This is a genomic window from Cobetia amphilecti, from assembly GCF_020217465.1.
Classification (GTDB): Bacteria; Pseudomonadota; Gammaproteobacteria; order Pseudomonadales; family Halomonadaceae; genus Cobetia; species Cobetia amphilecti.
The window spans coordinates 2,990,843-3,048,513 of record NZ_CP084115.1; the positions used below are offsets into that span (position 1 = coordinate 2,990,843).

Annotated in this window: 47 protein-coding genes and 5 tRNA genes (2 of these 52 running past the window's edge); 28 read left to right on the top strand and 24 right to left on the bottom strand. The window is 62.3% G+C overall.

All coding sequences use genetic code 11. The features are described 5' to 3' along the window. Positions 1-45: the 5' portion of an ATP-binding cassette domain-containing protein gene (locus LCW13_RS12565; RefSeq protein ID WP_131432512.1), read on the bottom strand. The gene continues 696 nt to the left of window position 1, outside the view; 45 of the gene's 741 nt are visible here — the first part of the coding sequence; its start codon is at positions 43-45; its stop codon lies off the left edge, out of view. 603 nt (positions 46-648) lie between these two features. Here LCW13_RS12565 and LCW13_RS12570 point away from each other — a divergent pair. From LCW13_RS12570 to LCW13_RS12595, 6 genes are all read left to right on the top strand, one after another. Continuing rightward, positions 649-1,818 carry an isovaleryl-CoA dehydrogenase gene (locus tag LCW13_RS12570; protein WP_225347060.1) on the top strand — a complete coding sequence of 390 codons (1,170 nt, stop codon included), beginning with the start codon at positions 649-651 and terminating at the stop codon, positions 1,816-1,818. A gap of 56 nt (positions 1,819-1,874) precedes the next feature. Further along, positions 1,875-3,482: a carboxyl transferase domain-containing protein gene (locus tag LCW13_RS12575; protein ID WP_225347061.1), complete on the top strand. Its 1,608-nt coding sequence runs from the start codon at positions 1,875-1,877 to the stop codon at positions 3,480-3,482. Positions 3,483-3,565: 83 nt separating this feature from the next. Beyond that, complete coding sequence (locus LCW13_RS12580; RefSeq protein ID WP_225347062.1) at positions 3,566-4,405, top strand: enoyl-CoA hydratase-related protein; 840 nt, start codon at positions 3,566-3,568, stop codon at positions 4,403-4,405. A 168-nt stretch (positions 4,406-4,573) separates the two neighbouring features. After that, complete coding sequence (locus LCW13_RS12585; protein ID WP_225347063.1) at positions 4,574-6,826, top strand: acetyl/propionyl/methylcrotonyl-CoA carboxylase subunit alpha; 2,253 nt, start codon at positions 4,574-4,576, stop codon at positions 6,824-6,826. Positions 6,827-6,831: 5 nt separating this feature from the next. Then, entirely contained in the window at positions 6,832-7,743 is a 912-nt protein-coding gene (locus LCW13_RS12590) for a hydroxymethylglutaryl-CoA lyase (RefSeq protein WP_225347064.1), read from the top strand. 234 nt (positions 7,744-7,977) lie between these two features. Continuing rightward, positions 7,978-8,313, top strand: a complete 336-nt coding sequence (locus LCW13_RS12595) for a zinc ribbon domain-containing protein YjdM (RefSeq protein WP_043331342.1) — start codon at positions 7,978-7,980, stop codon at positions 8,311-8,313. A gap of 193 nt (positions 8,314-8,506) precedes the next feature. Here LCW13_RS12595 and LCW13_RS12600 read toward each other — a convergent pair whose 3' ends face one another. Beyond that, a complete protein-coding gene (locus LCW13_RS12600) occupies positions 8,507-8,875 on the bottom strand; it encodes a hypothetical protein (protein WP_043331343.1) in 369 nt (122 codons plus the stop codon). A gap of 467 nt (positions 8,876-9,342) precedes the next feature. Here LCW13_RS12600 and LCW13_RS12605 point away from each other — a divergent pair, with 467 nt between their 5' ends. Further along, positions 9,343-10,197: an SDR family oxidoreductase gene (locus LCW13_RS12605; RefSeq protein ID WP_225347065.1), complete on the top strand. Its 855-nt coding sequence runs from the start codon at positions 9,343-9,345 to the stop codon at positions 10,195-10,197. Positions 10,198-10,320: 123 nt separating this feature from the next. Here the strand turns inward: LCW13_RS12605 and trxC are convergent, their stop codons facing one another. From trxC to LCW13_RS12620, 3 genes are all read right to left on the bottom strand, one after another. After that, positions 10,321-10,758: a thioredoxin TrxC gene (gene trxC, locus LCW13_RS12610; RefSeq protein WP_225347066.1), complete on the bottom strand. Its 438-nt coding sequence runs from the start codon at positions 10,756-10,758 to the stop codon at positions 10,321-10,323. Positions 10,759-11,010: 252 nt separating this feature from the next. After that, the gene (locus tag LCW13_RS12615) at positions 11,011-12,078 is read right to left on the bottom strand and encodes a YeiH family protein (protein ID WP_225347067.1); all 1,068 of its coding nucleotides are present in this window, start codon (positions 12,076-12,078) and stop codon (positions 11,011-11,013) included. 79 nt (positions 12,079-12,157) lie between these two features. Further along, positions 12,158-13,801 carry a GMC family oxidoreductase gene (locus LCW13_RS12620; protein ID WP_153636308.1) on the bottom strand — a complete coding sequence of 548 codons (1,644 nt, stop codon included), beginning with the start codon at positions 13,799-13,801 and terminating at the stop codon, positions 12,158-12,160. A gap of 635 nt (positions 13,802-14,436) precedes the next feature. On the opposite strand from LCW13_RS12620, the gene LCW13_RS12625 reads away from it, so the two are divergent. From LCW13_RS12625 to LCW13_RS12640, 4 genes are all read left to right on the top strand, one after another. After that, a complete protein-coding gene (locus LCW13_RS12625; RefSeq protein WP_172978708.1) occupies positions 14,437-15,663 on the top strand; it encodes a TRAP transporter substrate-binding protein in 1,227 nt (408 codons plus the stop codon). Further along, complete coding sequence (locus LCW13_RS12630) at positions 15,663-16,244, top strand: TRAP transporter small permease (RefSeq protein ID WP_225347068.1); 582 nt, start codon at positions 15,663-15,665, stop codon at positions 16,242-16,244. Before LCW13_RS12625 ends, LCW13_RS12630 begins: the two co-directional genes overlap by 1 nt. 10 nt (positions 16,245-16,254) lie before the next feature. Further along, a complete protein-coding gene (locus LCW13_RS12635; RefSeq protein ID WP_054555518.1) occupies positions 16,255-17,532 on the top strand; it encodes a TRAP transporter large permease in 1,278 nt (425 codons plus the stop codon). A gap of 171 nt (positions 17,533-17,703) precedes the next feature. Next, entirely contained in the window at positions 17,704-18,462 is a 759-nt protein-coding gene (locus tag LCW13_RS12640; protein WP_225347069.1) for an IclR family transcriptional regulator, read from the top strand. A gap of 179 nt (positions 18,463-18,641) precedes the next feature. Here LCW13_RS12640 and LCW13_RS12645 read toward each other — a convergent pair whose 3' ends face one another. From LCW13_RS12645 to LCW13_RS12660, 4 genes are all read right to left on the bottom strand, one after another. Then, on the bottom strand, positions 18,642-19,118 hold the full coding sequence (locus LCW13_RS12645) for a universal stress protein (RefSeq protein ID WP_225347070.1): 477 nt from the start codon (positions 19,116-19,118) through the stop codon (positions 18,642-18,644). A gap of 45 nt (positions 19,119-19,163) precedes the next feature. Continuing rightward, positions 19,164-20,507: a TRAP transporter large permease gene (locus tag LCW13_RS12650; RefSeq protein WP_197738683.1), complete on the bottom strand. Its 1,344-nt coding sequence runs from the start codon at positions 20,505-20,507 to the stop codon at positions 19,164-19,166. Next, positions 20,504-21,157: a TRAP transporter small permease gene (locus LCW13_RS12655; protein WP_225347071.1), complete on the bottom strand. Its 654-nt coding sequence runs from the start codon at positions 21,155-21,157 to the stop codon at positions 20,504-20,506. Before LCW13_RS12655 ends, LCW13_RS12650 begins: the two co-directional genes overlap by 4 nt. Before the next feature lie 161 nt (positions 21,158-21,318). Continuing rightward, the gene (locus tag LCW13_RS12660; protein WP_225347072.1) at positions 21,319-22,425 is read right to left on the bottom strand and encodes a TRAP transporter substrate-binding protein; all 1,107 of its coding nucleotides are present in this window, start codon (positions 22,423-22,425) and stop codon (positions 21,319-21,321) included. A gap of 487 nt (positions 22,426-22,912) precedes the next feature. Here LCW13_RS12660 and pdxR point away from each other — a divergent pair, with 487 nt between their 5' ends. Beyond that, positions 22,913-24,532, top strand: coding sequence for a MocR-like pyridoxine biosynthesis transcription factor PdxR (gene pdxR / locus LCW13_RS12665; RefSeq protein ID WP_225347073.1), 1,620 nt, complete (start codon positions 22,913-22,915; stop codon positions 24,530-24,532). A gap of 219 nt (positions 24,533-24,751) precedes the next feature. Here the strand turns inward: pdxR and LCW13_RS12670 are convergent, their stop codons facing one another. The 3 genes from LCW13_RS12670 to thiO all read right to left on the bottom strand — a co-directional run bounded on the left by LCW13_RS12670 (position 24,752) and on the right by thiO (position 28,077). Next, positions 24,752-26,215, bottom strand: coding sequence for an NAD(P)/FAD-dependent oxidoreductase (locus LCW13_RS12670; protein ID WP_225347074.1), 1,464 nt, complete (start codon positions 26,213-26,215; stop codon positions 24,752-24,754). A 115-nt stretch (positions 26,216-26,330) separates the two neighbouring features. Then, on the bottom strand, positions 26,331-26,717 hold the full coding sequence (locus tag LCW13_RS12675) for a nuclear transport factor 2 family protein (RefSeq protein ID WP_054555520.1): 387 nt from the start codon (positions 26,715-26,717) through the stop codon (positions 26,331-26,333). 220 nt (positions 26,718-26,937) lie between these two features. After that, the gene (gene thiO / locus LCW13_RS12680; protein ID WP_225347075.1) at positions 26,938-28,077 is read right to left on the bottom strand and encodes a glycine oxidase ThiO; all 1,140 of its coding nucleotides are present in this window, start codon (positions 28,075-28,077) and stop codon (positions 26,938-26,940) included. A 171-nt stretch (positions 28,078-28,248) separates the two neighbouring features. Here thiO and LCW13_RS12685 point away from each other — a divergent pair, with 171 nt between their 5' ends. From LCW13_RS12685 to LCW13_RS12695, 3 genes are all read left to right on the top strand, one after another. Then, a complete protein-coding gene (locus LCW13_RS12685) occupies positions 28,249-29,346 on the top strand; it encodes an AAA family ATPase (protein ID WP_225347076.1) in 1,098 nt (365 codons plus the stop codon). Further along, positions 29,343-31,091 (top strand): cobaltochelatase CobT-related protein, encoded by a 1,749-nt coding sequence (locus LCW13_RS12690; protein ID WP_225347077.1) that lies wholly within the window; start codon positions 29,343-29,345, stop codon positions 31,089-31,091. Before LCW13_RS12685 ends, LCW13_RS12690 begins: the two co-directional genes overlap by 4 nt. 189 nt (positions 31,092-31,280) lie before the next feature. Next, a complete protein-coding gene (locus tag LCW13_RS12695) occupies positions 31,281-33,533 on the top strand; it encodes a KAP family P-loop NTPase fold protein (RefSeq protein WP_225347078.1) in 2,253 nt (750 codons plus the stop codon). A 134-nt stretch (positions 33,534-33,667) separates the two neighbouring features. Here LCW13_RS12695 and pta read toward each other — a convergent pair whose 3' ends face one another. Continuing rightward, positions 33,668-34,681 carry a phosphate acetyltransferase gene (gene pta, locus LCW13_RS12700; protein ID WP_225347079.1) on the bottom strand — a complete coding sequence of 338 codons (1,014 nt, stop codon included), beginning with the start codon at positions 34,679-34,681 and terminating at the stop codon, positions 33,668-33,670. Between the two features lie 164 nt (positions 34,682-34,845). Then, complete coding sequence (gene xsc, locus LCW13_RS12705; RefSeq protein ID WP_225347080.1) at positions 34,846-36,666, bottom strand: sulfoacetaldehyde acetyltransferase; 1,821 nt, start codon at positions 36,664-36,666, stop codon at positions 34,846-34,848. Positions 36,667-36,919: 253 nt separating this feature from the next. Here xsc and LCW13_RS12710 point away from each other — a divergent pair, with 253 nt between their 5' ends. Continuing rightward, positions 36,920-37,771 (top strand): IclR family transcriptional regulator, encoded by an 852-nt coding sequence (locus LCW13_RS12710; protein ID WP_225347081.1) that lies wholly within the window; start codon positions 36,920-36,922, stop codon positions 37,769-37,771. Positions 37,772-37,892: 121 nt separating this feature from the next. After that, positions 37,893-38,777: a DMT family transporter gene (locus LCW13_RS12715; RefSeq protein ID WP_131432527.1), complete on the top strand. Its 885-nt coding sequence runs from the start codon at positions 37,893-37,895 to the stop codon at positions 38,775-38,777. 165 nt (positions 38,778-38,942) lie between these two features. Here LCW13_RS12715 and LCW13_RS12720 read toward each other — a convergent pair whose 3' ends face one another. The 5 genes from LCW13_RS12720 to LCW13_RS12740 all read right to left on the bottom strand — a co-directional run bounded on the left by LCW13_RS12720 (position 38,943) and on the right by LCW13_RS12740 (position 45,484). Beyond that, a complete protein-coding gene (locus LCW13_RS12720) occupies positions 38,943-40,844 on the bottom strand; it encodes a dihydroxyacetone kinase subunit DhaK (protein WP_225347082.1) in 1,902 nt (633 codons plus the stop codon). A 314-nt stretch (positions 40,845-41,158) separates the two neighbouring features. Further along, entirely contained in the window at positions 41,159-42,454 is a 1,296-nt protein-coding gene (locus LCW13_RS12725; RefSeq protein ID WP_225347083.1) for a diguanylate cyclase domain-containing protein, read from the bottom strand. A gap of 394 nt (positions 42,455-42,848) precedes the next feature. Beyond that, entirely contained in the window at positions 42,849-43,553 is a 705-nt protein-coding gene (locus LCW13_RS12730; RefSeq protein WP_153636321.1) for a glutathione S-transferase, read from the bottom strand. A 52-nt stretch (positions 43,554-43,605) separates the two neighbouring features. Next, positions 43,606-43,893: an HlyU family transcriptional regulator gene (locus LCW13_RS12735; protein ID WP_306424366.1), complete on the bottom strand. Its 288-nt coding sequence runs from the start codon at positions 43,891-43,893 to the stop codon at positions 43,606-43,608. 325 nt (positions 43,894-44,218) lie between these two features. Beyond that, positions 44,219-45,484, bottom strand: coding sequence for an argininosuccinate synthase (locus tag LCW13_RS12740; protein WP_225348161.1), 1,266 nt, complete (start codon positions 45,482-45,484; stop codon positions 44,219-44,221). 267 nt (positions 45,485-45,751) lie between these two features. Here LCW13_RS12740 and rnt point away from each other — a divergent pair, with 267 nt between their 5' ends. Further along, the gene (gene rnt, locus LCW13_RS12745; RefSeq protein ID WP_054555724.1) at positions 45,752-46,447 is read left to right on the top strand and encodes a ribonuclease T; all 696 of its coding nucleotides are present in this window, start codon (positions 45,752-45,754) and stop codon (positions 46,445-46,447) included. Positions 46,448-46,632: 185 nt separating this feature from the next. Here the strand turns inward: rnt and grxD are convergent, their stop codons facing one another. Further along, the gene (gene grxD, locus LCW13_RS12750; protein WP_043331357.1) at positions 46,633-46,965 is read right to left on the bottom strand and encodes a Grx4 family monothiol glutaredoxin; all 333 of its coding nucleotides are present in this window, start codon (positions 46,963-46,965) and stop codon (positions 46,633-46,635) included. 316 nt (positions 46,966-47,281) lie between these two features. On the opposite strand from grxD, the gene argF reads away from it, so the two are divergent. Both argF and LCW13_RS12760 read left to right on the top strand, forming a co-directional pair. Then, positions 47,282-48,199 carry an ornithine carbamoyltransferase gene (gene argF, locus LCW13_RS12755; RefSeq protein WP_043331358.1) on the top strand — a complete coding sequence of 306 codons (918 nt, stop codon included), beginning with the start codon at positions 47,282-47,284 and terminating at the stop codon, positions 48,197-48,199. 146 nt (positions 48,200-48,345) lie between these two features. Further along, a complete protein-coding gene (locus LCW13_RS12760) occupies positions 48,346-49,425 on the top strand; it encodes an ABC transporter ATP-binding protein (RefSeq protein ID WP_054555527.1) in 1,080 nt (359 codons plus the stop codon). Positions 49,426-49,512: 87 nt separating this feature from the next. On the opposite strand, the gene LCW13_RS12765 is transcribed toward LCW13_RS12760, so the two are convergent. The 3 genes from LCW13_RS12765 to LCW13_RS12775 all read right to left on the bottom strand — a co-directional run bounded on the left by LCW13_RS12765 (position 49,513) and on the right by LCW13_RS12775 (position 50,873). Beyond that, positions 49,513-50,385, bottom strand: a complete 873-nt coding sequence (locus LCW13_RS12765; RefSeq protein WP_225347084.1) for an AraC family transcriptional regulator — start codon at positions 50,383-50,385, stop codon at positions 49,513-49,515. Between the two features lie 262 nt (positions 50,386-50,647). After that, positions 50,648-50,723, bottom strand: a tRNA-Ala gene (locus LCW13_RS12770). A 74-nt stretch (positions 50,724-50,797) separates the two neighbouring features. Continuing rightward, a tRNA-Ala gene (locus LCW13_RS12775) sits at positions 50,798-50,873 on the bottom strand. A gap of 18 nt (positions 50,874-50,891) precedes the next feature. Here LCW13_RS12775 and LCW13_RS12780 point away from each other — a divergent pair. The 8 genes from LCW13_RS12780 (at position 50,892) to LCW13_RS12815 (ending at position 56,736) form a co-directional block, all read left to right on the top strand. Next, entirely contained in the window at positions 50,892-51,044 is a 153-nt protein-coding gene (locus tag LCW13_RS12780) for a hypothetical protein (protein WP_225347085.1), read from the top strand. A gap of 129 nt (positions 51,045-51,173) precedes the next feature. Continuing rightward, positions 51,174-51,836, top strand: a complete 663-nt coding sequence (gene uvrY, locus LCW13_RS12785) for a UvrY/SirA/GacA family response regulator transcription factor (protein ID WP_043331360.1) — start codon at positions 51,174-51,176, stop codon at positions 51,834-51,836. A gap of 299 nt (positions 51,837-52,135) precedes the next feature. Continuing rightward, positions 52,136-54,169: an excinuclease ABC subunit UvrC gene (uvrC, locus tag LCW13_RS12790; RefSeq protein ID WP_225347086.1), complete on the top strand. Its 2,034-nt coding sequence runs from the start codon at positions 52,136-52,138 to the stop codon at positions 54,167-54,169. A 249-nt stretch (positions 54,170-54,418) separates the two neighbouring features. Next, positions 54,419-54,967, top strand: a complete 549-nt coding sequence (pgsA, locus tag LCW13_RS12795; protein WP_043331361.1) for a CDP-diacylglycerol--glycerol-3-phosphate 3-phosphatidyltransferase — start codon at positions 54,419-54,421, stop codon at positions 54,965-54,967. Between the two features lie 156 nt (positions 54,968-55,123). After that, positions 55,124-55,198: transfer RNA gene (locus tag LCW13_RS12800), tRNA-Gly, on the top strand. A 112-nt stretch (positions 55,199-55,310) separates the two neighbouring features. Continuing rightward, a tRNA-Cys gene (locus LCW13_RS12805) sits at positions 55,311-55,384 on the top strand. Between the two features lie 487 nt (positions 55,385-55,871). Continuing rightward, positions 55,872-55,956, top strand: a tRNA-Leu gene (locus LCW13_RS12810). 327 nt (positions 55,957-56,283) lie between these two features. Then, positions 56,284-56,736: a SpoIIAA family protein gene (locus LCW13_RS12815; RefSeq protein ID WP_225347087.1), complete on the top strand. Its 453-nt coding sequence runs from the start codon at positions 56,284-56,286 to the stop codon at positions 56,734-56,736. 44 nt (positions 56,737-56,780) lie between these two features. Here LCW13_RS12815 and LCW13_RS12820 read toward each other — a convergent pair whose 3' ends face one another. Beyond that, positions 56,781-57,671, bottom strand: partial view of a Dol-P-Glc:Glc(2)Man(9)GlcNAc(2)-PP-Dol alpha-1,2-glucosyltransferase gene (locus tag LCW13_RS12820; protein ID WP_225347088.1) — the 3' portion only. Its footprint extends 543 nt past the window's final position; 891 of the gene's 1,434 nt are visible here — the last part of the coding sequence; its start codon lies beyond the right edge, outside the window; the stop codon is at positions 56,781-56,783.

Consider the following 57,671-nt stretch of genomic DNA (forward strand, 5'->3'; position numbering starts at 1 on the left):
GTGCAGGCCGCTGAAGCGGACTGCCGGGGCGGTGTCATCACTCATCGAGTAGGTCCTTCTAGGCAGGTGAGCATGAGTCTGGAATGGTAAAAAGCGCTGGCGAGTCAGCGCACTTGCACACTAAAGAGTGCCGGTGACACCAGGCAGGTGACGGGAATGCTCCCCACTGACGCCCTCACGACTTCCTCAATCAACAGTGACTACAGCGTCTCAGCTTATCAAGTCACCTCGGCGATGCCGGAGCAATTTCGTTTCCTGAGCTGATTTTCTCTCAATGACTTTCTCCCAATGACCTTCTCGACCTGAGTCTCTCTGACTGAGCCTCTCTGACTGAGCCTCTCTGACTGAGCCCCTCTGACTGACTTTCTCTCCCTGACGTTATTTAACTGAGCTTCTCGACCTGGCACTCCCCTCTCGAGTCTCCCTGCTGATCGTCTGCCGCAAGCCCTGCGACCTTGGTCAAAGCGCCGCATAATGACCTTTACGTTAACGTCAACTTTGACCTAGAGTAATTTCCATCACACGCCAAGGCGGCCCATGGCGGGCGGACTTGATAGGCCGGTCGTGACAGACCGTTCGCCATCAGGTCATCACAGCCCCTGGCGGGCCTTGCTCATCGCGCTTCACCGATCTACAGGATGCCAGATCATGCACAGCCTCTATTCACCGCTGGATTTCGGACTCGACGAGACACACACCATGCTGCGTGAGCAGGTCAACGCCTTTGCCCGCGACGAGATCGCCCCGCGCGCCGCCGAGATCGATGCCAGCAATGCCTTCCCCGATGACCTGTGGCAGAAGTTCGGCGACATGGGCCTGCTCGGCATCACCGTGCCCGACGAGGACGGCGGCAGCAGCATGGGCTATCTGGCGCACTGCATCGCGATGGAAGAGATCTCGCGTGCCAGCGCCTCGGTGGCGCTCTCCTACGGCGCGCATTCCAACCTGTGCGTGAACCAGATCAAGCTCAACGGCACTGCCGAGCAGAAGGCACGTTATCTGCCGAAACTGATGAGTGGCGAGCATGTCGGCGCGCTGGCGATGTCCGAACCCGGCGCCGGCTCTGATGTGGTCTCGATGCAGCTCAAGGCCGAACTGCGCGGCGATCACTACGTGCTCAACGGCAACAAGATGTGGATCACCAACGGCCCGGATGCCCACACCCTGGTGGTGTACGCGAAGACCGACCCGGACGCCGGCTCCAAGGGCATCACCGCCTTCATCATCGAGCGTGACTTCCCCGGCTTCTCCACCGCCCAGAAGCTCGACAAGCTCGGCATGCGCGGCTCCAACACCTGCGAACTGGTCTTCCAGGATTGTCAGGTGCCGGTGGAGAACGTGCTGGGCGAGGTCAATCGTGGCGTCAAGGTGCTGATGCGCGGGCTCGATTTCGAGCGCACCGTGCTGGCCGCCGGCCCCATCGGCATCATGCAGGCCTGCATGGACATCGTGGTGCCCTACCTGCATGAGCGTCGCCAGTTCGGCCAGGCCATCGGTGAATTCCAGCTGGTGCAGGGCAAGGTCGCCGACATGTACACCACCCTCAATGCCTGTCGCGCCTATCTGTATGCGGTCGCCAATGCCTGTGATCGCGGCCAGACCTCACGCAAGGACGCCGCGGGCGTCATTCTCTACTGCGCCGAGAAGGCCACCCAGATGGCGCTGGATGCCATCCAGCTGCTCGGCGGCAACGGCTACATCAACGAGTACGCCACCGGACGCCTGCTGCGTGATGCCAAGCTTTACGAGATCGGCGCCGGCACCAGCGAGATTCGCCGCATGCTGATCGGGCGTGAACTGTTCAACGAGAGCGCCTGATACCTCTCGTCATCCCCTACTCTTTTTCGCAACCCTTCGCCGCTGGAGCTTGCTCGATGGCCATACTGACCTCCCTGATCAATCCGCGCAGTGACCAGTTCCGCGCCAATGAAGCGGCGATGCAGGCCGAGGTCGATCGCCTGCACCAGCTGCTGGAGACCGTTGCGGCCGGTGGCGGTGACAAAGCGCGTGAACGTCACGAGTCGCGCGGCAAGCTGTTCGTGCGCGAACGCATCGACCACCTGATCGATGAAGGCTCGCCCTTCCTCGAACTCTCCGCGCTGGCGGCCCACGACGTCTACGACAGCCCCGTCCCCGGCGCGGGCCTGGTCACCGGCATCGGCCGCGTCAGCGGCGTGGAGTGCGTCATCGTCGCCAACGACGCCACCGTCAAGGGCGGCACCTACTTCCCGATGACGGCCAAGAAGCATCTGCGCGCTCAGGAAATCGCCCGCAAGCATCGCCTGCCCTGTCTCTATCTGGTCGATTCCGGTGGCGCGCATCTGCCCCACCAGGACGAGGTCTTCCCGGACCGCGACCACTTCGGCCGCATCTTCTACAACCAGGCCACGCTGTCTGCCGAGGGTATCCCGCAGATCGCCGTGGTGATGGGATCATGCACCGCAGGCGGCGCCTATGTGCCGGCGATGGCGGACGAATCCATCATCGTGCGCGAGCAAGGCACCATCTTCCTGGCGGGGCCGCCGCTGGTGAAGGCCGCCACCGGTGAGGACATCAGCGCCGAGGCGCTGGGCGGCGCCGAGGTGCACTGCAAGATCAGCGGCGTGGCCGACCATCTGGCCGACAACGACGCCCATGCCCTGCAGCTGGCTCGCCGCGCCGTGTCGCGCCTCAACTGGCAACGCAAGGGCCAGCTCGCGCTGCGCGAATCGCGTCCGCCACGCCTGGACCCGCAGGAGCTCTACGGCATCGTCGGCACCGACCTCAAGAAACCCTACGACGTGCGCGAGGTGATCGGCCGACTGGTGGATGACTCGGACTTCGACGAGTTCAAGCGCGAGTACGGCGAGACGCTGGTCACCGGCTTCGCGCATCTGCATGGCCATCCGGTCGGCATTCTCGCCAACAATGGCGTGCTGTTCTCGGAAAGCGCCCTCAAGGGCGCGCACTTCATCGAGCTGTGCACCCAGCGCCGGATTCCACTGATCTTTCTGCAGAACATCACCGGCTTCATGGTCGGCTCGCGCTACGAGCACGAAGGCATCGCCAAGCACGGCGCCAAGCTGGTGGCGGCGGTGGCCTGCGCCAAGGTACCCAAGTTCACGGTGCTGATCGGTGGCAGTTTCGGCGCGGGCAACTACGGCATGTGCGGGCGCGCCTATGACCCCAACCTGCTGTTCATGTGGCCCAACTCACGCATCTCGGTGATGGGCGGCGAGCAGGCCGCCAACGTGCTGGCACAGGTCAAGCGCGACCAGCATGCCCGTGAGGGGCGCGAGTGGCCCGCCGAGGAAGAAGAGGCCTTCAAGGCGCCGGTACGCGAGCAGTACGAGCGCCAGGGCCACCCGACCTACGCCAGTGCGCGCCTGTGGGATGACGGTGTGATCGACCCGCTGCAGACTCGCGACATCCTGGGGCTGTCACTGGCCGCGGCCATGAATGCCGAGATCGAGGACAGTCGCTTCGGTGTGCTGCGCATGTAACCCGTCAAGCGCCACAACAATTCTTGTGGCTTGCACTGAATAGCGATAGTCATCTTGAAGCTAACAGAATGGAAGAAAGCACGATGACAGAACCACGCCAATCGAGTCGACTCGAGATAGATCAACACGGCGTCGCCCGCCTCACCCTGCTGCGCCCCGAGGTGCACAACGCCTTCGATGATCTGCTGATTGCGGAGCTGAATCAGCATCTGGAGAGCCTGCACGCCAGGGCGAGTCGCGATGAAGTGCGTGTGGTGGTACTGGCCTCCGAGGGCAAGAGCTTCTCTGCCGGCGCCGATCTCAAGTGGATGCAGCGCATGGTCGAGTATTCGCTGGAAGATAACCTCGCCGACTCACGCGAGCTTGCGCGACTGATGCAGCTGCTCGATGAGCTGCCCTGTCCCAGCGTGTGTCGTGTCCAGGGCGCCACCTTCGGCGGTGCCGTCGGCCTGGCGGCCTGCTGCGACATCGTGATTGCCGCCGAGCGGGCGCGCTTCTGTCTCTCCGAAGTGCGCATCGGCCTGGCGCCAGCTGCCATCAGTCCCTACGTGCAGCGCGCCATCGGCTCACGCCAGATGCGCCGGTATGCCCTCAGCGCCGAGGTGATCGATAGCGCCACCGCGCAGCGCATCGGCCTTGTCCACGAGACCTGCCCCGATGAGCTGCTGGAGGCGCGCGTCACGGAGGTGGTGCAGACCCTGCTCGCCACCTCGCCTGCCGCCAGTCGCGCCACCAAGGCCCTGCTCAGCGAGGTGGCTCAGGCCCCAGCCAGCGCCGCGACCCGTGAACGTTGCTGCGAGGTGATCAGCCAGCTGCGCGTCAGCGAACAGGGCCAGGCCGGACTGGCCGCCTTCTTCGCCGGCACGCCAGCGCCCTGGGTGCCGACCGAGAACCAAACAACCGAGACGTCGAAGCCCTCATGAACACCAGAGACTTGAAGCCGCTGACGGCATGTCGACGCTCTCGGCGCTGGTCATCACTCTCGGCCATCCACCTGGGCCATGCCTGCCGGATTTTTTCTTAAGAGCTTTTCTCTTCCGAACTCTCCTACTCCTGATTCCCCTTGCCACCTTCGCCACAGGACGCTTGCCATGAACGCCAACCGCGAGACAGACCAGACCCTCCCCGCCGGTTGCGGCGAGATCCGCAAGCTGCTGGTCGCCAACCGGGGTGAGATCGCCGTACGCGTGATGCGCACCGCTCGCGCGATGGGCATCCAGACAGTGGCGGTCTACTCCGATGCCGACGCCGATGCCCTGCATGTGCGCGAGGCCGACGAGGCCGTGCGTCTCGGCTCCGCCAGCGCCCGCGAAAGCTATCTGGATATCAAAAAGGTGATCGCTGCCGCACGCAAAAGCGGTGCTGATGCCGTGCATCCCGGCTATGGCTTCCTGTCCGAGAACGCCGCCTTCGTCAGCGCACTTGCCGAGGCCGGCATCATCTTCGTCGGCCCGCCCCAGAGCGCGATCGCCGACATGGGCGACAAGTCCGCCGCCAAGATGCGCATGCAGGCAGCCAATGTGCCGCTGGTGCCCGGCTACCATGGCGATGACCAGCAGGACGATTTGCTGCAGGCTGAAGCGGACCGCATGGGCTATCCGGTGCTGATCAAGGCCTGCGCTGGCGGTGGCGGCAAGGGCATGCGCGTGGTCGAGAGCGCACAGGAATTTGCGGCGGCGCTGGCCAGCTGTCGCCGTGAATCCCGCGCCGCCTTCGGTGACGAGCGCATGCTGATCGAGAAATACCTGACCCAGCCGCGCCATGTCGAAGTCCAGGTGTTCTGCGACAGCTACGGCAGCGGTGTCTATCTCTTCGAGCGCGATTGCAGTGTCCAGCGTCGTCACCAGAAGGTGCTGGAAGAGGCTCCCGCGCCGGGGCTGACGCCGTCGCTGCGCCGTGAGATGGGCGAGGCCGCCGTGCGGGCAGCGCGCGAGATCGGTTATGTCGGTGCCGGCACCATCGAGTTTCTGCTCGACGCACCGCAGCCGGGCAGCGAAAGCCACGGCGCCTTCTACTTCATGGAGATGAACACCCGCCTGCAGGTCGAGCACCCGGTGACCGAGATGATCACCGGCGAAGACCTCGTCGAATGGCAACTGCGCATCGCGCGGGGTGAACGCCTGCCGCGCCAGCAGGATGAGCTGACGTTGACCGGCCACAGCTTCGAGGCGCGCCTCTACGCCGAAGACCCGGACAACGACTTCCTGCCCGCCACCGGTGTGCTGGAACGCTTCCGGCTGGATCTGGCAGGGGCCGGGCTGAGCGCCCGGCAGGTACGCCTGGACAGCGGCGTCGCCGAGGGCGATGAAGTCTCGATGCATTACGACCCGATGCTAGCCAAGCTGATCAGCTACGGGCCGACTCGTGAACAGGCCCTCGAGACGCTGCTGCGCGCGCTGGCAGCGCTGGAAGTGCGCGGCGTCACCACCAACCGCGCCTTCCTGTCCCGCCTGACGGGCCATGCTGACTTCCGCGCCGCCGAGCTGGATACCCGTTTCATCGAGCGCCACCACGACAGCCTGTTCCCCAGCGCGACGCTGGACCACGATAGCCTGGCAGCCAGTGCCCTGCTGGCGCTCTCGCGCCTGAATGAGCAAGCGAGCAGCACATCACATCCGCACCAAGCGCCCGGCACCAGTCCATGGGAGCGCCGCGATGGCTGGCGCAATGGCCTGCCACACCAGGTACGCCTGGCGCTGTGTCTGCCCGCTGACGCCGATGCCGATGAGCGCAGCGAGAAGGTGGCGCATATCATCGCGCGCCGCCCCGTAACGCATGCTTCCCTGGCGAATACGCACACCTCAGGTATATCCCCTGGGAGCGATTCGCGCGGCGACTGGCAGATTGAAGTGACCACTCACTGCGGCGATGAAAGACAGACCACACACCATCTCGGCCGACTCACTCGCCTTGAAGGCAACGCCATCGCCGTGACGCTGGATGGCTATCGTCGCCGCTTCCAGGCCAGTCACGCGCCGGCGCGCGGCGGTGAAGTGCTGGTGCTGTCGTCAGCGCAACACAGCCAGTCCGGCAGCACTCCACAGGGGGAATCACGCCTGCTGTGGCGGCGCGCCGACGCCGTGGACCACGCGCGCCACGAGACCCAGGCGACCCTGAATGCGCCAATGAATGGCACCGTGGTCGCCCAGCTGGTCGCGCCAGGCAGCCATGTCCCGCAGGGCACGCCCCTGATGGTGATGGAGGCGATGAAGATGGAGCACACCCTCAATGCCCCTGCCGATGGCGAGGTCGCCCAGTTCCACTTCTCGGCCGGTAACAGCGTGGTCCAGGGCGATGTGCTGCTCGAATTCACGGCCGCGCAGGTCGAGACGGACAAGGAGTAGTCAGCATGCACTTTCCCCGCAAGGTACGCATCGTCGAGGTGGGCGCGCGCGACGGACTGCAGAACGAGTCGGTGCCGGTCGCGACTGCCACCAAGCTTGAGTTGATCCGGCGTCTGAGCGACAGCGGTCTTGCGCATGTCGAGGCCGCCAGCTTCGTCTCGCCCAGGTGGGTGCCGCAGATGGCCGATCACCGCGAGATCATGATGGTGCTGCGCGATAGCCCCACCAAGTCAGCGACCACTTACTCCGCCCTCACACCCAACATGAAGGGGCTTGAGGCGGCGCTTGAGTGTGGTGTGCGCGAGGTGGCCGTGTTCGGCTCGGCCAGCGAGTCCTTCTCACAGCGCAACATCAACTGCTCGATCGCCGAATCGCTTGAGCGCTTTGCGCCAGTGGTGGAACACGCCCTCAAGGCCGGTGTGCGTGTGCGCGGCTATGTGTCCTGCGTACTCGGCTGCCCCTATGAAGGCGAGATAGCCCCCGCCGAGGTGGCCGCCGTCGCTCGCGAGCTCAAGGCCATAGGCTGCTACGAGGTGTCGCTTGGCGACACCATCGGCGTCGGTACGCCGCTCAAGGCTAAGCACATGCTGGAGCAGGTCAGTCGCGAGGTGCCGATCACACAGCTCGCCGCGCACTTCCACGACACCTACGGCCAGGCACTCGCCAACCTCTACGCCGTGCTGGAAGAAGGCATCGCGGTGATCGACAGCTCCGTGGCAGGTCTGGGCGGCTGCCCCTACGCCAAGGGCGCCTCGGGCAATGTCGCCAGTGAAGACGTGCTCTATCTGCTTGAGGGCATGGGCATCGAGACGGGGGTGGATCTGGCAGCGCTGGCCCGCACCGGCGACTGGATCAGCCGCACGCTTGGCCGGCCGAATGGCTCACGCGTCGGTCAGGCGCTGATGGCGAGTTGTTGAGGGTGGGTGGCTCAAGACCAGTAGTTTGAGACGCTGCCAAGCGAGGCCGCAATGGCGCGCGCTGATTGCGACCAAGGGCCGCACTGGATGGTCGCTGTCATGGAATCGGTGTAGGCTTGCCGCCGTTCGCGCACCGCTTGAGCCCGATGCGCGCCTTCCAACACCATGTCTCGGCCTGAATCTTCGCCCGTCTTGTAAGCGGGTGAAGCGCGAGACAGCTTTCAGGACACCGTGATGAGCGCCCTCCCGAACTGCCCGGCCTGCAATTCCGAATTCACCTACGACGACGGCATGCAGTACGTCTGCCCTGAATGTGCCCATGAGTGGTCCAAGGAAGCCGCCGTCGAGGAAGCCGGCCCGGTATTCCGCGATGCCAACGGCAACGAGCTGGTCGATGGCGATACCGTCACCGTCATCAAGGACCTGAAGATCAAGGGCACCTCCTCCGTCGTCAAGGTCGGCACCAAGGTCAAGAACATCCGCCTGGTGGATGGCGATCACGACATCGACTGCAAGATCGATGGCGTCGGCCCGATGAAGCTCAAGTCGATCTTCGTCAAGAAAGCCTGATCGGCCTGCTGCCTGACACGACGATGCCCCGCCTGCGCTCTGTGCGCGACGGGGCATCGTCGTTTGCGGACTGTCGTTTCCAGCCCGCCATTTCCGGCTTGCCTAGGCGTCTTGTTCAGCCCGAGCTGGCCAGCCCTGGCCCGCTCCAATTCGCTTCAGTCCGCTCTAACCCACCACCCCAGCAAGTGCTCACTCACTCCTCAGGCGATGTCTTGTCGAGCGGCGTGACCTTGGACAGGCGTATGCGGCGCTGACCGCCGACCTCGAATTCAAAGCGGCCACTCACCTGGACCTCGCGCCCGATATAGGCACCGATGCGCTCCGGTGGCAGCAGTTCCAGGCGCTGCTGTCCTTCGCCTTCCAGCCAATAGCGGTTGGGCACGTCTTCGCTGCGCACCCTGCCCTGCACGGCCACCTGCTCGCCCTGCCAGGCCTCGGAGTGTTCCAGCAGCGTCGCCACGCTGGTAGGGCGCGGGCCATTGACGCCATCGCATCCCGTTGTGGCCATCAGCATCACCGCCACGGCCACCATCGCCAGCCAGTGTTGCATCCCCTTGTTCATCTTCATTCCTCGCGCGACTGATACTTCATCGGGAGCTACCCGCTCGCTCATTCACTCGCTTGCGGCTTGAGGGGACTCGGGCAACGGCCCGGCAGTCGAGTTCCTCGCCTCTCGCGTCGAATGGCGATCTCTCGTGGTCACCCAGACGCACCTGACGCCTGAGGTGGACTCATGCACAGTCTGACAGCTGCCACGCGAGGCGATAACTCCCTGACCAATAGAATCAGCCATCAGGATCAGCCCTCAACGCAGGCCGTGAGGCGCCGCGCCACCCGCCAGCCCCATCACGACTCTGAGGCCTGTCATGCTGAGGCATGGTCGCCGTGCGCGGCATCTGCGGCACCGCCCTTGTCTCGCGCGCCCGCCGCACCTATATCATTGCCCGCAGGGGCACACCGCGCCATCGACGAGACGTGAATGAAGCGCTTCGTCATATCGCCCTGCCGGCACCTCATCAGGAGAATCACATGAAGACAGCCAAGGTGGCCTATATCACCGGCGGTGCTCAAGGCATCGGCCGCGGCATCAGCGACTACCTGCTCGCCCACGGCTGGCGCGTGGCCGTGGCGGATATCGATGCCGAGGCAGGCCAGCAATATCGAGAGATGAAGAAGCGACAGGCGAGCGGGCTCGCAGAGGAGCCTGCAGAGCCGTCGGGGGAGCTTGCACAACGCTCGGGAGCGCCACTTGGTGAGCAACCCGCAGAAGACATCGGCGAGCGCCTGCGCGTCTTCACGCTGGATGTGCGTGACGAGAAATCCGTGGCCGCCAGCCTCGCGGCTACCTGCGAGGCCTTCGGGCGGCTGGACGCGGTGATCAACAATGCCGCGATCGCCGATCCCTTCCAGGGCAAGCTCGAGGAGCTGTCACTCGAGCGCTGGCATCAGGTACTGGATACCAGCCTGACCAGCAGCTTCCTAACCGCCAAGCATGCGGCGCGTCATCTGCGCGAGACTGGCGGCAGCATCGTCAATCTGGCCTCCAGCCGCGCCCTGCAGTCCGAGCCGCACAGCGAAGCCTACGCCGCCAGCAAGGGCGGCATCGTCGCCCTCACCCACGCCATGGCGATGAGTCTGGGGCCGGAGATTCGCGTCAATGCCATCAGCCCGGGCTGGATCGACGTCAGCGCCCTGCAGAAAAGCGGCGAGGCCGAATCGTTGAGTGACGAAGACCACGCCCAGCACCCCGTCGGGCGCGTCGGCCATGTCGATGACATCGCCGCGTTGGTGGCCTTCCTGATCTCGGACAGGGCCGGCTTCATCACCGGCCAGAATCATGTCGTCGATGGCGGCATGACGCGCAAGATGGTTTACGTCGACTGATACGACAAGGCAGACTGAGACGACAACGCCTGACGCGATTGCACGTCAGGCGTTGTCAGTTCTTGAGCTGCGTCCGGGTTTCCCTGAACGCTCAACTGCGGACTTGTCTTGAGCGGGCCGTGGTCACACCGCGTGCGGTGCCAGCCACTGCTTGAGCTGACCGGCCTGCATCACGCCTGATTCGCGCGCCAGCTCCTTGCCCTGCTTCATCACCAGCAGCGTCGGAATGCTGCGGATGCCGAAACGACCGGCCAGCGCCTGCTGGGCTTCGGTGTCGATCTTGGCGAAACGCACACGGGTGCCCATCTGCGCGGCGACTTCATTGAAGATCGGCCCCATCATCTTGCACGGGCCACACCAGCTGGCCCAGAAGTCGATGACCACCGGCATTTCACTGCGCACCACCAGAGCCTCGAAGTTGTTGCTGGTCAGTTCCAGCGGCTCCTTGGGCAGCACGGCGGCGCTGCACTTGCCGCAGCTGGGGTTGTCATCCAGACGCGCGGTGGCCACACGATTGAGAGCGAGACATTGCGGACAGGCCAGCACGAGGGATTCAGACATGATCGGACTCCAGAGAAATGGGGATGCGGCGCGCCACGTGACGGTCAACCGTCAGACGCGTACCGATAAGCGCAGATCATACGACTCGTGGGCCAGGAAGCAATTGAGCCACCTTATCGCCCTGATTGGCTGGCTGTATGAGCCCGCCTGATCTGAACGAACTGAACGAACTGAACGCCCCCCTGCCCTCAACCTGAAGGGCCCCGCCAGTCACGGCGGGGCCCTTCGCGCTTTAGCACACCCAGGAGTCGGTCAGATGCTGGCCAGCCCGAACTTGATGCACAACGTCACCAGCACCAGCAGGAAGAGGGTTTCCACCACCATCAGGATCACCGGCTTCCAGCCCACCACCGCCAGCTTCTGGAACGACGTCTTGACGCCCAGCGCGGCAATCGCCGCCACCAGACACCAGCGCGACAGGTCGGTGAAGCCTTCCACGGCGACACTCGGCACCCAGCCGAGGCTGTTGATCAGCACCAGTGCCACGAAGGCGATCAGGAAGGTGGGGAACATCGGCACCTTGCCGCCCTCATCGCCATTGGCCTGGCGCGCACTGCGGAACAGCAGCATGAAGACCATCACCGCCGGCACCAGCATCGCCACCCGCAGCAGCTTGACGAAGGTCGAGACGTCCCCGGTGTGCTCGGAAATGATGTAGCCCGCGCCCACCACCTGAGCCACGTCGTGGATGGTACCGCCGAGGAAGATGCCGGCCTCGGCATCATCCAGCCCCAGCAGCCTGACGATCAGCGGATAGGTGATCATCGCCACGGTCGAGAGGGTCGTCACCCCGACCACGGTCATGATGGTGTGGCGCTCGCTGGTGGCGTTGCGCGGCATCACCGCCGACAGCGCCAGCGCCGCCGAGGCACCGCAGATGGCCACCGAGCCACCGGTCAATAGCCCCATGTCGCGGTCCAGCCCCATCACGCGGGCCAGCAGCGCGCCGAACAGGATGGTCGCCACCACCCCGAGCACCACCGTGATCACCGGACCGAGGCCGAGACTCGCGACCTGCTCCAGCGTGATGCGCACGCCCAGCAGGGCCACGCCGAGGCGCAGTACCGTCTTGGAGGCGAACTCGATTCCCGCCTTGCACGGCCCCTCCTCGGAGAGAAAGTGCAGCGACATGCCGAACAGCAGTGCATAGAGCAGCGTCGGGCCGCCGTAATGATCGGCGATGAAGGTGGTCGCCAGCGCGATGATGATGCAGATCAACAGGCCCGGCATGATGGTGCGCACGCGCCCTTCCAGGGTCCGCCACAGGCTGGTGGGCGGGGTGGGTGTGTCGTGCAGTGATGAACTGTTGTCAGTGGCCACGCGGATTCCTCTTGAAGACCAGCAAGCGGTGACGGGCAAGCAGCCCCGCCGCGATGTGTCGTTCAGGCACGCAGGCCTGCTAGCTGGCCTGGGCCATGTTCACCTGGGCGGCCTTGATCATGTCGGCGGCCTTCTCGGCGATCATGATGGTCGGCGCATTGGTATTGCCGGACACGATCACCGGCATGATCGAGGCATCCACCACGCGCAAGCCGTGCAGGCCATGGACACGCAGCTCGTCATCCACCACCGCCAGCGCATCGTGGCCCATCTTGCAGGTGCCCGCCGGGTGATAGATGGTCTGGCTGAACTGACGCGCGGCTTCCAGCAACTCCTCATCGCTCTGGTAGTGCGCGCCCGGCACGTACTCCTCGCTGATCACCGAGGCCAGCGGCGCTGCCTGGGCGATACGCCGCGCCACCTTGATGGCATCGACCACCACGCGGCGGTCTTCCTCGGCGCTCAGATAGTTGGGCTGGATGGAAGGATAGATGCTGGCGTCGGCGCTGGTGATGCGCACCTGGCCGCGACTGTGCGGGCGCAGCTGACACACCGAGGACGTGAACGCCGAGAACGGATGCACGCCATCGGCGGGCTTGTCGGCACTCAGCGGCTGCATGTGGAACTGGATATCAGGGCGCGTCAGCCCCTCGCGCGACTGGGTAAAGGCGCACACCTGACTGGCTGCCAGCGTCAGCGGGCCGGTACGCGTGAAGAGGTACTGGGTGCCGACCGCCAGCTTCTTGAGCGGATGACGTACCTCGTCATTGAGGGTGCGGCACTGGGTCTTGAAGACCAGCCGTACCTGCAGATGGTCCTGCAGGTTTTCCCCGACCCCCGGCAGCGCGTGCAGGCATTCGACGCCGACACTGGCCAGATGCTCGGGCTCACCGATACCGGAGCACTGCAGAATCTGCGGGCTGCCGATGGCGCCGCTGGACAGCAGCACCTCGCGCTCGGCGCGCGCCGTGTGGATCGTGCCCTTCACCTCGTATTCCACTCCCACCGCACGCTTGCCTTCCAGCAACACGCGGCGACAGTGCGCATGCTTGACCAGCGTCAGATTGCTGCGCGTGAGCGCCGGGCGCAGGAAAGCCCTGGCCGTGCTGCAGCGCAGGCCCTTGTAGGTGGTCTGCTGGAAATAGCCGACCCCTTCCTGGCGCTCGCCATTGACGTCCTGGTTGAGCGGAATCCCCGCCTCCACCGCCGCCTCGATGAAGCGCTCGGCGATCTCGCGCTTGAGGCGCAGGTCAGAGACATGCAGCGGCCCATCGGTGCCGTGCCATTGGTTGGCGCCGCGCGCCTGACACTCCGACTTGCGGAAGTACGGCAGCACTGACGCGTAGTCCCAGCCCTGATTGCCCGCGGCCGCCCAGTCGTCGTAGTCCTCGTGCTGGCCACGGATATACAGCAGCCCATTGAGCGAGCTGGAACCGCCCAGCACCTTGCCCCGCGGCCACTGCAGCCGACGACCATTGATGCCCTTGTCAGGGTCGGTGAGATAGCACCAGTCGGTGGCCGGGTTATGCATCGTCTTGAAGTAGCCCACCGGCACATGAATCCACGGATTCCAGTCCGAGCCGCCGGCCTCCAGCAGCAAGACCTTGATGGAGGGGTCTTCGGTTAGACGATTGGCTAGCACGCAACCGGCTGAACCCGCTCCGATCACGATGTAGTCATAGGCGGCTGATGCGTCGGCATTGGCGTAACGTGTTGTTTTCATTATTTTATATACCATATCGAGACATATTGTCTCATAATCATGGTATCAAAATCGGTATTCGTCAAATACGAAACGTATTGTCTCAATATCTTTGCCAAAGCTGAAAAAGTGCCCTACATTGAGATTTGAAACGCCGGTAACGGTACTTTTCGTCTCGTTATACGACCAACTATGTAAGACGAACTGGCGAGAACGACACAGACCGCCATCAATGGCAGTCACCAGAGAGGCCAGAAGCAGGGCCCATGGGCTCTGGAGACGTGCTTGAGGAGAGTTTGAGGAGAGCCTGAAGAGGGTTTGAGGAGAATTTGAAGAGACTTTGGAGTGGCTTTGAAGAAATAGCGGATATGTCTGACAAGCGCCCCAGCACTCTCTGAAGAGACACTCTCTGAACAAGCACTGCGAAAACGCCTGACAAATAAAGATGGGCAAATCAGGACAGCAAATAAGGATGGATAAACAAGCACTGGCTAAAGAAGTGATCAACGAACGGCTTGCCAGACAAACAGCGGAAGCAAGCCCCGCACCGCAAGACCCATAACAACGCCAACACAGGGCGAGTGATACGACATCACTTCCCGGCCGTCAGGCCTGCATCCCACCACAAAAGCAAACACAATACCGGGAGCACTACCATGCCATCGCCACTCAGCAAGCTGTCACGCCGTGACTTCCTCGACATCTCGGGTCGCTTCGGTCTGACCTCGACCCTGCTGGCCGCCACCGGCCTCGGCGCAGGTCTCACCGCGTCCACGCTGGCGCGCGCCGCCGACCAGGAGCAGCAGAAACGCTACAAGACAGCGCCCAAGTTCCAGCTGCGCTTCGGTGCCTCGGGCTTCAATGAGCGCAATCTCGATATCCAGAAATCCGGCCAGCTGTTCTTCGCGCGCGACCTGGAAGAGCGCACCAACGGCGCGATTCGCGTCGAGTTCATGGGCAGCAACGAGGTCTGCAACCAGCTGGACTGCGTCGGCAAGACCCAGCAGGGCATCGTCGATATCTACTCGGCCTCCACCCAGAATTCCTCGGGCAGCGCACCGTATCTGAACGTGCTCGATTTCGCCTACCTGTTCCCCACTGTCGCCTCGATGTTCCACTTCTTCTATCACAAGAAGAGTGAGCAACTGCTGCGCGAACCGCTGCGCCAGCGCCACAACCTGCAGTTCCTGTTCACCCACTGTGACCTGCGCGGCATCATGCTCGGCCTCAAGTGGCAGGACAAACCGCTGGTCACCAGCATCGATGATCTCAAGGGCACCAAGAACCGCGTCACCGGCACCCAGATGGGCCGTATCGCGATGGAACAGCTGGGCCTGAACCCGGTGCCGGTCGCCTGGGAAGAGACCCTCGATGGCCTGCGTCAGGGCCTGCTGGATGGCGCCGAGACCTGGATGAGCGCCGTGGCCTACGCCGGCATGGCACCAGTGGTGTCCCAGGCGGTCGACCTGCGCTTCTTCGCCGGTACCGAACACACCGGCATGAGCCTGCCCAAGTTCGACAGCCTCGGTTCCGAGCTGCAGGACCAGGTGATGGAGTCCGCCTACTGCGCGCAGATCTTCACCCAGGGCATGAACGAGGCCGGGCGCTTCGAGATCGTCGGTGCCACCGAGCACCCCGCCGCCGGCACCGTCTTCGCCGAGAACAACGTGCGCGTGGCGCCGCTGTCGGACGCCGAACGCTCACGCGCCGAGCAGATGTGCTCGCCGGAATTCAATCCCGAGCCGTGGGAGCAGTGGCGCGAACGCCTCAACAAGTGGTCCGGCGGTCTCGATATCTATCAGGAAATCCATGATGTCGCGCGCGAGATTCCGCGTGATGTCGCCGCCGTCAACGTCAAGCCGCAGCGCTGGTGGAGGGGGTAATGGGCGATACCACCATCTTCAGCCAACCGACCAAGAAACCTGCCCTCAAGAAGGCCGCGCCCTGGGCGCGTCCCTTCCTGTGGCTGGACGCCCATCTGGAACAGGTCGTCATCCTGATCGCCTATTCCGGCATGGCCGGCATCATCTTCGTCGAAGTCATCCGGCGCTTCTTCTTCGGCCTGCAGGCCCCCTGGAGCACCAGCATTCCCGTGCTGCTGTTTCTGTGGCTGACCTGGTTCGGCGCCTCGCTCAACGCCAAGAAGCGCACCCACCTGAGCCTCAACGAGATCCGCATGAAGCTGCCGCGCGGTGGCCAGTTCGCCTGCCTGATCCTCGATGCCGTGCTGTGGATCGGCTTCGGGCTGATGGTGATCTACTTCACCACCACCCAGGTGACGCTGGCCTACGACAACTACGCCATCGTGCCGGGCACCGACAACGTCATGCAGTGGTGGTTCTACCTCGCCACGCCGCTGGCGTGGGTGATGATCATCTATCGCGTACTGCAGAACCTCTACGCCGACTGGGCGCGCTATCGCCGCGGCGATTCCTTCAACCTGCAACCGTCCATCATGGACTGAGGAGGTCAGCATGACAGACGGTATCTGGATCTCCCTGATCACGGCGGGCGTGACCGCCTTCTTCCTGCTCGGCGTGCCCATCTTCCTCGTCATCGGCCTGTGGGTGGTCGGCACCAGTCTGGTGATCGACTTCACGCTGGCCAATGTCGGCGTCACCCTCTTCCAGGGCCTGAGCTTCTTCGGCCTGCTGGCGTTGCCGCTGTTCATCCTCACGGGGGACCTGATCAACGCGGCAGGCATCGCCAAGCGACTCTCCGACTTCGCCTACTCGACGCTGAGCTGGATGCGCGGCGGGATGGGCATGTCGACCCTCGGCGCCTGCGGCCTGTTCGCGGCGATTTCCGGCTCCAACGCCGGCACCACCGCCACCATCGGTTCGATCATGCAGCCCGAGATGGTCAAGAACGGCTATGACGAACGCTTCGCCGCCGCCACGGCGGCCTCCGGCGGCACCGTGGGCATCATCATTCCGCCCAGCATCATCTTCATCGTCTATGGCTTCATGATGAACCTGTCGATCAGTGACCTGTTCATCGCCGGCATGGTGCCGGGCGCCCTGATGGTGGTCGCGATGATGGGGGCCTGCTATCTGGTGGCGCGCAAGAATGGCTGGGGCCAGCTGCAGCCCTTCAAGGCCGGGGTCAGCGCCAGGCTGGCGCGCAAGGCCTATCTGGGCTTCGCGACCATCGGCGTGGTGGTCTACGGCATCTACTCGGGCAAGTTCTCGCCGACCGAAGCCGCCGCCATCACCGTGGGCTTCACCATGATCGCTGGGCTGTTGATCACCCGCGAGATCAGCCTCAGGAAGCTGCCGACCATCATGCTGCGCTCGGGCCAGATCGCCGGCATGCTGGCACCGCTGATCGCCATCTCGGTGGTCATGCAGCAGCTGCTGTCGGTGCTGGGCGCCGGTCAGGCGCTGAGCGAGATGCTCAGCGGCATCGACAACTATTACCTGACGCTGGGCACCTGCATGCTGATCATCCTGCTGGCGGGCATGATTCTGGAAAGCCTGCCGGTGACGATCATCCTGGCGCCGATTCTCGCGCCCATCGCCCAGCAGGCCGGGGTCGACCCGATCCACTTCTCGGTCATCTTCCTGGTCGGTGCCGCCATTGGCTTCGTCACGCCACCCTTCGGGCTCAACCTGTACGTGGCCAGCAGCATCACCGGCATTTCCTACGTCAGACTGGTCAAGTACGTGATCCCCTACTTCATCGCGCTGATCGCCTGCTGGCTGGCCATCTGCCTGGTGCCTTCCCTTTCCCTGTTCCTGGTAAACCTGTAACACTAGCCTCATCGACAGCCCCGCGAGGGGCTGTCTTCGTCTCATCAGGGCAGCCTTCGCCAAGGGGCCCACTGCCGTGATGAATCGATGCACTGACGCCTTGCCACCCTGCCCCTGTCGGCCCCGGTCACCCCGAGTGACATGCGCCCGACAGCAGGATGAGGACACTAGATGAGCAAAGACACGCCCACCAATTCGACGCTCTTTCGCGCACTCGGCCTGCTGGAAGAAATCGTCACCACCCAGCACGCCGTCAGCGCCGCCGACCTCGAGAAGCGCTTCGACATCCCCAAGCCGACCGTCCATCGCCTGCTCAAGCAGCTGGAAGAACAGCAGCTGATCAGCCGTGATCTGGATGGCCGTCACCTGCTGCCCGGCCCGCGCTTTCGGCGCATGTCGCTGGGCGCTCTGGCCAATGAGGGCCTCAAGGTGCCGCGCCGTGTCCTGCTGGAACGGCTGGCGAAGGAAGTCGGCGAGACCTGCAACCTGACGCTGCTCGATGGCCACGAGGTGATGTATTACGACCGCGTGGAAACCAACTGGCCGGTGCGCATCCAGCTGGCGCCCGGTTCACGCCTGCCGCTGCACTGCACCGCGAGCGGCAAGCTGTTTCTGGCGCTGATGCCGCTGCATCGCCGCCGCGCCCTGCTCGCAAATCTGGCGCTGGAAGCGCACACGCCCTGCACCCTGACCTCGCGGGCCACGCTGGAAGAGGCGCTCGACACCGTGGCGCGCAATCAGTTGAGCACCGATGATGAGGAGTTCATCCAGGGCATGGTCGCCATCGCGGTGCCGGTCTTCGATGAGGTCGGCCAGATCCAGGCGACATTGGCGATCCACGCGCCGCGCCTGCGCCACTCCATCGACTCTCTCTTGGAGTGGGCGCCGCTGATGCGCCAGATCGCCACTGAGCTGGAAGGCACGCTCTGAGGTGCGCGCCCTGTGCGCACATGACGCATGAAATGATCTCGTCCGGCCCCGAGTGACACCTGAGCCACGCTGACGATGGGCCATGATCCAAAAAGCTCGCCCCCGCAGACAGTGATTGTCTGCGGGGGCGAGCGTTTTTCATCTGCCACCTTGCTGCCGAGGTGTCTCTCTCCTGCGGCTCAGGGCGTCGGTACCACCACCACCGGAATGCTGGCGCGCTTGATCACCCCCTTGGTGACCTTGCCCGCATAGGAGGCCACGAAGCCGCGCTTGTTGGTGGCCATGATGATCATGTCGCAGTCATGGCGCGTGGCGTAGCGGATGATCTCCGAGGCCGGATAGCCCTCCACCACATTCAGTCCGGCGATCACCGGGCGCGGGTCGCCGCTGTCGTGGGTGCTCCAGAAGTCCTCCAGCATCTTTTCCAGGCTCTCTTTCGCCTGATCGAGCCGCTGCTGCATCAGGCCCTCCAGCGTCGGCTTGTGGCGGATATTGACCTTGAGGGTGTTCATCACGTCATCTGACAGTGACTTGACGGTATGCAGCACATGCAACTCGGCACCCGTCGCGCCCGCCAACCACACCGAGCGCGCCAGTACCCGCTCACAGTCTCCGCGCAGGCCTACACAACACAGAATTCGTTTGACTGCCGGCATCGTCCTTCTCCTCGTTCATTGCAGGGCTAGCGTTCAGATGGCGCTTCAGTACCCCATCACCCTGGGTAGCCACAGAGAGATTTCAGGCACATAGGCGATCAGGAAGATGGCCGCCACCGAACCCGCCGCGAACGGCAATGCCTTCAGGGAAATCTCCTCGATGGAGGCGCCGCCTATCCCCGAGGCCACGAAAAGGTTCTCCCCCAATGGCGGCGTCTGGAAGCCGATGGCCAACGCACAGACCACCACGATGCCGACGTGCACCGGGTCCATCCCCAGCATGTACATGATCGGCAGCAGCACCGGGGTGAGAATCATGATCGCGGCCAGCGTCTCCATGAACATGCCGACGAACAGCAGGAAGAAGATGATCATCGCCCAGATGAGGTAGAGGTTGTCGGTCATCGCCAGCATGCCTTCGGCGATATGGGCCGGCACGCGTTGCTCGACCAGCAGCCGCCCGAAGACCGTCGCCGTGAACAGGATCAGCAGCACGCGACCGGTGATCCAGGTGGTGGTCTCCAGGGTACGCAGCGTCGGCTTCCACTTGAGTTCCTTGTGCAGGAAGATGCCGACGATCAGGGTATAGACGATGGCGACGATGGCGGATTCGGTCGGCGTGAAGAGGCCGCTGTAGATGCCGCCCAGGATGATGAAGGGCGCCAGCATCGACCAGACGCCCTTCTTCAAGGTGGCGCGAATATGGGGCCACGACCAGCTGTTGGTCAGCCCGCGATAGCCGCGTTTCTTCGAGATCACGTAGTTGATCATCAGCAGGAAGCCGGCGATCACCACGCCGGGCATGACGCCGGCGATGAACAGTTTCGGGATCGACAGTGTCTGGAAGTCACCGTGCATGGCCACCGCTTCAGGCGGCGGCTGCAGGCCCATGCCGGAAATCCCGAAGATCACCATCGGGATCGATGGCGGAATCACCACCCCCAGCCCGCCGGAAGAGGCCGTGATCGCCGAGGCATAGCCACGGTCATAGCCGCGCTTGGCCATCGCCGGAATCATCAGCATGCCGACCGCCGCCGTGGTGGCCGGTCCTGAGCCGGAAATCGCGCCGAAGAACATGCAGGCAAATACCGTGGCGGCGGCGAGTCCGCCCGTCACCGGCCCGGCGAAGGCCTCGGCGATATCGACCAGCCGTCGCGAGATGCCGGCGGCCTCCATCAGCGCCCCGGCCAGAATGAAGGCCGGCAAAGCCATCAGCGGGAAGGAACCCACCGAGGTAAAGGCGATCTGCACGAACGCCATCGGGTTTTCATCGATGCTCAGATAGGTCGCCAGCGCCGCGACACCCAGCGAGACGGTGATCGGTGCACCCAGCACCAGCAGCAGGAAGAAGACGCCAAACAGGATGTAGATGATGGTGGAATCGATCATGACTTGCCGCCCTCCTGTCTTTCACTGGCCTGTCCATCACTGGCCTGTCCATCACTGGCCTGTCCATCACTGGCCTGTCCATCACTGGCCTGTGCTTCGCGGGCCTGTAGATCAGTGGCCTGGCCGTCACCGCCCTGCTTCAATTCCTCCATTGCCTGGGAATCCGGGTCCACGATGTCTTCCTTGCGCACGAACTTGAGATAATTGGTCTGGATGATGCGCACCGTCATGGCGGTAAAGGCCAGCGGCAGAATCAGATAGAAGTACTTCATCGGCACACCCAGCGTCTGTGACTTCCAGAACAGATTCATCTTGTTGAACACGAAGTCGTAGCTGTAATAGATGAACACCGCATTGAAGGCGATCCAGATGATATCGGTCAGCACACCGCAGAGGGTTTCCACCCAACGCGGCAGGAATCGAAACTGGAAGGTCACGCGGTTATGCGCCGACATGCGTGTGGCGTAGACGGCGCCTAGATAGGCAAACCACACGAAGGCATAGGTCGCCAACTCGTCTCCCCAGGGAATCGAGTAGCTGAAAAGGTTACGCAGCATGATCTGCGTGAAGAGAATGATGACGAACACCACCAGCAGGAACTGGCAGAGATAGTTCTCGATATTATCCAGAAACTTCAACAATACCCGCATGGATACACATCCCCCGACATCGCCAGCGATGACCACTTGACGCCACGTCTCCCCTGCCAGCGATCACATGTCGACGACATGCTCTTGGCATGCTCATGACAGCTGCCGGCAGGCAGGGGAATCCGGGCGGGCCTTGAAAGCCTCAGCCGTTCAGGAGGTCTTCAGGGCGCCGTGGACGGATCACGTCCGAGGGTCTCGAGCACTTCGACCAGCTTGTCGCGGCCGCCGATGCTAGCGTAGAAGTCCGGCCAGATGCTGGAGGCCTTGGCGATCCATTCCTGCTCGTCATTGGCGGGCTGGGTGATGGTCATGCCGTGCTCTTCCACCAGTGATTTCTTGATGGAATCCTCGGTGGCCAGCAGGTAGTCATAGCTGTGCGACGTCGCCTCTTCACCGGCCGCCAGCACCAGTTGCTGGTTCTCTTCGCTGAGGCTCTGGAAGGTGCCTTCGCCCATGATCAGCGGTTCCATCGAGAACACGTAACAGCTGTCGGTGACGTGGTTCTGCACCTCATAGAACTTCATGGCATCGATGGTGATGTAGGGATTGTCCTGGCCATCGACGACACCCTGTTGCAGGGCGGTGAAGGTCTCGGACCACGCCAGCGGGTTGGGGTTGACGCCCCAGGACTGGTAGGAGGAGATCATGATCTCGTTCTTGGGCACGCGAATGACCATGCCTTCTAGGTCTGCCGGTGATGCCACCGCCTGCTTGGAATTGGTCAGACGACGACAGCCGGAATAGGCCCAGCCCAGAATGCGGATACCGGAATCGCGCAGGGTGTTCTCGCGCAGCTCATCGCCGATCTTGCCTTGCGTCAGCGCCTTGGCATCGTCCGGGCCGTGGATGACATACGGCAGGGTCAGCACGCCGACGGTCGGCGAGAATGGCGTCAGGTTGTTGATCGCCACCACGGACAGGTCAACGAGCCCCATGCTGGCGTTGTTGACGGTATCCTGCTCGCTGCCCAGCTGGCCGTTGGGGAACAGGTCCACCTTGATGTCGCCGCCGGATTTCTCTTCCACCAGGCTTGCGAAGGTCTTGCCCAGTTCATACTGGGTGCCGCCGGCGGCATCGCCGAGGGCCATCTTCCAGGTCGCGGCATTGGCGCCAGCGGCCATGCCCAGACTCGCGGCAGTCACCGCGATGGCCAGCGTGGACTTGAAGGCGCTGGCGCGAGATACGCTGGTGCGAGATACGCCAGTGCGAGATACGCCAGTGCGAGTCAGCAAGCGGAGGTCTGAAAGGGTCTGTGTCGAGTCGATCATCTTGTCTGTCCCGTCGTTATTGTTGTTGCGGGCTCCTGACGGCTGCGCGTGATAGCGAGCGGGGTACTGCACCTCATATCGCCAATGACTTCGCGTCTGCACCACTATCTTGCAGCGCCTCGTGTCATTCACGATTGCCATCACCTGCTCATCTACAGCCCCAGGAAAGGGAGTGTGAAGTCGCGTCGTGCTTGAACTGTGCTTTCGTTGTACCTGCCAGATCACTTTCTCCCCGTGCGCCATTCCTCGATAGAACCAGTCCGTCGGCATCGATGGGGCCAGTCCCGGCTGGCTATTGCTCTCCCGACGGGGGTCTGCCTCAATGAAGCCATACCGGTGGCTGCCGCCTCAGGGCAGGCAGTGTCCCACGCGCCACTCACTGACGGCGCACCGCAGGGCAATCAGGTACAGAAAATGCATATAAAACGGGCACTTCCGCTGGAAAGTCCTCGTGACGACACGCTCGCGAAAACAATAGAGAACACGCATGAGCCATCCGCTGTTTCACCTCGATTCCTCGCGCAAGGAAAGCCTGCAATTCCAGATTCGCGAGCAGATTTCCCAGGCGATTCTCGAAGGCCATCTGCCACGTGATGTCGCGCTGCCCTCCAGTCGCAAGCTGGCCCGCGAGCTGAATGTCGCGCGCAATACCGTGATGCTGGCCTATGAGCAGCTGCTGGAAGACGGCTTTCTTATCGCCCGCGAGCGCAGCGGTTACTTCATCAATCCCGAGATTCTCAAGGGTCGCGCCGATACGCCGGTGCGCCTCAATGATATCGAGGCCGACAGCCTCGACTGGGATGAGCGGCTGGCCTTCAAGCCCTCTGAGCAGCGCGCCATCGAGAAGCCCGGCGACTGGCACCAGTACGACTACCCCTTTTTATATGGCCAGCTGGACCCGGAATTCTTCCCCACCCAGCACTGGCGCGAATGCAGCCGCGACTCGATGAGCGTGCCGTCGATTCGCAGCTGGTCGGTGGACCATCTCAACAATGACGACCCGCTGCTGATCGAGCAGATCCACCAGCGGTTGCTGCCGCGTCGCGGCGTCTGGGCAAGCCCGGAGGAAATCCTGATCACGGTGGGCACCCAGCAGGCGCTGTGGATCAGCTGCATGCTGCTGCTCAAGCAGGGCCAGCGCTTCGCGATGGAGAACCCCGGCTACGTCGACATGTACAACATCGCCAGCACCTTCACCGATGACATCCAGCTGCTGCCCATCGACGACAAGGGCATGCAGCCGCTGGAATCGCTCAAGGACTGCCGCCTGGTGTATGTCACGCCCAGCCACCAGTCGCCGACGACCATCACCCTGCCGCTGGAGCGTCGCCGCCAGCTGCTGGACATGGCCGAGACCGGCAACTTCCTGATCATCGAGGACGACTACGAGAGCGAGAGCAACTACGCCGACAACCCGACGCCCGCGCTCAAGAGCCTCGACCGCCACAAGCGTGTCATCTATGTCGGCAGCCTCTCCAAGACCCTCGCCCCCGGTCTGCGCCTGGGCTACATGGTCGCGCACCCGACCCTGATTCGAGAGGCCCGCGCCCTGCGCCGCCTGATGCTGCGCCATCCGCCGACCAACAATCAGCGTGCGGTGGGACTCTTCATCGCGCGCGGCTATCACGACAGCCTGATCAATCAGATGCACCAGGTGATGCAGCGGCGCTTCCTGCTGATGCGTGACGCCATCCAGCGCCATCTGCCGATGATGAGCACGCCGGCCACCTACGGCGGGTCCTGCTTCTGGATGCACGGCCCGAAGAATCTGAATGCCCACCGCCTGGCCGCCCTCGCCCGCGAGCAGAGCATCCTGATCGAGGTCGGTGACTTGCACTTCTTCTGTGATCGCAGCAGCCACCGCCACTACTTCCGGCTTGGCTTCTCGGCGATTCCGGAAGCGCGCATCGAGGCCGGCATCCTCAAACTGGCCGCGCTGGTGCCGCTGGCGATGGACGAGGCACCGTCAGTTGCGGGCACAGGGGAAGAAGCACCGGAGACGGACGCAACGAAGACGGACGCACCGGAAACACAAGCACAGCCGTTACCCCCTCAGCCCGCCCTGCCCACTCCCCACGGCGCATCACGTCGGCAGCGCGCCAGCTAGCCTGACCCTTGCGAGGAGATGAGAGGCGAGGAGATGAAAGGCAAGGAGAAAAAAGGCGAGCCGTCGTATCGGCCATGGCTGAGGCAAACCATGCCCCTCCCAAGCAACGATAACCCGCAATGATTATCTTCTGGATAACAAAAATGCTCCCGCACTGATCATTAAAACGATCAATGCGGGAGCATCCGGGTCATCGTGGTATCAGTGGCGAGTCACACCCTACTGCGCTTCATCCTTCATCGCGTACCAGCGATACAGGCAACGCTGGCCGGTGCGGCGGAACGGCGCAAACAGCGGGGATTCGACCTTGTTGAGCACATTGGGATACGGCAGGCGTGACTGGAAGATCGGCAGCACGAGATCCGCCGCGTCCTTGGCGATCCATTGAGCGAGGCGCTTGCCCGCCTGGGCGGAATACATCACTCCGTTGCCGCCATAGCCCATGGCGTAATAGATGCTCTGCTTGGGGTCCGGCTGATGGATGCGCGGCATCATGTCATGGCTGACATCCACCCAGCCCCACCAGGAGTAATCGACCTCGATGCCGCTCAGCGCGGGGAACTTGCGGTGCATGTCGGCGATCAGCAGCTGCTCGTACTGCGCCTTGGGCGCGTCACGCCCCGAGACGGCACTGCGACTACCGATCTGCAGGCGGTTGTCCGGCAGCAGGCGATAGTAGTGGCGCAGCACGCGGGTGTCGGTGAGCACCTGATGGGTATGGAAGCGGGTCGCCTCGATTTCCTGCGCCGTCAGCGGGCGCGTCACCAGCGAGTTGGAGAGCACCGGCATCAGGCGCTTGTCGAGCTCCGGATGCAGCTTGCCGGAGGTGTAGCCGCCAGTGGCCATGCCCACCGAGCGCGCCTTGACCACGCCACCCGGCGTCGTCAGATAGTGAACGCCATCGCGGGTCTCCCAGCTCTCCACCGGGCTTGCCGGGTGCACCTTGACGCCCAGGCGGCGCGCCTTGCGCAGATAGCCGAAGGCCAACTTGCCCGGGTGCACGCCGATACCTTCCGGCTCGTGCATCGCACCGCAGGCCTCTTCATCACCGACCCACTCATTGCGCACCGTGGCGCCATCGATGATGCGGGCATCGTAATTGAAGGTCTCGCGCAACAGGCGTGCTTCCTTCTCCAGCCCCGGCATCATGCGCTCGCGGTGGGCGATATACAGGTGGCCGCCCGGCTGCGGATCGCAGTCGATGTCCTTGATCAGCTCCTTGAAATTCTCCATGCCCTCGACGCACTCGCGGTGCAGGCCGTGGGCGGCCTCGAGACCATATCGCTCGATCCACTGCGAGCGCTTGAGGCGACCGGTGGCGCACTGCGCCTGCCCGCCATTGCGGGTCGAGCAGCCCCAGCTGACCCGATTGGCCTCCAGCACGGTGGCCTTGATGCCGTACTTCTCGGCCAGCACGATGGCGGCGGTCAGGCCCGTGAAGCCGGAGCCGACGATCACCACATCGGCGTCGATATCACCCATCACCGGGCCATCGTCTGCCGGCGGCTCACCGGCGGTGGCGACCCAGTAGGTCGGCGCGTAGTCGCGCCCTTCGCCGGGGGTGGCACTCACCAGCGGGTCGTAGGCCGGGTCATACGGCCGCGAGGCCTGAGTGGCCGGGCGCTGCTCTGATTCGTTGCCCATGTCCGACGGCCGGGCGCCGTGCTGCACGATAGTTTCCATCTCGAACACCTCCTCTCACCCACGGGGCGCACGCCATGACCTGACGCCATGACGTGCTGCCCCGGGGCAAAGACAGCTTCAGAAACCTCTTCCCTGATCGTTGCGCCGCTGGCGCTCAGACGTTGACGGGCGGACGGTTCTTGCGGAAGGCATTCTTGATCGCGATCTTGCCGTCACGCAGCGTGAAGGCGTCGATCATGCGCGCTTCGCTGCGCGCGCCATCGGCGGTGGTGCCGGTGTAGGTGCTGATGACGAAGCCACGCTCGCCATCGGCGAAGATTTCCGCGTCGATCCACTGGGCATCCGGCGCGTTCTGCCAGGCGGCGGAGAGGCCCGCACGCACGGCGTCCTGACCGGCGAAGGTCTTGCCTTCGAGTTCCGGCCCGGCGATGGCGAGGAATTCGCAGTCATCGGTCATCATCGACAGGCAGTCGTCGATGTCGTGACGGTTGAGGGCGTCGCAGAAGGCGGTCAGCAGTTCGATGGTGGCTTGGTGAGTCATGGGTCGGGCTCCGCAGTCTTGTTGTTGGGCTTGTTGTTGAGCTTTTGGCTGAGCTTGTTGCTGAGATTAAGGAGCGGCAGCAAGCGCTGCGCCATGACCCGAGACTACGCCGACACTTGCACCGCCCTTTAGCACCAGTTGGCTGCCACCGATTGGGCCAGTTGGCACCAGCGGGGCTGCCCTGGTGCCAACTGGTCCCATTGCGCCGCCTTGGGACGACTCAAACTGCAAGGGCCTCAGGCGCTGCCACGCCCGGTGGCGTGAAGGCCTCCGCTGACATGAAGCTCTCGCGCCCGAGCAGGATGTCACTGAGCAGGCGCGTGGCGGCGGGTGCCAGCACCAGGCCATTGCGGTAGTGGCCGGCATTCACGTAGAGGCCATCAAGCCCCGGCACCGCGCCGATGAAGGGCGTGCCATCCGGCGTGCCCGGACGCAGGCCGGCCCAGTGATGCTCCGGCGCCAGCTCACCCAGCGCCGGCAGAATACTCGCGGCGCTGGCATGCAGCGACTCGCGCGCCTGCGCGGTGGTGGACTTGTCAAAGTCCTGATGCTCCAGGGTCGAACCGATCAGAATCCGCCCATCGGCGCGCGGAATCACGTAGCGGCCATCGCACAGCACCACCCGCGACAGCAGCGGCGCATCCACACTGCAGAGCCCCGCCGCCACCGGATTGAATACCATCATCTGACCCTTCACCGGGCGCACCGGCAGCAGCACACCGGCGGCGGCGAGCAGCCTGCCACTCCAGGCGCCGCCACACACCACGACGTTATCCGCGCTGAGGGTCTCATCAACAAGCCGGACGCCCGTGACTCGCGATGGCGTGGCAAGCACCAGCTGCGTGACCTCACAGTCTTCACGCACCCGGATACGCGGATGCGCCAGCAGACGCGCATGCAGCGCCTGACCGAGTCGCGGATTGCGGATGCTGCCGAGCGTCGGCATCCACAGCGCCTGCTGATGGCCACTGGCCAGATGCGGCTCGCGCGCGTAGAGCGCCTCACGCTCGATCACCTCCAGCGGCTTGTGCTGGGTGCGCGCCCAGTCCAGCGCCAGCGCCTCATCCTCGACCCGCAGATAGATCAGGCCCTTCTGGCGGTATTCGGGGTCGATGCCGGTGGCGTCCTTGAGCGCCTCGGCAAGCCTGGGGTATTCGCCTTCTGACCAGCGTGACAGTGATGAGATGGCGCTCGAATAGCGCCACGGATACAGCGGCGAGACGATGCCGCCACCGGCCCACGATGCCTCGCGTCCGCACTGGCCGCGCTCCAGCAGCGTGACCGTCTGGCCCGCCTCGGCCAGCTGCCACGCCATCATCATGCCCATCACGCCGCCACCAATGATCAGGGTATCGCTCATCTGCCTTGCTCCTGCGGGGAATGAATAATCACAAATCTCATATTTCGATACGATTTGCATTATTTTTAGAAACAAAGCTATATTCACAGCATTGCCGCCGCCCGTTTTGCCTGTCCCCCCGCGACAGGTCCACCGGGCAGCCACCAACAAGAATGACGAGGGAGACACCCCGTGAGCGACGCCACCTTGACGCCTTCCAGCAGCGACACAAGCCCTGCCAGCGATGCAGGCCCCGCCGCCTCTGCCGAGCAGCCGCTGCCCGCCGGTCAGTTGCAGCCCACTGAGCTGCGCGGCGTGCGCGAGCTGTTCGGCATCGACAGTGATCTCAAGGTGCCGGTATTCGTGGAGCGCGACGCCCACGTGCCGGAAATCGATCACGCCTATCGCTTCAATCCCGATGTCACCCTCGCCATCCTCGCCGGCTTCACCAACAACCGCCGCGTGATGGTTCAGGGCCTGCACGGCACCGGCAAATCGACCCATATCGAGCAGATCGCCGCGCGCCTCAACTGGCCGTGCCTGCGCGTCAATCTCGATGGCCATGTCAGCCGGCTGGATCTGGTCGGCAAGGACGCCATCGTGATTCGCGACGGCGTGCAGGTCACCGAGTTCCAGGAAGGCATCGTGCCCTGGTCGCTGACCCGCCCCATCGCGCTGATCTTCGATGAGTACGATGCCGGCCGCCCGGACGTGATGTTCGTCATCCAGCGCATCCTGGAGCGCGACGGCCACTTCACGCTGCTGGATCAGAACCGCGTGATTCGCCCGCATCCGCAGTTCCGGCTGTTCGCCACCGCCAATACCGTCGGGCTTGGCAATCAGGATGGGCTCTATCACGGCACCCAGCTGCTCAACCATGCGCAGATCGACCGCTGGAACATCGTCGCCAAGCTGGATTACCTGCCGCGTGAGGAAGAGGTGAAGATCGTGCTGGCGCGTGTGCCCGCCAAGGACAACGAGCGTGGCCGCGCCCTGATTCGCGCGATGGTCGCGGTGGCCGACCTCACCCGCAAGGGCTTCGCCAATGGCGACCTGTCGAGCCTGATGTCGCCGCGTACCGTGATCACCTGGGCGGAGAACTGCGAGATCTTCCGCAATCCGGCGCTGGCCTTCCGTCTCTCCTACCTCAACAAGTGCGATGAGCATGAGCGCCCGCTGGTCGCCGAGTTCTATCAGCGTTGTTTCGCCAAGGAGCTTGAGGAATCCGCGGCGCTGATGGAGAGCGACCTGATGGATGAACAGGACAGCGACAACGGAGCCCGGGCATGAGTGCGGCCCAGCAGGTACGCCGTCGTCAGCAGTATCTCGAGGAGCTCTCGGCTGCGAGTCTCGGGGCACTCAGCGGTCAGGCCGGCTGGGCCTATCGGGGGCGGCGCCTGAGTCGGCATGCTCAGGCGCTGCCATTGCGCACGCCGCATCTGCGCCTTGAGGAAGATGATTGCACGCTCGACAACTATCGCGCGGTCAGCGATGCCATCGCGCTGCGCCTGGTCCACACCGACGAGGCACTGCATCTGGCGGCGCGTCCGGCGCTGCCGGAAACCCGCCTGATCTATGACCTGTTGGAGCAGCTGCGTGTCGAGGCGCTGGCCGACCCTGACATGCCCGGCGTGAAGGAGAATCTGGCGCGGCGCTTCACCGACTGGTGCCTGGCCTTCTATCACGCGGGCCTGACCGAGACGAGCAGCGGCATCCTCATCTACAGCGTCATCCAGTCGTGCTGGTCGCGCCTGATGGCCTGTGCGGTGATCCACGAGACGGAGGATTACATCGAGACGACGCGCGCCTCCTTCTATCAGGCGCTGGGCGCTGACATGGCGGGGCTGAGACGCACGCGTTTCGATCAGGCGGCCTATCAGCAGCATGCGCTGAACATCAGTCTGTGGCTGGATCAGGAACTGGCCGAGTCACTGGAGGAGCAGGACGGCGAGGAGGATGACGAGTCAGAGGCCAGTCAGCGCTTCGCGCTGTTTCTGGAAAACGAGGATGAGGAAGCGAGTCTGCTCGAGGAGCAGGCGGCATCGCAGCTTCCGAGCCATCGGCGTGGCGCGCCGGAGGAATTGCTGCCCTATCAGGTGTTCACCACAGCCTATGACCGCGAGCTGGAACCGGCCAGGCGCATGCGCGCGGCCCTGCTCGACGAGTATCGTCAGGCGTTGGATACGCGTCTGGCGGAGCAGAAGATCAACGTGCGGCGCCTGGCACGTCAGCTGGCGCGTCATTTCAGCTCGCCGCAGCGTGAGGGCTGGCACTTCGGGGAGGAGGAAGGAATCATCGATGGGCGGCGGCTGAGTCAGGTGATTTCCTCGCCGGCCGAGCGGCGGGTCTTCCAGCGCGAGCGCTGGGTGCCCGAGGCCAGTGCGCAGGTCAGTTTCCTGATCGACTGCTCCGGTTCGATGAAGGTGCATGGCGAGGCGGTGGCGATGTTGATCGAGATACTCACCCGCGCGCTCGACATGGCCGGCGTGCCCACCGAGGTGCTTGGCTTCACCACTGGCGCCTGGAATGGCGGCCGCGCCCTGAAGGACTGGCGACGCGCCGGCAAGCCCGCGCGACCGGGCCGCCTGAATGAAGTGCAGTATCTGATCTTCAAGCCCGCCTCACTGGCGTGGCGCCGTGCGCGCCGCAACTTCGGCGCCCTGCTCAAGGCCGATCTCTACCGCGAAGGCGTGGATGGCGAAGCCGTGCAATGGGCCTGCTCACGACTCGCCGATAACACTCCTGGCGACGAAGGCGCGCGCCGCCTGCTGGTCGTCATCTCCGATGGCAGCCCCTGTGACAGCGCCACCAACACCGCCAATGACGAACAGTACCTCGACAGCCACCTCAAGCAGGTCGTCGCGCAACAGACCCGCTCCGGCCACCAGGCCATCCTCGGCCTCGGCGTCGGGCTGGACCTCAGCGCCTACTATCCCAACCAGCTGATCATCGACCTCGAACGCACCCTCGACAACGCCCTCGCCGATGAAATCGTGTATCACATGGCGCTCGCGTGCCGGCATCAGGGGATGTGAGTGAGAGATCTTTGTCTGATAATTAGTATCACCCTTACTAAGAACTAAAAGCACTAGACCTTCTTCACTGCCACCAAACAACACCAGCTTATAACAAAAAAATCATAACGAATAACTTTTATTCCCGATTAGGATCAACTGTATGATTAACACTCGCACTCATTATTAGATTGTCTAAAGGAAGTTAAAATGACAGTACGTGATGTATACGAGTTCGCTTCTGATAGGCCAATTAAAAAATTAGATGATGACAAGTTAGGCCGCACTAGTTTTGCCTCCGACTTAGCGAATGCGATAGCTAGCTGGAATGGTGAAGACAGCTTGGTGGTAGCCTTACATGGAGATTGGGGGTCCGGAAAATCTTCTATAAAAAACATGGCTCTATCTAAGCTGAACATGCTCCATGAAAATAAGCCTAATGTCATACAGTTTTCACCCTGGGAGTGGGCTGCACAGGAGAGAATCACTGATTCTTTTTTCCAAGAAATTTCTAAAACAATAAATAGAGAAGACAAAAGTGAAACTGGTAAGAAACTGGCAAAAACTCTTAGAAAATATGGGCATTACTTAGAAACAGGCGAAGTAGTTGCAACTGGCCTTTCCGCTATACTGCCATTTCTATTTATAGCTGCAACAATACTAGGTATTGGAGGCAGTATTGCAAATGAGGACTGGATAAGAAACATAACCACAAGCTTACTAATAACAATAGGCGTTATCGCCGCAACGCTAAAATGGGGAAATTTACTTTTAAGTCGGATAAGCACCAATATATTAGATAGCGCAAAAGCAAAAGAGCAAAATCTTAACGAAATAAGAAACGAACTTACAGAACTTTTAAAAAACCAAGCGTCCCCATTAATTATAGTCCTAGATGATTTAGATAGATTAAACTCGTCCGAATTAAAAATGATATTCCAACTCATAAAAGCTAATTCGGAATTTCCAAACGTAGTATTTTTATTGCTATTTCAGCGCGATGTAGTCGAAAACAAAATGAATGATGGAATGCAACTGGGCCGTGATTATTTAGAGAAAATAATACAGGTACCTTTTGATATTCCAAAGATAGAAACTACTCGACTACACGACCTACTGTTTGAGAGATTAGACAGGACTATTGGAACAAATACATTAGCTTTAGAACTTTTCGACTCCACAAGATGGGCCAATATTTTCAATGGCGCAATGAACAAATACTTTGAAACCTTGCGAAATGTGTACAGGTACACATCTACACTATCTTTTCATTTCACTTTGTTACAGGGCAAAAGTGCATTTGAAGTTAACCCCGTTGATTTAATGGCAATTGAATGCTTGAGAGTTTTCGAGCCGGATGTTTATAAAGAAATTGCACGCTCTAAAGCGATATTGACCAAATTGAGAGCAGGTCAAAGTGAAAGCGATATAAAGCTTACCAAACATCAGTTAGAAAACATCATAAAAAAATCTACTACTGATAAAAAGGAAGCGGTTGAACAAATCATAAAACAGCTATTCCCGACGGTCGAATGGGCCCTAGGAGGGATGAACTACTCTAGAGAGGTAGGAGATTCTTGGCTAAGAGAAATGCGAATTTGCCATCATTCTATTTTTGACAAATACTTTCAATTTTCTATACCGCGCGGTGAACTATCAAATTCTGACCTAAAGGAGTTAATTCAATTAACTTCCAGAAGTGATGAACTTTCTAGATCAATATTATTACTTGAAGAGGAAGGTGTTTCAAAAAATGCCCTATCACAACTTGAAGCTTACATAAATGAAATCCCCTTGGAGAATGGCGAATCTTTTATCAAAGCTATTCTTGACATAGGCGATGTAATCGAGCATGAAACAAAAGGGTTTACCTTTATTAGTGCACATACTCACGCTGTAAGGCTTGTAGTATGGTTTCTGAGGCGTATTGAGAATGATAAAGATAGAGGTAGTCTTCTAATTTCCTGCTTTAAAAAATCTGACGGGTTGTCGATAATTGACCACATGTTAAGTGCAGAAGTTAGCCGACGAGAGAAAGGTGATCCGGACCAAGTTTTAGCCGATGAAGAACTCGAATCTCTTAAAGATGAATTAATAGAAAAATTTGATAAAATGTCAAAGAACGAACCTGACAAGTTGCTATCGAACAACCATCTAATTTCATTACTATATACATGGAAAAAGTTAGGGAAGGAACAAGAAGTCAAGAAATGGCTAAAAGATAATACAAAGAGCACTGAAGACTGCTTAAGACTATTAAACAAATTCAAATATCGCAAATACACACAATCTATGGGTGATTACAACGCCAGAGCTACCACAATTATAAAACTAGAAGATATAGAAGAATTTATCGATGTTTCTACCATACAAGAAAAGACTCAAGAACTAAGCGAAGAAAATCTGGTTCCCGATTACAAGGAGACATTAACTGCATTTCGCACGGCTCTAAACAGAAATTAAACCAACAAAATAAAACCTCACAATCACTATAATATAAATTAAGTTTAAGGTTAAAAATCTGTACTATAGGCTAAATCGGGTAGGCCTTCGCCTACCCAAGTTATTATTAATCAAACTATAAATAAGGCTCAATATCATGAGGTGCGCTGCTGTGCCTGAACAACAGTGACCGCAATGACATTGAGGATGTCGGCGGTGGAGCAGCCGCGCGAGAGGTCGTTGGCGGGTTTGGCGAGGCCCTGGAGCAGTGGGCCGATGGCTTCTGCGCCGCCGATGCGCTCGGCGAGCTTGTAGCCGATATTGCCGGCTTCCAGATTGGGGAACACCAGCACGTTGGAGGTGCCTTTGACGCGGGAGGTGGGCAGCTTGCGCTCGGCGATTTCCGCCACGATGGCGGCGTCGAGCTGCACGTCTTCATCGATGGCGATATCCGGGCGTTGCTCGCGTACCCGATGCGCGGCCTGCACCACCTTGTCCACCGAGGCGTGGTGCGCGCTGCCATTGGTGGAGAACGACAGCATCGCCACCCGTGGGTCTTCCCCGAGCAGAGCCTGGGCACTGTCGGCGGCGGCCAGCGCGATCTGTGACAGCTCCTCGGCGTCGGGGTCGATCACCAGCCCGCAGTCCGAGAAGATCATGCCGCCCTTCAGATTGTGGAACGGCTTGCACAGCATCATCAAAAAGAAGCTGGAGACCAGCTTGCTGCCCGGCGCCAGCCCCAGCAGTTGAATGGCGGTGCGCACCACATCGGCAGTGGTGAGCACGGCACCGGCCACCGAGCCATCCGCCAGCCCTTCTCGCACCATCATGTTGGCGAACGTCAGCGGATCACGAATCTTCTCGGCGGCCTGCTCCGCCGTCATGCCCTTGGCCGCGCGATGCGCGTGCAGCGCCTCGGCAAGCCTGGCGGTGTGCTCGGAGGTGGCGGGGTCGATCAGCTCGAGCCGTGCCAGCGCCTGATCCTCAAGCCCGGCTTCTCTGGCGGTAGCGGCGATGACGATGGGGTCACCCACTACCATCACCTGCGCCAGGCCCTGCTCCGTCGCGCTCACCGCCGCCTGCACCACCCGCATGTCCTGCCCTTCGCAGAGCACGATACGGCGCGGGTCTGCCTTGGCCCGCGCCAGAATGTTGTTGAGTGCCTTCATGTCTGTCTCCTCGCTGCCCTAGCAGGCAGCCGACACATCCAAAAAGCCCCGGACATCTGAAATGGCCGGGGCAAGGGAGAGTTCCAGTCCTGCTTGCGCGTCGCGCTACACCCGCTTCATCGCGCTGCCATCCATGACCTGCACAGCGCGATCAGCGATGGGCGTTACACGTAATCCTGATACTTCTCGAGCAGACGCACCGGCTTCTTGAGGGCGTCGCGGCGGAACGGGTCGCCCAGTTCGCGAGTACACATCACCTCGATGACGCAGGTCTTGCCTTCGTTCATCTGCATGTCGATGGCCTTCTTGAGGGCCGGGCCCACGTCTTCCAGACGGTCGACGGTGATCCCTTCGGCACCCATGGAGCGCGCGATCTCGGCGAAGCTCTCGTTGTCCAGCTCACCGGCGACGAAGCGACGGTTGTAGAACTCGACCTGGTTCTTCTTCTCGGCGCCCCACTGACGGTTGTGGAAGACGACGGCCGTGACCGGAATGTCGTGACGCACGGCGGTCATGATTTCCATCAGGCTCATGCCCCAGGCGCCGTCACCGGCGTAGGCGATGGCCGGACGTTCCGGCGCGGCAGTCTTGGCACCCATGATGGTCGGCAGCGCGTAGCCGCAGTTGCCGAAGCTCATCGGGGCGAAGAAGCTGCGCGGACGATCGAAGCGCAGGTAGCTGTGGGCCACGGAATTGATGTTGCCGATGTCGGTGGACACCATGACATCTTCCGGCATGGCCTTTTCCAGCTCGCGCAGTACCTGACGCGGGTGCAGGTATTCGCCGCCGGAGAACGGCTTCTCGTCCTTGGCTTCGTCGATGGCGTCGAGGCTGAAGGCATCCTTCTCGTGGGTCCAGGCATCCAGCTCGGCTTCCCAGGCGGCCTTCTCTTCACGAATCTGGGTCAGACGCGAATCCTTGGAGGCATCGCATTCCAGGTTGCGACCGGACAGGCGCTCGGTCAGGGCGATGGCCGCTTCACGCGCATCGCCGCAGATGCCGACGGAGATCTTCTTCACCAGGCCCAGCATCTTGTGGTCGGCGTCGATCTGGATGATCTTCGCGTCCTTCGGCCAGTAGTCCATGCCGTGCTGCGGCAGGGTACCGAACGGCCCGAGGCGCGTGCCCAGCGCGATGACGACATCGGCCTGGGAGATCAGCTTCATGCCCGCCTTGGAGCCCTGATAACCGAGCGGACCACACCACAGCGGGTGACTGGCCGGGAAGGAATCGTTGTGCTGGTAGCTGTTGACCACCGGCGCGCCGAGACGCTCTGCCAGTGCCTTGCACTCCTCGACGCCATCGGCCATCACCACACCGCCACCGGAAACGATGACCGGGAACTTGGCGCTGGCCAGCAGCTCGGCTGCCTCATCCAGGCTCTTGCTGCCACCCGGGCCGCGGTCGACACGTGCCGGCAGCGGAATCTCGCATTCGATCTCGCCGTAGAAGTAGTCACGCGGAATGTTGAGCTGGGTCGGGCCCATCTCGGACATGGCGCGGTCGAAGCAGCGACCGGTGTATTCCGCCATGCGCGACGGGTGGGTCACGTGGCCCTGGTACTTGGTGAATTCCTGGAACATCGGCAGCTGCTTGCATTCCTGGAAGCCGCCCAGGCCAATGCCGGTGGTGCCGGCTTCCGGCGTGACGATGACCACCGGGCTGTGCGCCCAGTAAGCGGCCGCGATGCCGGTGACGCAGTTGGAGATGCCCGGACCGTTCTGGCCGATGACCATGCCGTGACGGCCGGAAACGCGAGCATAGCCGTCGGCCATGTGGGCAGCGCCCTGCTCATGCACCACCGGAATGAGGCGAATGCCGGCCGGGGCGAAGATGTCCATCGCATCCATGAAGGCGGAGCCCATGATGCCGAACATGTCGGTGACGCCATTGGCGACCATGGTTTCCACGAAGGCCTCGGAAGGGGTCATCTTCTGCTTGCCCTGCACGACCTTGCGATTGTCTGCGCTGTCTTGAGTGCTCATGGCGTCTCCAACTCTAAATTTTATGTTTATTGATACATTTAGTTCCGATTACCGAAACATGTGACCAAAATTAGCCCCCGCCGCGCGGTCCGTCAAGCCCGATTTCGGAAAATGATCAAAAACACTCCTTTTTTAGAAACTTCTTCCGATGAATGGAGTACTGTTAAAGTAGGCACAGCAACGCAAGGCACTGACGGGCCGAGCGTTTCGGCGCCACACTGCCCAGCGCACGGATTGAAGGAGGGAATAGCCCATGAACAGTGCCACCCAGCCCCAGACGAGCCTGCCGCGTGATCGCAAGGACGCTGACAGGGACACCGGCAAGGAAGGCAGCAAGATAGAAGGCGATACGCCCGCCCAGCGTCTGCTGGCGCTGCTGGAGGTGATCGCCGCCAAGGACCAGTTCTTCACCCTGCAGGGACTGGTGGAAGAGACCGGCCTGCCCAAGCCGACGCTGCACCGCATGCTGCAGCAGCTGGAAGGCAGCGGCATGCTGCAGCGCGAGGCGGACAACCGCCATTACAGCAAGGGCAGCCGGCTGCGCCGTCTGGCGGAGAACCTGCTGCTCAACGACACCGTGCAGGGTGCCCGCCACGGCGTGCTCAACCGGCTGATGGAAGAGGTCGGCGAGAGCTGCAACATCACGGCGCTGTCCGGCAGCGAGGTGCTGTATCTGGACCGCGTCGAGACCCAGGCCCCGCTGCGCTTCTATCTGCACCCCGGTTCCCGGGTGCCGGTGCATTGCTCCGCCAGCGGCAAGCTGTTTCTGGCCCAGATGCCGCCCGCCCAGCGCCGCCGCCTGCTGACCGGCACGCCGCTGAACGCGATGACGCGCAATACCCTGACTGACATCGAGTCCGTCGAGGCCGAGATCGAGCAGGTCCGCCAGCAGGGCTTCGCGCTGGATGATGAGGAATTCCTGCCCGGTCTGGTGTGCATCGCGGTACTGGCACCCAATCCCGATGGGCCCTCCAACATCGGCGTGGCGATCCAGGCGCCGGTGATGCGCCAGTCGCGTGAGGACATGCTCAAGCATCTGCCGGCACTCGAGCGCGCCGCCCGCGATATCGCCGCCATCCAGCGCGGTGCGATACCCTCCGCCTGAGGCCAGCGGGCTGGAGCTGGGACTGGGAAAGAAGAGCGACTGGCACAAGGTCGTGCTTCCCGTGACGCGCATGAGGGGCTAGCCTAGCGGACTGCCTTTCACACGCCACGTCGAGAACACCATGTCCGCCAGCGATGCCTTGCGTCTTGTCCTGCTGTCCACCCTGTGGGGCATGTCTTTCATCTTCATGCGCGTGGCCGCGCCGGAATTCGGCCCGACCACGCTGATTCTGCTGCGCATGGGCATCGGCGCGCTGGTACTCGCCCCGCTGCTGCTGGGCGCGGGGCGCCTGAGGATGCTGTGGGAGCACAAGGGCCCGCTTGCGGTGCTGGGGCTGACCAGTCAGGCGCTGCCCTTCTGCCTGCTGGCGCTGGCCACCACCCAGCTGGAGGCCGGCTTCACCTCGCTGATCAATGCCACCACGCCGCTGTTTACCGCCTTGCTGGGCATGGCGCTGTTCGCCACGCCGATCCAGAAGCAGCAGTATCTCGGCCTGGCCGTGGCCTTCAGCGGTGTCTATGTGCTGTCGAGTGATCGCCTCGATTTCCAGCTCGGCGGCGACGGCTGGTTCATCCTCGCCGCCCTCGGCGCGACCTTCTGCTACGGCTTCGCCTCCAACTTCTCGCGCCAGCGCCTGAATCACCTGCCGGCGCCGGTACTGGCCGCGGGCAGCTCACTGATGTCGTCCCTGCTGTTGCTGATTCCGGGCCTGTGGATGTGGCCGACGACCAGCGTCAGCCTGGAAGCCTGGGGCAGCGCCATCGCGCTGGCGGTACTCAGCACCAGCCTCGCCTTCCTGATCTTCTTCCGCCTGCTGGCCAGTGCCGGTGCCACCGCCACCACTTCGGTCACCTTCCTGGTGCCGGTCAGCGCGCTGCTGTGGGGCAACATGCTGCTCGATGAGGTGATCGATGCGCGCATCCTCACCGGCATGGGCATCACTCTGCTGGGCACCGCCATCGCCACCCGCCTGATTCGCCTGCCGACACGTCAGAAAGTCGCCTGACCACTTGCCGCATGATGCAAAAAGGCCCGCCCCTGAACACGAGGTTCATGGGCGGGCCTTTTGGTTCAAGAGCTTTGGGTTTGTGAGCCTTTTGCCTTGTGGGGCTGAGCGCTCAGGCGCCAGTCATTCGGGTCAACCAGCTCAGCCGGTCAATCGAAGCATGAATCAACCCGCCGCTTCCTCGGCGGCATCGGCCAGCGCTTCGAAGACACGCGCCACGGCTTCCGCACCCGGGTCGCTGTTGCCGACCAGATGAGCGGAGGGCACGTAGGCGGAGCGTCCGGCCCGCGCCTTGGCCATCTCGGCGGTGGCATCCGCGCCCTGACGGGCGGCGCGCGCCATCGCGGCCCAGTCGACCCGCCCGGCGCGTATCTCCTGCCTGCTCTCGGCCGGCGAGGCTGACTGATCACCCTGCTGATCAGACTGCACCGATTCCTGCAGCGCCTCCAACGCCGGCAACAGCGCATCCAGCAGGCTGCGGTCGCCGCGTGAGGCGCCACCGTAGTGCTGCATGCGGGCGACGCCGTGACTCAGGGCGTCGTGCCAGCGCTGGCCCAGCGGCGCCTGGCCATGTGCGTCCGACTGCTCCTTCCAGCGGGTGGCGGCGGCGGTGAACAGCGTCGAGAGCAGCACACCACTGGAGCCGCCCATGCCGTGGGCCAGCTGCTTGCCGATGGTGGTCATCAGCTCACCGGAATCGCCACACGCCAGCTCACAGTCTTCCAGCGCCTCGATCACCGCGCGCGCACCGCTGGCGAAGGTGCTGCCGGTATCGCCGTCACCGCTGATGGCATCGAGTCGGTCAAGGTCCGCCTCGCTGGCAAGCAGGATTTCCAGTGCCGCGCGCAGCCGTTGCTCGACCTGCGGATCGCCCGGCAGACCGGCACGCGATTTCACGCCACGGGCGGCACGCTCCTGGCAGTCGGCCTTGGCCTGGGCACGTCTGGCATCCGAGGCCTCATCACTGGCCGTTCTGACGGCGTCCTGACTCGGCGTGAAGTGCGCCAGTGGCGTCACCGGCTGTACGCCCGGCCAGGCGACCGGCGCGCAGCTGGCACTGAGCGCCTCATCCAGCAGGCTATCCAGCGGCAGCAGCGTCAGCGAGAAGCCGTGCATGTCCAGCGAGGTCATCAGCGGTTGCGGGCCGACCACGGCATGGATGCCCAGCGCCTGCAGCGACGGATGGGTCAGCGCTTCTTCCAGCAGCAGGCTGCGCTCCAGCGCCGAGCAACCGCCCAGATCATTGATCAACAGCAGATGGCCGCTGGCCGGCAGGTCGCCGCCGACATCCTTGCGCGAATGCCCCTGCACCAGCGCCGTGACCACGGTATCCATGACCGCATGCACGCCGTGGGTGCCCGAGTCGCTGCCAAGCTCGAGCGCCATGGCGCCCGGCTCGCCGTGAATGCCCAACCCCAGTTCCGGTGCGCGCTGCTCACGCGGCTTGCCGGGATGGCGGCCGACATTGAAGGCCACGCCCAGGGTCGAGCAACTGTCGGCGACGCGCCGTGCGACGGCGGTGATTTCCTTGAGGCCCGCCCCGCGTGCCGCCAGCGCACCGGTGACCTTGTGCACCAGCAGCGTGCCGGCCAGCCCGCGTGGCTGCGGGTTGTCGGGCAGCGCCACGTCGTCGGCGACGATGACCATCTCGACCTTGAAGCCTTCCTGGCGCGCCCGCTCGGCGGCCAGCCCGAAGTTGAGGCGATCGCCGGTGTAGTTCTTGACGATCAGCAAGGCCCCGGCCTCACCGGTCACTTCGCGGATCGCCGCCAGCACGGCGTCCACCGTCGGCGAGGCGAACAGCTCACCACACACGGCGGCCGTCAGCATGCCCGCGCCGACGAAGCCTGCATGCGCGGGTTCATGCCCCGAGCCGCCACCGGAAATCAGCGCGACCTGATCACGCGCCCAGTCATCGCGTACCACCAGGCGCATGCCACTGGCGGGGTCTGACAGCCGCACGCCACTGCCATCCGGGTGGCGCAGTCGTGCGCAGCCTTCCAGCGCCTCGCCGACGACCTGGCGTGGCTGATTGATGAACTGTCGGCCAGACTCGCTGCTACTCATCCTTCTCTCCTTGAGGACACTCGCCCTGCTGATAAAGGCGGCACTTGAGGCCGCCGTTCATGCCTGTCTTGTGCCACGACGCTTCCATGACGATCGGGGGCCTCGACTCATCCTGCCTTGCCGTTCCCCCCAGCGTCGTTCGCGACTTTGCCGGATGCAATAGTCATATCAGAAAATGATGGCATTCGCGCTGCAGCGTTGTGCCACGCCCGTCGATCGAGCGGCCTGAAAGACAAAAGCCCCCCGACGCCTGCGCGTGCGGGGGGCTTGGAATGTCGGGAGCCAGCGGGAAGCGGGCTCGCTTGTCATGCGAGTCACCTTTCCTCCTTGGCCCTGGCCTCGGCAGACTCGGAATCAGCAGACACGCTATCGTCACGCTCGGTATCGGCAGGCTCGGTATCGTCACGCTCGGCACCGGCAGACTCGGTATCGGCAGACTCAGTACCGGCAGAGGCTGCCTGCTGCCTCGGCGGCGACTGGGAGGCTGGCCTAGGCGCTGGCGCCTGCTGCGATAGCGGCGCGGGCTTTGATACCGGCGCGGGCTGTGGGTGCAGCCAGGAAGGCAGGCGACTGGCGGGGGCTTCCAGATTCGAGGCCTGGAAATCGCCGGCCTGGTATTCGCAGGAAGAATACTCCATCGGCGTGTGCACCCTGAAGCCGTGCTTGCCGTGGTGCTTGACCCGGTACATCGCCTGATCGGCCCGTTCCAGCGCCAGCCCGAAGCGATTGTCGGCATCGCGCCCGAAGCAGATGCCGATGCTCAGGCCGATGCGGCCGAGGCCACCGCTGATCTCGAGGGGATGCGCGAAGCGCTCCAGCCAGCGACGGGCGATATGTTCGACACGCGGCAGTGACATGCGGGGCAGCTGAAAGAGGAATTCGTCGCCGCCGAAACGCGCCGAGAGATGATGGTGGATGCCCAGCCGATGCAGCTCATCGTTCAGGCCATGCGCGACCAACACCAGCACTTCGTCGCCGGCACGATGGCCGAACTGGTCATTGACCTGCTTGAAGCCGTCGAGGTCGATGAAGATCAAGGCACTGTCATCGGCCAGCGGTCGCTGATGCCAGCTGTTGATGGCCTGGCGATTGGCAAGCCCGGTCAGGGCATCGGTGCTGGCCAGCGCATTGAGGCGCGATTCGTAGTCCTTCTCATGACTGATGTCGGTATGCGTGCCCAGCAGGCGCAGGGCATTGCCGTGCTCATCGCGTTCGACCACCCGCCCGCGGTCGGCGACCCAGGTGATGCTGCCGTCGCGGGCCAGCATGCGATGCACGACCTGATAGACCTCGGTGCGCCCCTCAAGGTGATCATTGAGGTTGGCGAGCACTTCGTCGCGGTCTTCCGGGTGCAGGTGCTCACGCCAGACATCGAAATGGGCGTTCAGCTCGCCGGGCTGATAGCCCAGCATGCGCCCCCAGCGATAGTTGAAGATGGTGAGCTTGCCGCTGGGCACTTCGAGTTGCCAGAGGCGCAGGCCGGTACCGTCGAGCGTCGTCGACAGTTTCTCTTCCAGCCCCGCTAGACGGCGTTCAAGGCGAGCCTTGTCGCGTTCCATCTGCTGGAGTGCTTGTTCCAGTGATTGTTCACGCAGACTCTTGCGTGCCATGCCAGGCCCCCGGTCGACTCCTTGTCCTGCATCCTGTTTATCCATCGGCACCACGGTGGACTCCCCACTCGCTTGCCGATGCATCGCTCACGGTCTTGTGTTCTGTCTTGTCGCTCTGTGTTGCGGTGTTCTTCCGCCTGTCGTGCCTGGCGTCCTAGGCGCTTCGCTGCCCAGCCCGGTGACTGGGCGGTTGTCACCCGCTCGAGGTCAATAAGCACTAACTGTAGCTTAGATACCTAAAACAGAACCTATCGATATAACGTCCAGATGTGACAGCCCGAATGCCGAAAGAATCCCGACGAAAGTCTAAATCACATCAATAGCGCAAAAATGCGCAAGCCATATGATATTTGCGCATCGCGCCCGAGCATCAGGGCGCAAAAGCATCAGCGCGTCAGAGCGCCAGCTCGCCGCCCTTGGCCACGGCGCGCTGAAAGGCTTCGCGCTGACGGATGCGGGCCAGCCATTCCTGGATATTCGGGTGATTCTTGAGCCCCTGGCGCGCATCGAGCGCCTGGATCGGGAAGCTCATCTGGATATCGGCACCGGTCAGCGAGTCGCCGGCAAGCCACTGGCGATGCTCGAGACAGGTATCCATGTAGGCGAGATGCGCCTTGATCTCCGGACTGATGAAGCTGTCGTTCACCCCCTTGGCCAGCTTGCGCGCGATCGGGCGCACCAGCCACGGCACCGGCGGCTTGTCGAGACGCGAGAACACCAGTCTGAGCATCAGCGGCAGCATCGCCGAGCCTTCGGCGAAGTGCAGCCAGAAGCGGTAGTCACGCTCGGCCTGGCTGCCGGCGGGCGGGCGCAGATGGGCAGTGCTGCCGCTGCCCTGGCCGGCGTACAGATCGATCAGGTATTCGATGATCGCACCGGACTCGGCGACCACCACCGGCTCGGCATTCTCTCCCGCCAGCGTGGTGTCGGTGATGATCGGCGCCTTGCCCAGCGGGTGAATCTCCTTCAGCGCCTTGGGCGCACGCATGCTGTTGCTGTCGCGGGCATAGGTCTGCAGACGGTATTCAAGATTCAACTCTTCCAGCAGCCACAGGATGCGCTGCGAGCGCGAGTTTTCCAGATGGTGAACCGTGATCATGGGCGTGCTCCTGAGGGTGGGGGCAAGTGCGCAGCAGTCAGCTTCGGGGCGATCAGCGCTCGAAGATGCTGTCACCCAGGTCATCGATGGTGCGCTTCGCCTTGAGCAGGGTCAGCTCCACGGCGCCCTCTTCGCCCGGCACGGTGTCGGAGCGCTCGAAACGATGCTCCAGCATCTCGCCGCCTTCCACCGGCTTGCGGATCACGCCCGACACCCGGTATTGACCATCGTGCTTCTGCGGCATCGCCACGATCAGATAGCCCTTGTATTCGGTGGCTTCCGGTTCCTTGACCGGCGCAGGCTCGCCTGCGGCAAACAGTTTCTTCAGCATACCCAGCATGAGATATCTTCCTTGGCCGGCCGCCATGACGGTCGCCGGCAATCTACGTGCAGAAATGACAATGAAAAGAGGCTTCTGTCAGCATCGCATGCACCCACGGGGGAGAAAAGCGCTCAGCAACGCCCCTGAGCGCCATGCGTGCCTTGGATGAGCAGCACCTCATCAGACGAAAGCGCGCCCGGCTCTGGCCGCCTAAAGCGAGATACGACAGCCGGATAACGTGGCACCGACAGCCGGATAGCACGACGCCGACCCCTATGGCAGCGAATGGCTGCAGCAGGGGCCGGCGTCATGGTGTTCCGAGATCAGGCTATCGGATCAGAGATTACTCGATGCCACGTCCCTTGCTGGCCGCGATACGCAGGCGCAGGGAGTTCAGCTTGATGAAGCCGGCAGCATCTTTCTGGTCGTAGGCGCCCGCATCGTCTTCGAAGGTCGCGATGGACGCATCGAACAGCGAGTCTTCGGACTGACGGCCGACGACGATCACGTTGCCCTTGTAGAGCTTGAGACGCACGACGCCGTTGACGACCTTCTGGGACTCATCGATGGCCGCCTGCAGCATGCGACGCTCCGGGCTCCACCAGTAACCGTTGTACACCAGCTCAGCGTACTTGGGCATCATCTCGTCCTTCAGGTGGGCCGCTTCGCGGTCCAGAGTGATGGATTCGATGGCACGGTGAGCACGCATCATGATGGTGCCGCCCGGTGTTTCGTAGCAGCCACGCGACTTCATGCCGACGTAACGGTTCTCGACGATGTCGAGACGGCCGATGCCGTTGGCGCCGCCGACCTTGTTCAGGTACTCGAGCACTTCGTGAGCGGCCATTTCCTTGCCGTCGATGGCAGTGATGTCGCCCTTGGTGTAGGTCAGATCGATGTAGGTCGCGTCATTCGGCGCCTGCTCCGGGCTGACGCTCCAGCGCCACATCTCTTCTTCGCACTCGGTCCACGGGTCTTCCAGCACGCCACCTTCATATGAGATGTGCAGAAGGTTCGCGTCCATGGAGTACGGAGACTTCTTCTTGTTCTTGGCGTAGTCGACTTCGATACCGTGCTGCTCGCAGTATTCCATCAACTTCTCGCGGGAGTTCAGGTCCCACTCACGCCACGGCGCGATGACCTGGATGCCCGGCTTCAGCGCGTAGGCGCCCAGCTCGAAACGCACCTGGTCGTTGCCCTTGCCGGTCGCGCCGTGAGAGATGGCGTCGGCGCCGGTCTCGTTGGCGATCTCGACCAGACGACGCGCGATCAGCGGACGTGCGATGGAGGTGCCCAGCAGGTACTCGCCTTCATAGATGGCGTTGGCACGGAACATCGGGAAGACGTAATCGCGGACGAAGGTCTCGCGCAGGTCTTCGATGTAGATCTCCTTCACGCCGAGGGCTTCTGCCTTGGCACGCGCCGGCTCGACTTCCTCGCCCTGACCGAGGTCAGCTGTGAAAGTCACGACTTCACAGTTGTAGGTTTCCTGCAGCCACTTGACGATGACTGAAGTGTCCAGGCCGCCGGAGTAGGCGAGAACGACCTTTTGCACGTCGGACATGCTTGACTCCTGAGTTGATGCTTGTAGTTCCCGCGTACCACTGATGAACGCCGTGGCCGCAGGTGGGGTTGGATCGCCCGGTCCAGACGAGCGAGGGCCGCGCAAGCGCAGCCGCTCATCTACCCGAATCACGATGTGACGCCGATTATAGCGAGGCTGGCACCTCACCGATACTGCCAGGAGGGCCAGAGACACCCCGGCACGCGGCCAGCGCCGCGACGCGCCCTTTTCGCCCTGCTACAATTGGCCACCTTGAGCGTCGGCAATACGCACGACGCAGCACGAGATGCTATGACGGGATTGGAGATCTTGATGACCCAGGCGAGCGAGCGCACGCAGATGGCACAGCGCTTCCGTGGCTTTCTGCCAGTGGTGGTCGACCTCGAGACGGGTGGTTTCAATGCCGCCGGTGATGCACTGCTCGAGATCGCTGCCGTCACGCTGACCATGGACGACGATGGCAACATGGTGCCGGATGCGACCTATGCCTTCCACGTGGCCCCCTTCGAGGGCGCCAACATCGAACAGTCGGCACTGGATTTCACCGGTATCGATCTCGACAACCCGGTGCGCAAGCAGGTCGCGGTGGCCGAGAATCAGGCGCTGGGCGAGATCTTCAGCCCGGTGCGCAAGGCCATCAAGGCGCACGGCTGCACGCGTGCGGTGCTGGTCGGCCACAATGCAGCCTTCGATCAGGGCTTCCTGAACGCGGCGGTCGAGCGTTGCGGTATCAAGCGCAATCCGTTCCACCCGTTCTCGTGCTTCGATACCGCTTCGCTTGCGGGTCTGGTCTATGGCCAGACGGTACTGGCCCGCGCCTGCCGCGCCGCCGGCATCGAGTTCGACAACGCCTCCGCCCACTCGGCGCGTTATGACACCGAACGCACCGCGGAGCTGTTCTGCGCGATGGTCAACCGCTTCAAGGACCTGGGCGGCTGGGACCTGGCGATGAAGGAACAGGGCATGAATGATGAGGTGCCGGCCTCGCTCGACGCGCCCGCGCCCTGACTGGCAGAGCTTTTGACAGCTCCTCCGGCTGACAGACTCTCTGAGAGCCAGACATGAAAACGCCCCCGCAGCCAGGCTGCGGGGGCGTTTTTTCTGCTCGGCACTGCTCGGGTCAAGGCGAGCCCGATCAAAGCGAGCCCGATCAGAGCGACTCCTATCAGAAGATGCCGATCAGAAGATGCCGATCACTCGGCAGACGCTTCCTGAGCGGCCTGCTTGATCAGCGGCTCCAGTTCGCCGCTCTGGTACATCTCGACCACGATGTCGCAACCGCCGACCAGCTCGCCGTTGACCCACAGCTGCGGGAAGGTCGGCCAGTTGGCGTATTTCGGCAGCTCGGCGCGGATGTCCGGGTTGTCGAGAATGTTGACGAAGGCGAAACGCTCGCCGCAGGACATGACGGCCTGCACGGTCTGCGCAGAGAAACCACACTGCGGCAGCTGCGGGGTGCCCTTCATGTACAGGAGGATCGGGTTCTCGCCAATCTGCTTTTCGATCGATTCGATGGTAGTGCTCATGTGCAATCCTCGGACGGTGGGCGCAAGGCCCGTGAGTGTCATTCCCTCATTCTACTGGGGGTAAGCCATGAATTCAGCCCCCGATAGTGCCCGAGTTGTGGATTGCTGTCTGCAGCAGCGCGCATCGGCCCTGCAGCGCGCGCCATGGCCGCCCTGATAACGGCGTGAGCGTTGCACGCTCGAGCCGAGCTGGCTAGGATGGCTCTTTTGACAGGCAGCGCCATCCGGGCGCCGTGATCGTCGGCGACTTCCTTCCCTCCGACGCATGGCGCCCTTTTCGATGGTGCTGCCCGAGACCCTGACAGGAGCCCGCTCGATGGCCACCCGGCACTTTCTGACCCTGCTTGACCTTTCTCCGGAAGAACTCGACTACCTCATCCAGCGCGCCATCACCATCAAGGATGGGCTGAAGAAGGAAGGTCCGGTCTATACGCCGTTCGCCAACCGCACCCTGGCGATGATCTTCGAGAAGTCCTCCACGCGTACCCGCGTGTCCTTCGAGACGGCCATGGCGCAATTCGGTGGCCATGCGCTGTTCCTGTCGCCGCGCGACACCCAGCTGGGCCGTGGCGAGCCGATCGGCGACACCGCCCGCGTGCTGTCCGAGATGGTCGATGGCGTGATGATCCGCACCTTCGCCCACTCCGATATCGAAGCCTTCGCCGACGCCTCCAGCGTGCCGGTCATCAATGCGCTGACCGACGACTATCATCCGTGCCAGCTGCTGGCCGACGTGATGACCTGGACCGAATGCCGTGGCTCCGTGAAGGGCAAGACAGCGGTCTGGATCGGCGATGGCAACAACATGTGCCATTCCTGGATCAACGCCGCGCGTCAATTCGATTTCAATCTGCGCATCTGCTGCCCGGAAGGCTACGAGCCGGACAGCGAGATCGTCGCGGCGGCTGGCCAGCGCGTCAGCATCCATCGTGATCCGCAGCAAGCCGTGCAGGGCGCGGACCTGGTGACCACCGATGTCTGGGCCTCCATGGGTCAGGAAGAAGAGCAGCTCAAGCGTGAAGCCGACTTCGCCGGTTTCCAGGTCGACGAAGCCATGCTCGACAAGGCCGCCGACGATGTCATCTTCCTGCACTGCCTGCCGGCACACCGCGGCGAAGAGATCAGCATGGGTCTGCTGGATGACCCGCGCGCCGTCGTCTGGCAGGAAGCGGGCAATCGCCTGCACGCCCAGAAGGCACTGCTCGAGTTCCTGATGCTGGGTCGCCAGGACTGAGCCTCAAGGCTGAGCCGCCGCTCAGCAAGCCGAAGGGGTGCCCTGCCGCCGCCTGCATCCACGCAGGCGGCGCTCACGTATGCTCAAGCGAGACGGGCACTCCCCTGCTCCGCTGCCTTCATCGCCATCCGGACTGACCTGCCATCATGCAACCGCTCCTTCAGATCGATTCGCTGGAATGTCGCTACGACACCACCGTCGTGACTCGCGACATCAATTTCTCCCTCAACAAGGGTGACATTGCCTGCCTGCTCGGCCCCTCCGGCTGCGGCAAGACCACGCTGCTGCGCGCGATTGCCGGCTTCGAACCGGTAGCGATGGGCGAGATTCGTCTCGAAGGCGAGGTGCTGTCCAGCGCGACTCATCTGACCGCGCCGGAGCAGCGCCATGTCGGCATGGTCTTTCAGGATTACGCGCTGTTCCCCCACCTGAGCGTGGCGGACAACGTGGCCTTCGGCGTGCGCCGCATGACGCGTGAAGCGCGCAATGACAAGGTGACGGAGCTGCTGACGCTGGTCGGCCTCGCCCATCTCGGCGAGCGCTTCCCGCATGAGCTGTCCGGTGGCCAGCAGCAGCGCGTGGCCCTGGCCCGCGCGCTGGCGCCGGAGCCGCGCATTCTGCTGCTCGATGAGCCGTTCTCGAATCTGGACGTGGAGCTGCGGCGCCAGCTGAGTCAGGAGGTGCGGCGGATTCTCAAGCACCTCGGCATCAGCGCGGTGCTGGTCACGCATGATCAGAATGAGGCCTTCGCGATGGCCGACCAGATCGGCGTGATCCACGGCGGTCATCTGCAGCAGTGGGACACGCCGTTCAATCTGTATCACGAACCTGCCACGCGCTTCGTCGCCAACTTCATCGGCCAGGGCTATTTCATCCCCGGCACGCTGAAGGACAACGAATGCGTGAGCACGGAGCTGGGCGTGATTCGCGGCAACCGTGCCTATCCGTATGCACCCGGCACGCCGGTGGATGTGCTGCTGCGCCCGGATGACCTGGTGCTGGCCGAAGGGGACTCGGAAGCCACCGACCTCAAGGCGCGCGTGCTCAGCGCGACCTTCGCCGGCACCAGCACCCTCTATAGGCTGGCGCTGCCTTCCGGGCGGGAAGTCGAGGCGGCCTTCAACAGCCATCACGACTATCAGCCCGGCGAGCAGGTCATGCTGCGTATCCAGGCCGATCACCTGATCCTCTTCGAGCGTGTCGAGGAGAGTGAAGCGGTGCTCTAGCACCCTACGCGCAGGATGATCGCCAGCCATGAAAAAACGGCCTCCTTTCGGATGGCCGTTTTTTCATGCCCCGCTGGTGGCGTGTCGCTATTTGAACTGACTCCACTGCTTGGGCGACTGCCCGTACAGACGCTTGAATTCGCGACTGAATTGCGAGGAGCTCACATAGCCCACGGCCATAGCCGCCTCGCTGACGGTCTTGCCATTGGCGATCTGCATGGCAGCGGTATTGAGGCGCATGGACTTCACGAACTGGATCGGCGACATCGTGGTCGCCTGCTTGAACTTGCGGTGGAAGACGGCGCGACTCATGCCGACCCGCCCGGCCATGTCTTCAATGCTGACCGGCTCGTCCAGTCGGCTGGAGAGGTAATCGATCGCCCGCGCGATCTCGTTGCCCACACCGAAGGCGCGTCGCGCCGACTCACCGGCCTCTCCCTTCAGGACGGCGTAATAAAGCTCCCGCAGCCGCCCTTCTCCCAATATCGCCGCATCGGCGGGGTTCTGCGCCACCTGCAGCAGTCGCAACAAGGCATCGCTGAAGGCGGCGTCCCAATGCGCCAGGGCAAGCCCCGGCGGCAACGGGCCGCGGGCCGGCTGGCGCACGAGGCCCACGGCGCTCTCCATCTCGATGGCAAGCTCCGTCATTACCCGCGTATCCAGCGAGAGGTAGACGCCCAGCAGCGGCGTCTCTGGCGAGGCCGTGGGGGCGCCCGCCTCGACCGGCATCGAGATGGGACAGCACAAATACTGGCGGCTGTCGTAGACATGCCGCTCGCCGTCCAGTATCGCCTCCTTGGCACCGCTGACGATCACCACCACGGCGGGCTCATAGATGGCCGGCGCGCAGCGCACGGGCTCCGTCATGCGAAAGAGCTGCACGCCCTTCACTGCGGTCTCTCGAATGCCTTCCTCGTGGGCGAGGCTCGCCACGAGTCGTGTGATCTCTTGTCTGCTCATGTCGCCAATCTAGCGCCAGGCCTGCCTTTCATCAACAACTTGAGACGATCAGGCAACGATTGTCGGCAATTTCAGCCGACCTCGAGCCTGAGTGAGATTTATCGTCCATTCCTCTCCGTATTGGCAGACCCGGGCACCGGCGGCTATATATGTGAAGCAGACAGGGTCGAGCTGCAGACAGGGGCAAGCTGACAGGGGCAAGCTGAAAGCCGGACACAAAAAAAGCGGCCACCCCGAAGGATGACCGCTTTTTCAAGAATTCTGGTGGAGCCTAGCGGGATCGAACCGCTGACCTCAACACTGCCAGTGTTGCGCTCTCCCAGCTGAGCTAAGGCCCCGAATCAGACTGTCATTTCGCATGTCACTTGCAGGCAAGAGGCACATGAAATCCGGACAGGCTTGTCGTGAATCATGGTGGAGCCTAGCGGGATCGAACCGCTGACCTCAACACTGCCAGTGTTGCGCTCTCCCAGCTGAGCTAAGGCCCCGTCTTCACGATGGAGCGCATGTTACAGAGCGACGAATACGTCGTCAACCTCTTATTTTTGCTGCGCTTTGTGGAGCGCGCGAAGTCTGCGGATCGCATCGCGGAGCACGGTTTCCCGCAGGGGCTCGCTCACTGCCTCACGGCCGACGACAAGGAGCAGGAATCACGCTAGCACTATATCAGTAGTGGTTATCCTGAACGCGACGCACTGGATAACAGGGCATCGACAAGCCCTTGTCCAATGGGTACATTGGATCCCGCATTCACTTCACTGCTTATTGACATCTTTACTGGAGCCGCCTTGATCAAGGTTCTTGTCGCTGACGACCACCACCTGGTGCGTACCAGCATCGTCCGTACCATTGAGCTAGAGGATGGGCTCAAGGTGATTGCAGAAGCCTCGGATGGCGAAACCGCGATCAAACTCTGCCGTGAGCACAGCCCGGATATCGTGCTCATGGACATTCGCATGCCCGGCGTCGATGGCCTGGAAGCCACACAGAAGATCGTGCGCAGCCTGCCCGACGTCAGAGTCATCGTGCTGACCGCCTATCTGGAAGAGTCCTTCGCCAAACGCCTGCTGGAAGCGGGAGCCTTCGGCTTCATCTCCAAGGGCACGCCCTTTGACGAGATGATTCGCGCCATCCATCAGGTGGCCGCTGGCGAACGCTATCTGTCCCCGGAAATCGCCCAGCGCCTGGTGTTCTCGGGCATGGACACCCAGCGCAGCAATCCCTTCGATCAGCTGTCGAGCCGAGAACTGCAGGTGGCGACGATGATCGTCAATTGCCATCGCGTCAGCGAGATCTCGGACCGCCTGCACCTGAGCCCGAAGACAGTCAACACCTACCGTTACCGCATCTTCGACAAGCTTGGCGTGACCAGCGACGTGGAGATGACGCATCTGGCCATGCGTCACCAATTACTGGATGACTACGTGCTGGACCGTCCTGACGAGGCCTGAACAAGCACACCTTGCCAGCCCGTCACACACTGCAGGCCCGCGCTACTCGTGACACTCCCGAGCAGCGCCGACAACGCCTCATGCAACAACGCCACCTTCCCCGGGTGGCGTTGTTGCATGAGGCGTTTCTGTCTGGGACGTTCATGCATGAGGCGTTTCTTTCTGAGATGTTCTTGAGTGGCACGTCCTGATCGGGCCGGTCATGACAGCAGGCATTGCAGCATGGCGCCGTCGCCCCCATGCCTGCGAGCAATCGCCCTTGTTTGATAGACTCGAGGCATCTCTGGACGAGGAACCTCATGGCCAAGCAGCACACTGACCCCACGATGACGGACACCACTTCTCAGTCGCCCGAGAATGAGGAGCCGGCAGACACCGCCAGCCAGCCTGATGCCCAACCTGCGTCCTCAGCGAGTGCGCAGGCTGACAGCCGCGCACGCAGTGACGCCGCGCGTGTCTCCAGCCGCCTGATCACCAGCGACGCGAGCAGTGATCTGCTGCAGGGCAGCGAGGCGACCGGCTTCGATGCCCGCCATTTCCTCAAGCATGTCAGCGACGCGCCCGGCATCTATCGCATGCTGGATAGCGCCGGTGACGTGCTGTACGTGGGCAAGGCCAAGCGCCTCAAGGCGCGCCTCTCCAGCTATTTTCGCAATACCGGCCTCAATGCCAAGACCCAGGCGCTGGTCGGGCGCATCGCCGATGTGCAGGTCACCATCACGCGCAGCGAGACCGAGGCCCTGCTGCTGGAGCAGACCCTGATCAAGGAGCTGCGCCCGCCCTACAACATCCTGCTGCGTGACGACAAATCCTACCCTTACGTCTTCATCAGCCAGCATCACGACTATCCGGCGCTGGAGTTCAAGCGCGTGCGCCACAAGCGCAATGACGGACGCTACTTCGGCCCCTACCCGAGCAGCGTCGCGGTACGCGAATCACTGACCCTGATGCAGAAGATCTTCCGCCTGCGCAATTGCGAGGATTCGGTGTTTGCCCACCGCGATCGCCCGTGCCTGCAATATCAGATCAACCGCTGCACCGCGCCGTGTGTCGACTACATCAGCAAGCAGGATTATCGCCGCGACATGGAACATGCGGTGATGTGCCTGAACGGCCAGAGCGACAAGGTCACCGACGAGCTCAGCCAGGCGATGGAAGACGCGGCCATGAGGCTGGAATTCGAGGAAGCGGCCCGCCTGCGTGATCAGGTCGCCCAGCTGCGCCGCATGCAGGAGAAGCAATACGTCGACACCGGCACCGGCAACGCCGACATCCTGGCGCTGGCCGAGCGCCCCGGCGGGCTCTGCATCAGCGTGGTCTCGGTCCGTCAGGGTCGCATGCTCGGTGCGCGTCACTTCTCGCCGGGCAATGGTCTGGACCTGACCAGCAGCGAGCTGCTGACCAGCTTCGTCAGCCAGTACTATCTCGGCCAGGACAGGGAGATGCCGGATGAGGTGCTGACCTCGCTGGCCCTCGATGACGCCAACCTGCTGGAAGGCGCCTTGAGCGAGAAGGCCGAACGTCGGGTACGGGTCGCGCATCAGGTGCGTGGCCATCGCGCCCAGTGGCTGACATTGGCGCAGACCAACGCCGAGCAACATCTGGCCACCCAGCTGGCCAGCCGCCAGCAGCTGTCCAATCGCTTCCTGTCACTGCGCGATGCGCTGGGCCTCGATGAGGTGCCCAAGCGCCTGGAATGCTTCGACATTTCCCACAGTCATGGCGAGGCGACCGTGGCCAGCTGCGTGGTCTTCGATCATGACGGGCCGATCAAGTCGGATTACCGCCGCTTCAATATCGAAGGCGTGACGGCCGGCGATGACTACGCCGCCATGCAACAGGCACTGACGCGGCGCTTCAAGCGCCTGCAGGAAGGCGAAGGCAAGCGCCCGGACATCCTGCTGGTCGATGGCGGCAAGGGGCAGCTCAACATGGCGCGCGGGGTGTTCGAGTCACTCGGCGTGACCGATATCATCCTGCTCGGGGTGGCCAAGGGCACCACGCGCAAGGCAGGGCTCGAGACGCTGTTCATCGAGACGGTGCATGACACCCTGGACCTCGACAGCCACTCACCGGCGCTGCACTTGATCCAGCATGTGCGCGATGAATCGCACCGCTTCGCCATCGCCGGTCACCGCGCCAAGCGTGACAAGGCGCGGCGCACCTCAAGCCTGGAGGGCATCGCGGGAGTCGGCCCCAAGCGGCGCCGAGAGCTGCTCAAGTTCTTCGGCGGCCTGCAGGGGGTGAAACAGGCCTCCAAGCCGGAACTGGCGCGCGTGCCCGGCATCAGCGAATCACTCGCCGAGCTGATCCACCAGGCGCTGCATGGCTGATCCACCAGACGCTGCCTGGCTGCCCCCGTGCACGACATGGCTGCCTCTGGCACCATCGACTCAACGCTCAAGGAAGAGTGACAGAGCGTTGGCTTGAATAACCTGCCGTTTGGCATGGCTGAATGCGCCGCCGGCAGGCTAGAATAGACGACTTGTGCGGCGCCAATCGATCGGCTTTCTTCAGGGTCTCGACTCGCCCTCGATTGCGCCCAGCCACCTACGCTTCATGCAAGGACTCGTGCCGTCACGATGAGCATCCCCAATATCCTGACTCTGATCCGCATCCTGTTCATTCCGCTGCTGGTGGTATGTTTCTATCTGCCTTATGCATGGAGCCTGCCGTTGACGGCGCTGCTCTTCGCACTGGCCGCCATCACCGACTGGTTCGATGGCTATCTGGCCCGCCTGTGGAATCAGACCACGCCCTTCGGCGCCTTCCTGGACCCCGTCGCCGACAAGCTGATGGTCGCGGTGGCACTGGGCCTGCTGATCGAACGCTACGACAGCCTGTGGATGACCATCCCGAGCCTGGTCATCATCGGTCGCGAGATCGTCATCTCGGCGCTGCGTGAGTGGATGGCCGAGATCGGCAAGCGCGGCAGCGTCGCGGTGTCCTGGGTCGGCAAGCTGAAGACGGCCGCCCAGATGCTGGCCCTGTTCATGTTGCTGTTCTTCGCTCCGGGCAGTGTCGGGGGGGATGCCGGCCTGGCCCTGCTGTATATCTCGGCAGCGCTGACGCTGTGGTCGATGATCAGCTACCTGCGTGCCGCCTGGCCGGAACTGGTGCGCTCGGTCTGACACCCCGTTCAGCCACGAGATGCTGCGAATGCCTCAACGCCCACCGCCCCTATGGCCGGTGGGCGTTTTCGTTTCCAGTGACCTGACTCGCGAGACAATTTTTCATTAACTGTTTGACAGCATGGGAATTATCCGTATAATTCGACCTCGAGTTCAGCGGGAATAGCTCAGTGGTAGAGCACAACCTTGCCAAGGTTGGGGTCGCGAGTTCGAATCTCGTTTCCCGCTCCAGTAACACAGGTAGCGCAACATTCACCTGATTTACTGACTCATGTATCTGCAGCAGCATCAGTGGATACTCCTCGGATCAGACATCAGTTTCGACTGACATCTCGATCATTGAGGCTGGATGGCAGAGTGGTCATGCAGCGGACTGCAACTCCGTGTACGCCGGTTCGATTCCGACTCCAGCCTCCATTTCAGATACCGAAACATCCCCTGTTTCCCTCCGGAATGGATATGACACCCACCCCCTTCGGGTCGTCACACTTCCCTTGCTTGTTTCGATTTACATTGCTGCAACCCTGACGCTTTTTCGCTTGGTTATCGTCTGATCTACGCCTTGCCAAGCCATTTCCTTGCCACATCATTTCTCTGTTTTCATCTGTCCGTGATTCTGACAGTGTTCCGGCACCCGTCAGCGACTTCCCCTGTGCGCCTTCGCGCTTGGTACTGACTATCTGTTGCCCCGCCCCTCTCCACCGCGCGCCTTTTCGCGTCGCTTGCCGCGATCATGCCGGGTGAAAAGCGCTCTGCTTTCCCTCCTCAATGTCAGCGCTCACGATAACCACAGACCGTCGCAATTTCATTGCATAACAGTCAGTTAAATCACGCATTCAGTAGAGTGTCATCGCCATTAAAGTTGACCTTGATCTGAAATATGATAAGTTATGCGCCAGTCTGCGCGGCCATGGTGGAATCGGTAGACACCGGAGACTTAAAATCTCCTGCCTTCGGGCGTGCCGGTTCGAGTCCGGCTGGCCGTACCAGATCAAGCAAGCACCATACTGAATTCAAGAGCGCCGCTCCTCTCACGAGGGGCGGCGCTTTTTCGTGCCTGATACTTTTCATGGCTGATATTTTTCAAGCCTGTCACTTTTCAAACCTGAACACTGCTCCGCTCGTCATGCCTCGCGCGGCCAGACGTCGAGAGAGGTAACCGTTGCTGGCAGCTCCTCGACACGAACAGTACCGACAATCGCCTGGCCAGACGCCAGCAAGCTGCTTACATGCGACTACACTGAAGAGGTAGCGACGCCAGCGCTGGCTTCCAGCACGGCTCGCCCAGCCAACATGCATCAGTGCAGGAGCCAAACATGCTGACACTGCTCAAGAGTCCCGCCGATCACGTTGTCGCCCTGCATCTCGCAGGACATATCGATCAGGCCTCGCTCGCCCCCATCATCAAGGAATGCGACGAACGCCTGGCGCGCCATGAGCGAATCTCGTTGCTGGTGGAGATTGAACGCTTTGGCCTGATCACACCCGCCGCCCTGCTCAATGACATCGGCTATGCCCTGCGCCACCTGGGAGACTTCGAGCGCGAAGCCATCATCAGCAAGGCCGACTGGCTGCGCCATGTCACCGAGTTCAGCAAGCATCTGGTGCGCTCCATCGAGGTGCGCCACTTCTCGCCCGACGAGCGCGAGGCTGCCTATGCCTGGGTCGCCGAGCCACCGCGTGGTGGCTCTGGTCTCGGTGCTGGCGCCAATAAAGCCCCCACCGGCCATGATGCCCAGACCCCGGCGGCGAAACGCCATCAGGCCTGAAGCACCCGCCATCGAGTGAGCCCCCAAAACGCCCTGCCACCGCCTCATGGCAGGGTGCGTGTCAGCACCAATCCCGCCAGCAGCAGCGCCCCCATCGTCACCGCCCAGAGCGTCATTGCGCGCTCCACTTGCGGGCGCTCAGCACAGCGCAGCAGCTGGAAGACCGTGATCAATGGCAGCATGTAGCGCGTCTCGATCAGCTCCCGCGTGCAGATCATCAAGGCGAGCATCACCAACAGCAAACCACCATGACCGAGCCGCAGCGGTGCCCTCAGCCACCAGAGCGCCATGCTGGTGGTCAGCAGCATGGTGACCCACAGCCCCACCGGGTGCTCCTTGAGCCATAACAGCCAGCTATTGCGGATCGTCCAGCGCTGGAAATTGTAGTCATGCGTCACCTCAAAGCTCATCACCAGCATGACCCACACGCCCGCCAGCGCTCCCAGCAGCAGAATGCCCCGCCATGGCCAGGCACCCCGGGCGCACAGACACCACAGCAGATGCCACTGACGCGGCAGGTCGGCCAACCACAATGGCAGAAACACCACGCCGATCACGCCCAGGTAATAGCCGAGATTGCCGGTGTGCCAACCGGCCTGATGACGCGTGGTATCGCCCATGGCAATGCCGTCGTTCCAGAGAACAAACCCGATGAAGGCGGCCACCGGAATCACGGCCACCCACCACCAGCGCACGATCAGCCCCCACCAGACGGAAAGCTGACGCAACGGCGAGCGCAGCGGTGGCGCCATGCCGACAGCCTGCGACCGAACCCCTGTCTGCGCATGCGTCATGAACAGCAACAGACCGCCCCACAGCCCGAGCAGCACGATGCTGTCCTGCCGCAAGCCGAGGCCGCCCAGGATCAGCACCAGCAACAGCAGACGCCGCTCACGCACCAGCGCAACGAGCTGCAGCGCGACCAGCACGATGAT

Excerpts from the sequence above, each read along its gene's own strand:
- LCW13_RS12570 (WP_225347060.1), top strand. The coding sequence starts at position 649 with ATGCACAGCCTCTATTCACCGCTGGATTTCGGACTCGACGAGACACAC.
- LCW13_RS12575 (WP_225347061.1), top strand. The coding sequence starts at position 1,875 with ATGGCCATACTGACCTCCCTGATCAATCCGCGCAGTGACCAGTTCCGC.
- LCW13_RS12580 (WP_225347062.1), top strand. The coding sequence starts at position 3,566 with ATGACAGAACCACGCCAATCGAGTCGACTCGAGATAGATCAACACGGC.
- LCW13_RS12585 (WP_225347063.1), top strand. The coding sequence starts at position 4,574 with ATGAACGCCAACCGCGAGACAGACCAGACCCTCCCCGCCGGTTGCGGC.
- LCW13_RS12590 (WP_225347064.1), top strand. The coding sequence starts at position 6,832 with ATGCACTTTCCCCGCAAGGTACGCATCGTCGAGGTGGGCGCGCGCGAC.
- LCW13_RS12595 (WP_043331342.1), top strand. The coding sequence starts at position 7,978 with ATGAGCGCCCTCCCGAACTGCCCGGCCTGCAATTCCGAATTCACCTAC.
- LCW13_RS12600 (WP_043331343.1), bottom strand. The coding sequence starts at position 8,875 with ATGAACAAGGGGATGCAACACTGGCTGGCGATGGTGGCCGTGGCGGTG.
- LCW13_RS12605 (WP_225347065.1), top strand. The coding sequence starts at position 9,343 with ATGAAGACAGCCAAGGTGGCCTATATCACCGGCGGTGCTCAAGGCATC.
- trxC (WP_225347066.1), bottom strand. The coding sequence starts at position 10,758 with ATGTCTGAATCCCTCGTGCTGGCCTGTCCGCAATGTCTCGCTCTCAAT.
- LCW13_RS12620 (WP_153636308.1), bottom strand. The coding sequence starts at position 13,801 with ATGAAAACAACACGTTACGCCAATGCCGACGCATCAGCCGCCTATGAC.
- LCW13_RS12625 (WP_172978708.1), top strand. The coding sequence starts at position 14,437 with ATGCCATCGCCACTCAGCAAGCTGTCACGCCGTGACTTCCTCGACATC.
- LCW13_RS12630 (WP_225347068.1), top strand. The coding sequence starts at position 15,663 with ATGGGCGATACCACCATCTTCAGCCAACCGACCAAGAAACCTGCCCTC.
- LCW13_RS12635 (WP_054555518.1), top strand. The coding sequence starts at position 16,255 with ATGACAGACGGTATCTGGATCTCCCTGATCACGGCGGGCGTGACCGCC.
- LCW13_RS12640 (WP_225347069.1), top strand. The coding sequence starts at position 17,704 with ATGAGCAAAGACACGCCCACCAATTCGACGCTCTTTCGCGCACTCGGC.
- LCW13_RS12645 (WP_225347070.1), bottom strand. The coding sequence starts at position 19,118 with ATGCCGGCAGTCAAACGAATTCTGTGTTGTGTAGGCCTGCGCGGAGAC.
- LCW13_RS12650 (WP_197738683.1), bottom strand. The coding sequence starts at position 20,507 with ATGATCGATTCCACCATCATCTACATCCTGTTTGGCGTCTTCTTCCTG.
- LCW13_RS12655 (WP_225347071.1), bottom strand. The coding sequence starts at position 21,157 with ATGCGGGTATTGTTGAAGTTTCTGGATAATATCGAGAACTATCTCTGC.
- LCW13_RS12660 (WP_225347072.1), bottom strand. The coding sequence starts at position 22,425 with ATGATCGACTCGACACAGACCCTTTCAGACCTCCGCTTGCTGACTCGC.
- pdxR (WP_225347073.1), top strand. The coding sequence starts at position 22,913 with ATGAGCCATCCGCTGTTTCACCTCGATTCCTCGCGCAAGGAAAGCCTG.
- LCW13_RS12670 (WP_225347074.1), bottom strand. The coding sequence starts at position 26,215 with ATGGAAACTATCGTGCAGCACGGCGCCCGGCCGTCGGACATGGGCAAC.
- LCW13_RS12675 (WP_054555520.1), bottom strand. The coding sequence starts at position 26,717 with ATGACTCACCAAGCCACCATCGAACTGCTGACCGCCTTCTGCGACGCC.
- thiO (WP_225347075.1), bottom strand. The coding sequence starts at position 28,077 with ATGAGCGATACCCTGATCATTGGTGGCGGCGTGATGGGCATGATGATG.
- LCW13_RS12690 (WP_225347077.1), top strand. The coding sequence starts at position 29,343 with ATGAGTGCGGCCCAGCAGGTACGCCGTCGTCAGCAGTATCTCGAGGAG.
- LCW13_RS12695 (WP_225347078.1), top strand. The coding sequence starts at position 31,281 with ATGACAGTACGTGATGTATACGAGTTCGCTTCTGATAGGCCAATTAAA.
- pta (WP_225347079.1), bottom strand. The coding sequence starts at position 34,681 with ATGAAGGCACTCAACAACATTCTGGCGCGGGCCAAGGCAGACCCGCGC.
- xsc (WP_225347080.1), bottom strand. The coding sequence starts at position 36,666 with ATGAGCACTCAAGACAGCGCAGACAATCGCAAGGTCGTGCAGGGCAAG.
- LCW13_RS12710 (WP_225347081.1), top strand. The coding sequence starts at position 36,920 with ATGAACAGTGCCACCCAGCCCCAGACGAGCCTGCCGCGTGATCGCAAG.
- LCW13_RS12715 (WP_131432527.1), top strand. The coding sequence starts at position 37,893 with ATGTCCGCCAGCGATGCCTTGCGTCTTGTCCTGCTGTCCACCCTGTGG.
- LCW13_RS12720 (WP_225347082.1), bottom strand. The coding sequence starts at position 40,844 with ATGAGTAGCAGCGAGTCTGGCCGACAGTTCATCAATCAGCCACGCCAG.
- LCW13_RS12725 (WP_225347083.1), bottom strand. The coding sequence starts at position 42,454 with ATGGCACGCAAGAGTCTGCGTGAACAATCACTGGAACAAGCACTCCAG.
- LCW13_RS12730 (WP_153636321.1), bottom strand. The coding sequence starts at position 43,553 with ATGATCACGGTTCACCATCTGGAAAACTCGCGCTCGCAGCGCATCCTG.
- LCW13_RS12735 (WP_306424366.1), bottom strand. The coding sequence starts at position 43,893 with ATGCTGGGTATGCTGAAGAAACTGTTTGCCGCAGGCGAGCCTGCGCCG.
- rnt (WP_054555724.1), top strand. The coding sequence starts at position 45,752 with ATGACCCAGGCGAGCGAGCGCACGCAGATGGCACAGCGCTTCCGTGGC.
- grxD (WP_043331357.1), bottom strand. The coding sequence starts at position 46,965 with ATGAGCACTACCATCGAATCGATCGAAAAGCAGATTGGCGAGAACCCG.
- argF (WP_043331358.1), top strand. The coding sequence starts at position 47,282 with ATGGCCACCCGGCACTTTCTGACCCTGCTTGACCTTTCTCCGGAAGAA.
- LCW13_RS12760 (WP_054555527.1), top strand. The coding sequence starts at position 48,346 with ATGCAACCGCTCCTTCAGATCGATTCGCTGGAATGTCGCTACGACACC.
- LCW13_RS12765 (WP_225347084.1), bottom strand. The coding sequence starts at position 50,385 with ATGAGCAGACAAGAGATCACACGACTCGTGGCGAGCCTCGCCCACGAG.
- LCW13_RS12780 (WP_225347085.1), top strand. The coding sequence starts at position 50,892 with ATGTTACAGAGCGACGAATACGTCGTCAACCTCTTATTTTTGCTGCGC.
- uvrC (WP_225347086.1), top strand. The coding sequence starts at position 52,136 with ATGGCCAAGCAGCACACTGACCCCACGATGACGGACACCACTTCTCAG.
- pgsA (WP_043331361.1), top strand. The coding sequence starts at position 54,419 with ATGAGCATCCCCAATATCCTGACTCTGATCCGCATCCTGTTCATTCCG.
- LCW13_RS12815 (WP_225347087.1), top strand. The coding sequence starts at position 56,284 with ATGCTGACACTGCTCAAGAGTCCCGCCGATCACGTTGTCGCCCTGCAT.